The following is a 57,671-nucleotide window of genomic DNA, read 5'->3' on the forward strand; positions in this document are numbered from 1 at the left end:
GCCACGGGCGGCACGATGGAAGCCGTTTATGACCGCGTGGCAGATGGTGCACGCGAAGGTGCCGTTTCGTTTGCCGGTGTCAGCAGCTTCAATCTCGACGAATATCTCGGCCTGCCGCCAGAGCACCCGGCGAGCTATCACACCTATATGCGCCAGCGTCTGTTCAGCCGGATCGGCATAGATCTGACGAGAACGCATTTGCCGAAGGGCGACTGTGAAGACGCAGAGACGGAATGCGAGCGTTATGAAGCCGCCATCGCGGCCTCCGGCGGTATTGACCTTCAATTGCTCGGGATCGGTCGCAACGGGCATATCGGCTTTAACGAACCGACGTCGAGCCTGTCCTCGAGAACAAGAGTGAAGACGCTGACAGCGGAAACGCGAGAAGCGAATGCGCAGTTCTTCGAAAGACCGGAAGACATGCCGCATTACGCGCTGACGATGGGGATCGGCACAATCCTCGACGCGCGGCACTGCATTCTTCTTGCGATTGGCGCGTCGAAAGCGGAGCCGGTGGCAAAGGCCATCGAGGGCCCCCTGGCGGCAACCTGTCCGGCGTCAGCGCTGCAATTGCACAGGCACGCGACCATGCTGCTCGACCGGGAGGCGGCGGCCAGGTTGGAGCTTGTCGACTACTATCAAAGGGTTCATCCCGACGGCGCCCCGGCCCAAATCAAGCCTGGTGAACGGTCGTGAAGCCGAAAAGTGCCTGTTAAACCCAATTTGCCTGCGGGCGCTATCGCCTCACGGAGCCGCATTCATCATGAAGCATGACATCCTGTTCAATCCAGACGAAGGCGACGTAACAGCTCGTCTTCAGGCTGCGCTCGATCACGCCGGCGAAACAGGTCAGCGTCTCGTTCTGGGGGACGGGGTTCATCATGTCGGCGGCCTCATGTTGCGCAGCGGTGTAGATCTTCACCTTTCCAAAGGTGCGATCCTCAAACCGGCTGGCGACTATGCGGCCTATGCGTCCACCACGGTGGATGTCATTGCCGAGGACTCGGATCGGGCGATGCTGGTCGCCAAGGATGCCAAGGACATTCTCATTACCGGTGAGGGTGTGATCGACGCTCCGGGAGCCGGCTTCATCGCCGGCGAGCTTGACGACATGGGAACGCATCTGCCCGCCCGCCTGCGTCCCCGCGTGATGGTGTTCGACGGCTGTCGCAATGTGCGGATAGAGGACGTCACCGTCCGCAATTCGCCGATGTGGACGCTGCATTTCATCGCCTGTGAAGAGGTCAGCATTTCCCGGGTGACCATTGAAAACGACCGGCAGATGCCCAACACGGACGGCATCGTCATCGATTCCTGCAGCGATGTGATCATCGACAACACCGACATCGCGACCGCCGATGACGGCATCGTGCTGAAGACGACCCGGCGTGCGAGTGGTGTGCCCACCGGACCATGCCGAAGCATTCGCATTCGGAAATGCCGGATCGAGAGCCAAAGCTGCGCCCTGAAAATCGGGACGGAATCCTTCTCTGACTTCAAGGACATAGAATTCACGGACTGCGACATTGTTTCGTCCAATCGGGCGCTGGGCATATTCTCGCGCGACGGCGGCGTGATCGATGGTGTTGCCTTTCGCCGGATAACGGTCGACTGCCGCGAAACTCCGGACGGCTTCTGGGGCTCTGGTGAGGCCATAACGGTCAATGTTGTCGACCGTCGCCCCGAAGCACCCGCCGGAGCGGTCTGTAACGTTCTTTTTGAAGATGTTTCGGGCAGTATGGAAGGGGCTATCAACCTTGCCGCGCTCGGCGGCGCCGGTATCGCGGGCCTTGTGATGCGCCGGATCAACCTTCAACAGCGGCCCGGTTCGATCGGGACCGGCGAACGCTATGATCTGCGCCCGACCGCGCATGATCTTGCTCCTGCGAAAGACGTAAGCGGCCGGGCCAATGCCTACGTCAAGGACGCTTCGGGCGCGGTGCTCGGTCTCTTTGCCTATCCGGACGGTATGCCGGGTCTATTTGCGCTCAATGTGGACAGTCTCCAGAGAGAGGATGTCTGGATCGAACGGCCCGAGCCATTGCCTGCAGGATGGAGCCGCCTGCAACAGGTGATGGCTTCCAACACGCCGCTCTAGATAAAACCTGACGACACTTGTCTGAAGTGACGGATCTGAAAGCCTGAAGCGCTTTCAAGTCGCGGCGCCGCTGTGCCTGACGGCAGGAAAGGCCGCGGCCGTCTGCACCGTTTCTGCGTGGCGGATGCATCGAACAGTCCGGCAACTGTGTCTGGAAGAAATGCCTGGGACCCCAAGGGTCACGCATTTCGTTTGAGAGAAACTACCCGAATTGCCGCGTTAGCCTCTGTCCACCAATGGAGAATGTTTCAAATCCTAACGCTTGACCTTCAAGAAACTGGATGTTTGTATAAGTGGATACAAAAATCCAGTGGAGCAAAAATGGCCATGTCGCCTTCTTCCGCAGATTTGAAAGCCTCCACCGCGGAGGAGGAGGCCTATCTCCATTTGCAGTCGGCGTTGAGGTGCGGGCGGTACAAACCGGGAGACCGGCTCATCCCCGAGGAAATCGCCAACGAAATCGGCATGAGCCGCATGCCTGTTCGAGAAGCCTTCCGCCGGCTCGCGTCTGACGGGCTCGTCACGCTTCGCCCGAACCGCGGTTGCGTTGTGGCGGGGCTGACGGTCGATGAGATCTACGAAACCTTTGAAATCCGATCTGTTCTGGAAGGTCTGGCGGTGCGGCTTGCCATGCCGGAGATGAACGCTGAGACATTCGAGGAACTGGATTTGCTGCTGGACCGTATGGAGCGCTCCGGACAGAGCGGCAGCAGCGAGTGGGTGCCAAGGCATCAGGAGTTCCACGCCTATATCTACCGTCTGAGCGGCCGCCCGAAACTCATTCGCCAGATATCCGCCCTTCATCTGGTCATCGAACCCTACATGCGGATCTGGTTCGACTATGTGACCAAACCGTTATCCGCCCGCCAGGAACATGAAAACCTGATCGAGGCACTGAAATCCGGTGATGCAGCTCATGCCGAGGAGGTGATGAGGGAGCACATTCTCGGCACGGCACCACTGCTTACCGAATACGCAAGTCCCGCCCGGCGCTGACGCGCGCCGGGCGGGTCGTCCAAAGCCGGGGGAACATCCGGCACGGGCGAGGGGAACCGCCGAACCAACGGCATTGATTTAGAGGAAGGACTTTACGTCATGACGATCCGTCGCATGGCCGCGCTCGCGGCTGCCTTATCGACACTCGCCTTTGGCCCCGCTGCCATGGCACAAAGCGCGCCCACCGAGATCACCATCGCCACTGAAGGAGCTTATGCTCCCTGGAACTTCACCACAGCGGACGGCAAGCTGGACGGCCTTGAAATCGAGCTGGCAAACGACCTTTGTGCCCGAATGAAGATCGAGTGCACGATCATCGCACAGGACTGGGACGGGCTGATCCCCTCCCTGACTGTCGGCAAGTTCGACGTCATCATGGCCAGCATGTTCATCACGCCGAAGCGGCTTGAGACCATCGCTTTCACGCAACCCTATGCAGTCGATCCCTCCGGCTTCGCGGTGGCAAAGGATAGCGAACTGGGCAAGCTCGGCCTGACAGGTGAAAAGTTCAAGCTTGATGACGATGCTGCGGCCCTGGAGGCTATCGAAAAGCTGAAACCCATGCTCGAGGGCAAGGTCGTCGGCGTGCAGGCTGCGACGACCAATCTGGATTTTCTGAAGAAGTATTTGGCGGATACGGTCGAAATCCGGGAATACAAGACGACCGAACAGCACGATCTGGACCTGTCGGCAGGCCGTATCGATGCTCTGTTCGCCCAGCAGACGGCCCTGGCCGCAACTCTCGCAAAGCCTGAGTTCTCCGACTACACCCTCGCTGGCCCTGGCTTTGTCGGCGGTGTCTTCGGCTTTGGCACCGGCGCGGGTCTGCGCCAGGAAGACACGCAACTCAAGGAGATGCTGAACAAGGCCATCGATGAGGCAATCGCCGACGGCACGATCAAACGGATCTCCGAGAAGTGGGTGCACACAGACGTGACACCCGTCAAATAACGCGGGCAAGCCGAGGGCGGCCGGGGTTTCCCCCGGCCGAACGTTTTTTATAAAAGGTTTCGACCCGTATGTTCGACAAACTCTACTTGCTCGGTTTCGGCAGCGGAGGCTGGGGGGCTGCGCTGCTTGAGGCGGCGGGGACGACGCTGCTGTTGTCGCTGCTGGGCTTTGCTCTCGGCATAGTTTTTGGTGCCGCAGCCGCCGCCGGGCGCCTGTCCTCCGCGCGGCTGCCGCAAGCAGTCGCGTCCGCTTATGGCACGGTGTTCCGCGGTGTGCCGGATCTCCTCACCATCTATCTGCTCTATTACGGCGGCAGTGTTGCGCTGACCGCGATTGCCCGCGCTGCGGGCGCGGAAGGCTTCGTCGGCCTGCCGACCTTTGCCACGGGCGTTCTCGCCATCGGCGTTATCTGCGGTGCATATCAGGCGGAAGTCTACCGGGGGGCATATCTCGCCATCGACCGGGGCCAGTTCGACGCCGCCAATGCACTGGCGCTTTCGCGCAGTCAGACGATCATGTTCGTGATCGCTCCCCAGCTTCTGCGACATGCCATTCCTGGCCTCAGCAATGTCTGGCAGCTCGTTCTCAAGGATTCTGCGCTCATTTCGGTGATCGGCCTTGTGGAGTTGATGCGGCAATCCCAGATCGGCGCCGGGTCCACACGAGAGCCTTTCCTGTTCTACATCGCCGCCGCTTGTCTGTACTTCATCATTGCCGGCATCACCGGGTTCGCTTTCCGCGCCCTGGAAGTCAAAACCTCCCAGGGGATCGCGCGATAATGATCGATTTCAATTTCTTCATCAGCATCATTCCGAAGCTGCTGTCGGGTCTGCCGTTAACGTTGCAGCTTGCCGGATCCTCCATCGTTATCGGCTTTGTTCTGGCGCTTGTGCTCGCCCTGGCGCAGCAGACGGACAGGCGCCTGGTGGTCTGGCCCATCCGGTCCTTTGTTGCCGTGTTCAGGGGCACGCCGCTGCTGGTCCAGATCTTTCTGATCTATTACGGGCTAGGCCAGTTTCGGCCGACGCTCCAGATGCTCGGCCTGTGGACTTTCTTTCGAGAGCCCTATTGGTGCGCGATCCTGGCGTTGTCACTGAACACGGGCGCCTATGGCAGCGAAATTCTGCGTGGTGCGATCCGCAACATTCCCAAGGGGCAATGGGAAGCCGCGGCCGCCCTGGGAATGAACCGGCTGTTGACCCTGCGCTTCGTGGTCCTGCCACTGGCGTTCCGCGCAGCAATCCCGGCCTACAGCAACGAGATTATCCTAATGGTCAAGGGCACGTCCCTGGCCTCCATCATCACGCTGATGGAGGTTACCGGCATCGCGCAAGGGCTCATTTCCCAAAGCTACCGGGCCATCGAGGTCTTCATCGCTGCCGGCGCGATCTACCTGATCCTGAATTTCATCATCGTACGGGCCCTGAACGCCCTCGAACAGAAACTCACACCCTACCGGTCCCGCGCCTGACGGGCACCTCACGAGATAAAGACCGAGGAGACGCAACAGGAATGCGCAATTTCGAACAACCGACGCGGTCGGTGGCCGTGTCGGCCAATGCCATGGCTGCAACTTCGCATCCCTACGCCACCCTTGCGGCGGTCAACATTCTTCAGGCCGGCGGGAATGCAATGGATGCTGCCCTCGCGGCTTGTGCCGTGCAATGCGTGGTGGAGCCGGGCTCGACCGGCATCGGCGGCGACTGCTTCGCCCTGTACGCTCCCAAGGGGGGAGATGAGGTTCTGGCCTATAACGGGTCGGGACGGACCCCTGAGGCATTGACCGAAAGCTGGTTTAGCGAGCGCGAAATTACCGAGGAGGTCCCGCGTCAGTCGCCCGCATCGGTTACCATTCCGGGCGCTATAGATGCCTGGACGCGTCTGCATGCCGACCATGGCCGCATCACCTTTGCCGAGGTTCTCGCCCCGGCCATCGCATTTGCGGAAAATGGCTACGCCATCACACCTAGGGTTCATCGTGATTGGGTGCTGGAGGAAAAGCTGCTGGCTGCCGATGCGGCGGCGGCGAAGAACTTCCTTCCCGAAGGCCGTGCGCCCGCCATCGGCGAGATTCACAAACAGCCCGAATTGGCCGCTACCTTGAAACGGATTGCCGCCGAAGGCCGCGATGGTTTCTACCGCGGGCCGGTCGCGCAGGACATGGTCAATTACCTCCGCTCACTCGGCGGGCTGCACACGCTGGAGGACTTTGCCTCCGCCAGGGGCGAGTATGTAACGCCCGTCACTACCCGGTTCCGCGGCCACACGATCCATGAATGCCCCCCCAACGGTCAGGGCATTATCGCCCTGATGATCCTCAACATCCTGTCGCATGTCGAGACCGGAGACGATCCGCTGTCGCCCGACCGGCTGCACGCGGAAATCGAGGCCACACGCCTTGCCTATGCCGCGCGCGATGCCTGGCTGGCAGATCCGGACAAGGCCAATGTCCCGGTTGAGGAAATGCTGTCGGACGAGCTGGCGGCAAAGCTCGCTGCAAAGATTGACCTCAGCCGCGCCCTGACGGAACTGCCTGCCTTCGAGATGCCTTTGCATCGGGACACCGTCTACATCACGGTGGTCGATGCAGAGCGCAATGCAGTCAGTCTGATCAACTCGATTTTCGATTGCTTCGGCTCGGGCCTGGTAGCCCCGCAGTCAGGCGTCGTGCTGCATAACCGTGGCCAGAGCTTTTCGCTGAAACCCGGTCATCCGAATGTGATCGCACCCGGCAAACGCCCGCTGCATACAATTATCCCCGGTATGGTCACCCGCGATGGCCGCACCGAAATGTCCTTCGGTGTCATGGGCGGATACTATCAGGCCATGGGCCATGCCCATCTTGTGTCCAAGGTGCTCGACTACGGCATGGATTTGCAGGAGGCCATCGATCTTCCCCGGCTTATCCCGGTCGGCGGCAACGACACGCGCGTTGAAGCAGAGCATACGATTCCGCAGGCGGTCGCGACGGAACTGGAACGCCGGGGCTTCAAGCTCGTTCCCTCTCCGGATCCCATTGGTGGTGCTCAAGTCATCCGGATCGACTGGGAAAACGGCACTCTTGCGGGTGCTTCGGAATCCCGTAAGGACGGTATCGCTCTGGGGTTCTAGCAGGGCGTCCCGGTTCGACCTGACCGGGAGCAGCTGCATACGGCATTCTATCGCGCACGCGGAAGGGTATTCAGATCTTGCACCCCATTTTCAGTGTGGATTTTGCGCAAATCCCGCCGGCGGCATGCCGCTGGCGGGATCTCGTTTGACCTGCGTTTGGTCCAGACACTGGTGCCCGTGCTCACATCTGGACCGACGACGGTCAGGTCCTTCTGCTTGCTGCCTTCCTGTTACAGGACGCGCTCTTCCCGGAAGGCCCGTCCGAATGACTGCAGCACTGGGTCCAGGAGATAGCGCATTGGTGTATGGGCTCCCGTTTGTATGAACACTTGCGCGGGCATGCCCGGCACCAGCTCAAAGCCGCCTCCGGCCTCCTGGATGTCGTCGGCGGTAACCCGCACCCGAACCGTGTAATACTGCTCTCCCGTCTGATCGTCGGTTTCAGCATCAGCACCAACCTGGAAGACTTGCCCCTTCAAAGGCTTCATGTGCCGCCCCATGAAAGAAGTGAGCTGCACTTTGGCGTCCATCCCGATCAAAACGTTGTCGATGTCGGACGTCCGCAGGCGCGTGTCGAGGATGAGTTCCTCGTTTTGAGGAACGATGGTGAGGATAGGTTCGCCCGGCCGCACGACGCCGCCAACCGTCTTGTAGTTGACCTTGAGTACCCGCCCCTCGATCGGGGAGACGATCTCTGTACGGCTCAGGATGTCGGAAGTGGCAGATAGCGCTTCGTCGGCCTGAGCGATCTCCGCGTTGATTTCCGACAGTTCCTCGGCGATCTTCTCACGTTCTTCGCTGACAGCCGTCAGCTCCGCGATCTTGATTTCCTCGATCTTCTGCCGGGCACGGGCGATCGTTGAACCGATGGCATTGCGCTCCGACCAGAGCTCGGCCCGCTTGCGTTGCAGAGCCAGAAGCTCAGGCTGACGCATGAGACCTTTTTTCATCAGGACCTTTTTGCTTTCCAGTTCCTGGTCCAGCAGAATGATCTGCTGATCCATGCCACCGATCTGAGCCTTCAGACTGTTGATCTCGGCTTCAACCTGGCCAGCCTGCACACGATAGGTGTTCGTCTGCCTGTCGAGAAGCTCACGACGCACCTTGAACTTGATGATCTCGTTGGCCACGAACTGCTGGTAGCTCTTGTCGACCGACATGACCGATGGTGTCTTGACCTCGAAGGTTTCGTCGCCGCGTTCCTGCGCCAGGAGCCGGTCTCTGGTCACCGAATAGCGCTGGTGCTTGCGATAGATCGACAGGTAGTTCGCTGTTGCCAGTGCCTGGTCGAGAACCATGAGAACCTGACCGTTCTTGACGACATCGCCTTCCTTGACATTAAGCTCACGCACGATCCCGCCTTCCAGATGCTGCACCACGCGCAAGCTTCCGTCCGGGCTGACCTTGCCGGCAGCAATAGCGGCCGACGACAATTCCGCGAGACTTGCCCAGATCCCTGTGCCGAAGAAACACACCGCGACGACGACGAAACCCAGGATCCAATGAAGGCGAATGGAGCGTCGGAGCAACGACGCCGGGCTTTGTTCCTTGTTCATCATTGACCTCCCTTTGTATCGTTGGCTGGTGACGCGCCTTTTGCCTTTGCGGGCTGCATCTTGCCTAGTTTCTGCAGAATATCGCTGACCGGGCGAATGGCGTTCTTCATGAATTCCTCGCCCGTTTGCGTCTTCTGAATTGTGCCGTCCGCGAGAGTGATAATCAGATCGACTTTCGAAAGCGCCGATGGTCTGTGGCTGACGATGATGACGGTACAGCCCTTTTCCCGAAGGAGTACAAGACACTCCTGAAGTGCCGCTTCGCCGTCGCTGTCTAGATTGGAGTTGGGTTCATCCAGAATAATCAGCTTTGGCAAACCGTAGATCGCCCTGGCCAGACCGACACGTTGTGCCTGCCCGCCGGACAGGCGAAGTCCACCCGGCCCGATCATGGTTTCATAGCCGTTCGGCAGTCCGTTGATCATGTCGTGGCAGCCCGCGAGGCGCGCGGCAGCCACAACCTTTTCATCCTCCGGCTCTCCCAGCCGGGCGATGTTTTCCTTCACGGTGCCGTGGAGCAGTTCCACGGACTGGGACAGGTAGCCGATATTGCGGCCGAGCTGTTGCGGGTCCCAGTTGCTCATGGCGACACCGTCAAGACGCACCGAGCCGGAGCTCGGATCCATTGCGCCGATGAGCAATTTGCACAAGGTGCTCTTGCCTGACCCGGAGTGACCAACGATTGCATTCAGCGTTGCCGGTTTGACGTCGATGCTGATGTTGCGCAGCAAGGGACGTTCCTGGCCTGAAACAAGCAGATTGACGCCTTTGAGCTGAAGTTGGCCAGCGGGATCCGGCTGCTGCGTCTTGTTGAAGTGAAGCGGGGCTGACAGAAAGATATCTCTCAAACGGCGGTGAGCCTGCATCGCGCCGACAATGCCCCGCCAGGCACCGATGGCCTGTTCGGCAGGGGCAAGCGCCCGCCCCATGATGATTGACGCTGCAATCATTCCGCCCGGTGTGATTTCACCAAGCGTGGCGAAATAGGCCCCGAGGCCCAATACGCTGATCTGTGCCGTGAACCGGATGAACTTGCTGATCGCGGCAGTCTTCGCAGAAAAGGAGGCGACGGCGAAAGTCGAATCGGCCACCTGTTCGTTATCGTTCCGGTAGCGGGCGAGAACACCAGGCAGCATTCCCATGCTGTAGACGCTTTCTGCGTGCTGCGTGGCGATGTCAATCGTCTGCTGCGCCCGCACACGAGCGGCCGCGGCACCAGCCATCCGGCGGCGCGTCACCGTATCGTTCACACCTGCGATCATGACAATCAACACGCCGGCTGCTATGGCGACGAAGCCGAGGGCAGGGTGAATGAGAATAATGGCACCGATAAAGAGGGGCACCCACGGCCCGTCGAAGAAGGGCAGTACGCTCGAACTGCCAACGAACTGCCGGATGGTCGCAAGATCGTTCATGGCATGGGAGTGGGATCTTCCCGTGGACCTTGCCGTTTGAATGATTGCATGAAGCAGATCGGCATGGACAGTCGCGTCCCACCACTTCGCAATGCTGGCGAGGATGGACCCGCGGATAGCGTCTAGAACCGCAATCACGGCCAGAAAGAAAATGACGAACATTGTCAGGAAGACGAGCGTTTCGAGATGACCGCTCTGCATGACCCGGTCGAAGATCTGCTGCATGTACAGAGGGGACGCGAGGGTGCCGAGATTGACAAAGATCGAAAAGAAACCAACGGCAAAAAAGCCGGCCCAGGAAGAGCGATAGACCTTGAGAGCGGGATAAACGCTTTCCCTTGCGCTGCGCACAGCCATGTAGACTCTCCAAAAAATAAATAAAAGGGGAGGAGAGGGCGCTTGCGCCCTCTCCGGGAACCTCAGGATCAGCTGAGCAGCGGACCGTCGCCGTCATCGTTAAATGTCGGGATGAGCATCTCGGGGATGTCACCGCCACCGTCAGTGGTCCAGTCGTCGCCACCGAAGGTGTTCGTCTTGTCCGGATCTACCGACAGTTCGATATCGAACTCGGCGGAGTTGGAGACGGCGTCATTGACGTCCACCACAGTCATTGTACCGGACATGTTGGCGGTTTCGCCCTGATCCATTACCTGGGCCATAATGCGTTCCAGGTTATGGTTGAAAGTAACGCTGCCGTCGGCCTCCCCGATGTTCAGAAGACCTGCGGCTTCCAGATCGGCGATATCCAGCGTTACCTGATGGCCTGAGATGGACAGGCTGAGAGTGCCCGAGATCTCATCGATCTGGAGCGTTTCGGTTTCACCATCGTCAACGTCGTTGGCATTCAACAGCTCAAGAAGATTGAAGCTGCTTTCGTCGTTGTTCGAGTTGCTGTGAACAACAGTGAACGTACCCGTGTAGTTCTCAATGGTGGGGGCATCGTTCGAGCCGTTGATGGTGATGGTTACGTCCGTCGTGACGGTGCCACCGTTATTGTCGGAAACCGTAACCGTGTAGATTTCCTCAACACTGTCACCAACGTTGAGCGCCTGAACATCGGCGTCGGACTGGTCAATGGTGTAGGTCCATTCACCGGTATCCTCGTCGATGCTGAATTGCCCGAGCGATCCGTCAAGAACGGACGCCGAGTAAGTCAGAACATCCCGAATGTCGACATCTGCGCCCACGATCAGGCCAGAGGCAACGTCGGTACCTGCTTCATCAACACCAGCTTCCGTCACCTCGCCCAGGATGTCTGCAGAGGTAATTGTCGGATCGTCGTTGGTGCCGGTCACGACAACCATGACTTCCCGAGTATCCGTCTCTCCGCTGTCGTCCGTAACGGTCAGCAGGTACTTGACTTCCAGCTGTTCGTCTTGGGCAAGGAAGTCCAGTGCCGTTGCGGCAATTGCGAACGTCCAGGTGGCGGTTCCGTTGTTGCCGGAACCAGCCGGTTGCTGCACCGTCAAGGCGCTCTGGAAGGCAAGTGCTTGTGCCTCCGTCAGCGCGAAGCCACTGCCTTCGACTGGTTTGACAGAGGTGAACTGAGCAGTCACTTCCGGCGTGTCGGACAGGTCGAGGTCGGCGAAGGAAACCTCACCGGATGTCTCAAGCTGTGCCGGTGTGTTGGCTTCCTCAAGAGCACCTTCGAAGACGCCTCCCGAGAACACCGGTCCATCATTGGTACCAGTGATGGTGATGGTGATCTGGGTGGTGTCGGTGCCTTCGGGGAACCAGTTCCGATCGCTGACTTTCACGTCGAACGTCAGGGTCAGGGTTTCACCATCTGCCAACCAGTCGAGTGGAGCCGAGCCGTTGTAGGCATAGGTGAATTCAACATTCCCGTCCGGTCCCTTGGGCACGGAGAAGATGTTGTCCAGTTCGTTGCCGCTGGTGAAGTCGAAATTGCCGGCCATCAGAAGGCTGCTGATATCGACACCGTCCGGAAGATCTCCTTCCGAATAGTCCGGAGAGCCGGAGCCTTCAACCGAGATGTAGAGCGTGTCGCCCAGATCCGGATCGTCGACCACGATGTTGCCGGTCAATTCTCCGATACTCTGCGGATTGGCGTCCAGTGCTTCGTCAATTGCAAAGTCAAGAACGCTCTGCTCGACGAGGATATCCGGCTGGTCGTTGGTACCGATGATGGTCACGGTGACCGGGCGCTCAACGAAGGAGTCCGGGTCATTCGTGTCCTGAACCCGAAGCGTGTAGTCGATCGTGAGGACATCGCCTTCTGCAAGGAAGTCAATGGCCTTGTCCTGGACCTTGTAGGAATAGGTTACCCGGCCCTGGTCGTCGAACTGGTCGAATGTCCAGAAGAGGAAATTCGAGTCATTGGCCGTCAGAGCAGCGTGGATATCGCCCGGCATTTCCAGAATGTCGCCGGCACCGGAGGCCAGGGACAGGTTAGGTTCGCTGATCTGGACCTCAAAATTGTCCGGATTGACGACCGTGTCCGGATCGTTGACCTCGAAGACACCACTGCGGGAATGGACGAAACCCTGGTCCTCCGCATCCGGAAATTCCACGATGGGCAGGAAGTTCAGGGAGAGGTCCCCGCCAATCGTCGGAGCATCATTTGTGCCCGTGATCGTGATGGTGACATCCTGCTCGACGACACCGCCGTTGCCGTCATCGACCGTCACGGTGTAGACCACTTTGACCTGTTCTTCAGCGGCCAGGAAGTCGAGATGCTCTTCCGCGACGCTGTAAGACCAGTTGATCGTGCCGTTGTTCGCGTTGCCCGGATCAGCGGACAGCCCGAATCCAGCCTGAATATTTGCAATCTGGCTGGCGGTCAGGCCGACCCCATCAAGACCTTCAACGCTCTTGACTGCGAAGGTTGCCGTCGGCGTATCGGAGAGGTCGAGATCGGTGAACTCGATTGAGCCGGTGTCGGACAGGGTTGACGGATCGCCTTCAACGATGGAACCGCTTACGTCGACCGCAGTCAGCGTCGGAACGTCATTGGTACCGGTGATGGTGATGGTGATCTGGGTGGTGTCGGTGCCTTCCGGGAACCAGTTCCGATCGCTGACTTTCACGTCGAACGTCAAGGTCAGGGTTTCACCATCTGCCAGCCAGTCGAGATCGGCCGAGCCGTTGTAGGCATAGGTGAATTCAACATTCCCGTCTTCGCCCTTCGGCACGGAGAAAATGTTGTTGAGTGCAGACCCGCTGGTAAAATTGAAATTGCCTGCCGTCAGAAGGCTGTCGATATCGACACCATCCGGAAGATCGCCTTCCGAATAGTCCGGCGAACCATTGCCTTCGACCGAGATGTAGAGCGTGTCGCCCAGATCCGGATCGTCGACCACGATGTTGCCGGTCAATTCGCCGATACTCTGCGGATTGGCGTCCAGTGCTTCGTCAATTGCAAAGTCAAGAACGCTCTGCTCGACGAGGATATCCGGCTGGTCGTTGGTACCGATGATGGTCACGGTGACCGGGCGCTCAACGAAGGACTCCGGGTCATTCTTGTCCTGGACCTTAAGCGTATAGTCGATCGTGAGAACATCGCCTTCGGCAAGGAAGTCGATGGCCTTGTCCTGGACCTTGTAGGAATAGGTTACCCGGCCCTGGTCGTCGAACTGGTCGAATGTCCAGAAGAAGAAGTTCGAGTCATTGGCAGTCAGGGCAGCGTAGATATCGCCCGGCATTTCCAGAATGTCGCCGGCACCGGAGGCCAGGGACAGGTTCGGTTCACTGATCTGGATCTCAAAATTGTCCGGATTGACGACTGTGTCCGGATCGTTGACCTCGAAGACCCCGCTGCGGGAATGGACGAAACCTTGGTCCTCCGCATCCGGAAATTCCACGATGGGCAGGAAATTCAGGGAAAGGTCACCGCCGATTGTCGGAGCATCGTTGGTGCCGGTGACCGTAACCTTGAATTCGGCCTTGTCGCCCCCGACGACCTGATAAACGAAGGTATCGACACCTTCCTCGCCTTCGGCGAGACGGTTCGCTTCATCGGAATAGACGTAACTGGCATCGCCCGTTTCGACGTTCAGCAACAAGGTGCCGTATTTGCCCTGCACCTCCAGCAAGCCATCTCCATCAGGGACGGTATCGACGTTGACTTCCGCGCCACCGGCACCTTTGAAAGCCAGCTGGTTGATTACCTGGCCGCCAGTTTCGCCGAGTTCGTCGTCATTGCCCAGAACGTTGAAAGTTGCGGCGACTTCGGCTTCGTCGTCGTCGGAGGTCTCGGTGACGTCGATTGCATCATTGTGGGCGACGAGCGCACCATCCGTGACGCTGAAAAGATTGATATCACCGACTTCACTGCCTTCGCCGAACTGAACCAGTTCGATGTTGTAAAGGGTCGTCGTGCCGGTGTCGTTTTTGATACTGACGGAACCGTCTTCGTTGGTTTTGATCTCGTAATCTTCGGCTTTGCCGGTGAACTGGGCGACGTCCTTGTTACCGCCGCGACCATCGATGACGTCACTGCCGCCATTACCGAAGAAAATGTTGTTCAGGCCGTTGCCGAGCAGAACGTCGCTGTTGACCGTACCGATGGCATTCTCGATGGATGACAGCAGGTCGATGTCACCACCCTTGCTCACGGCGATACCGCTGCGCAGGTCGATGAAGATGCCGTTCTCTGTTCCGTTCAGGTAGGAGTAGTCGATCGTATCTACATCGTCACTCCCGAGCAGGATGTCGATGCTGCCGTAACCGACAAGCATATCGTTACCGCTTCTGGCAAGAACGATATCAAGACCCGCTGTTCCTTCGAGCGGTACATCGGCACCCGTTGTCCCGTTAACAAAATTGATACTGGAAACATCCGGCGCCGGGTCGCTGCCATCTTCTTCGATGTAGGTACCCACGACGTCAATGTCGTTGACCGAAGAAGTATTGTTCTTGATGTCGGCCAGAGTTGCGCGGATTGAGTCAAAAAATTCCGATAGATTTATATTATTAGGCATTATTCCATTCCTCACTCGCTCCACCGGCTAACTGCGAGAGACAACCGGTGATTATAGAACGGGTGTCAAAATCACCCTTGCTGAAATGCGCGAGCAGGATTGTCAGACTGCTTCAAAATGAGCCATTCCCCAAATGGGGACTGTGCGGGTCAGAAAATTTTTTAACCATGTCTTTAGGTCAATTCCGCAAAAGCCGTAGCGTAATCAAGGGGTAGTGGAAATGTTTAGAGTTTCAATGCGTTAAGCAAAGTTAACGGGCGGTTCTGGCGCCTATCTAGGCATAATTAACTAATTATAAATTTTTTCGATGGATCGAAAAATTATTTGTTACCGCGCTGCGGGATTGATTCCCTCTTGGGTTGTGTGTACGATTGCATAGTTTTGATGCTGTTATTATTGATAATATTTACGTTGATTCAGATGTTGTCTTTTAGAAATGTGCGAGCAATTTGATAAACTTATCTCAGAATTGTACGAGGCTGTAGAAAGCAAGGAGCTGTTCTATTTAACTCTTTCGAAAATTGTTTCTTATCTTGAAGCATCCCAGTCTCACCTTTGTCTTCTTGGAGAGGAGAACTCATCGGTTGGACTGAATTTTACCGCAAATATGGACCCGGAATTCCTCAAGGAATTCCAAGAACATCATGTCAATCACGATTATCGGCTGAAGCTCATTGCCAAGGCGCGCATAGGGGAGGTCTTGATGGACGATCAGTTAACTACAGCGGACGGGTTACGTTCCAGCCCGATCCTCAATGATCTTTTTCCCAGGTCCGGTGTGAACAGGATCATGGGCAACAACATCTCGGTTGACGGGGGGGCAGGGTGGTTTGGCGTCACAAGCCTTCGCAAGGACGGGGGGTTCTCGAAAGAGGTGGTGGCGGATTTTTCTAAGCTCGTCGTGCATGCCAGGAAGGCGCTTAATCTCCGGCAACTGCGGAATGAAGTCGCAGAGCGGGAGCAGGTTCACAGGTCCGCCAACGATTCGCAGACCCACGCAATCATCATGCTTGCCAATGGTGAGGTTGAATATGCGAACCAACTGGCAAGGGAAATGCTCGACCATGGTTTTGTGCGGATACAGAACGGCAGACTGGTCTGCCGCGATCCGGCGGAGCAAAAAAAGGTGGAGGCGGTTCATCGGCGTGTGCGCAACGGTGAAGCGCCTCTGGTGCGTCTTCTCGACAAGAAAACGGATTCGACCTATGCCGTTCAGGTGTTCAACCCGCTTCCCCGTTTCGTTGACGGGCGGCTGGAGCCGGCGCGCTGGGTGACCTACAAGATCGTGCAGCTCAATCCTCAGGACATTCTGTCGTCGCGGACGCTGGAGCGTATTGCCGAGTTCTACGGGTTGAGTGTCGGCGAAAGCGCGACAATTGCTGCAGTCATAGAAATGCAACCGCTGGCGGAGTATTCCCGCAGCAAAGGTGTTCAGCAGGACACTGTGCGGAAACAGTTGAAAGCCGCAATGACCAAGATGGGGGTCAATTCGCAGAAACAGCTTTTCCAGCTTTACGAGCGTTTCAAGGTCTTCGAATAACGGCTCCGAAAAACCTCGGTTCTTTATATATTTAATGATATTCGTGTGCGCCCCTGTCTGTTTTCTATGAAGATCTGGTGGCGTTTTTGAAGAATGCACAACAAGACCGGTCCGAACGGCCCGAAGGCCGTCCGGAGAGACTGCGTTATGGCTTCAGGTGTTCGCGGAACCATTCGACCGCTGGTTCGGATGAGGCGTCGAAATCATCCACATAGGCGTCGAAATGACCGCCGCTTAGCGTTACGAGCCGTTTTGGACCAAGAGCCTCCTCGTAGGCTTCCAGTGCAAGGTCGGAAACCGTGAGCACGTCGCCCAGGGCCACAACGATCATCATGGGTGTTGGGCTGACGTATTTGGCGTAGCTGATAGGTTCGTATTCGGTGAACATCTCGACGGAGCGCAAAGTCACCTCGTTGTGCCAGGATGGTGCACGGGTCTTGCCGGTCTCGGTGAACCAGGTCCAGCTGTCGGGTGTGGGCAAGGCGGAGGGCGCTGCCGGATCCTCGGCAACCACCGGGATCATCGCCGGCGGCTCACCGTTCATCCGGGCCCGGCGGTCATCATCGAACATCGCCTGCACACCGGCCAGATAGTCTGCGCGGATGAGGCGGCGCACATTTCTGTGTCCGCTGGCCAGCGGTACCTGGGCGACGACGCATTTTACCCGTCGATCCAGCGCTCCCACCACCATGACGTGGCCGCCGCTGTAGCTCGAACCCCATATCCCGATCCGATTTGCATCGGTTTCCGGCAGTGTTTCGGCCCAGGTGATAGCGTCCCGATAGTCGCGAACCTGTTCCCACGGGTCGATTTCGTAACGCGGCTCGCCGTCGCTTGCTCCGAAATTGCGGTTGTCGAAGACTATTGAGGCGAGCCCCGCAGCAGCAAAAGCCTCGGCGAAGCGGTCGAGGTACATTTCCTTCACGGCCGAAAACCCGTGTGCCATCACAATGGTTGGCACAGGCCCCGAAGCGTTGTCGGGTACATAGTGCCACCCGCGCAACGTGACGCCATCTTCTGTCTTGAACTCGATATCCTTGCGCATGTGTCTGCGTCCTCCCTTGCAGCTTCGATACCGGTTTCGCTGACGGTCCTCTCCCCGCCATCGGTCCGGCATCTGGTAAATTTCCCCGGTTCGCCTAAACTCGGAGAGCGGGCGAGACATCGGGAGGAGCGTATGTTGAGCCAAGCAGGAGGTTCGGTCTTGCCGGCGCATGCGCCGGGACTTGATCATCCGCGCACAAAAAAACGCCGAAAGGCGCGCCCGGGAGGAGACAAGACAATGGATGCCGAGACCTGGTCAACGCAATCCCTTCGTGGCCCTGTTCAATTCGAGGCCTGGCGTCATGCCTTGAGCCGTACGCACCTGGATTGGGATCTCAAATCCTCCGAAACGTCAGATTTCCACGCGGAAATTTGCGAGCGCATTCTCGATGGGATCCGCGTCGTCGAATGCTGTTGCGATCCCTGTGAGGGTTCACGCCGCAAACCCGAACTGTGCCACAGCGATGAGGCCTATTTCGGCGTGCTATTCGAGCTTAGTGGCCATGAGATCATTCGACAGGGAGACCGTCAGGCTGAGCTTTCGGCGGGGGACTTCGTGCTGTGGGACAGCGAGCGCGAAATGGATTTCAAGGTTACGAGCCGGCTGCACAAACTCACGCTGCTGATCCCGAAATTCCGGGCCAAGCGCCTGGACTGGAACATTGAGCGGTTTGCTGGAACCGTGGTCAAGAATTCGAGCGCCGTCAGCGGCATATCGGCCGAAGCGCTTCGGCGGCTGGCGCGAGACTTCACAACAATCGAGGAAAAAGAGGCCGAAGCTGTCATGCAGCCGATCCTGAGCCTCTTGATGGCCACGCTGACCACCCGGCAGGAGCCTCCTCCGGCGTCGCTTGCGCACCGGGACCACTTTGCCGCTTTTTGCCGCTTTATTCGGAACAACCTGGAAGACGGTCGCCTCGACCCCACAATGGTGGCCGAGGCGCATGGCGTTTCGCTGCGATATCTCCATACGGTGTTTGCGCACAACAACGACACGTGCTGCAACTTCATGCGGCGCGAGCGGTTGCGCCGCTGTCATGCGGATCTCTCGCGGCCGCATTGCCGCGACACGATCACCGAAATTGCTTTCCGATGGGGGTTCAACGACGCGGCCCATTTCAGCCGTGCCTTCAGGGCAGAGTTCGGCATCGCCCCCAAGACACTGCGCAAGAAATAAGACTATGCCCCGCCCACCGGCAAAGGGGCGAATGTCAGAGGCGTTCCTGGGTAAACATTGAAGCCTTTGGGAATAAGCCCGAGCCTTGAAACGGGTCCGTTGCGTTTGCTTGGCACATGCACGCTGAGAGCAGCACCTGCGGTCTATCGTGCCGCGATGCGCTCGCAAAGCGCAGGCTGCCATTTGTTCGGATGAGCCTATGGCAACAACACGCCACCCAGGACCAGCCGCTTATCGCCGTTCGCGCGGTTCGCCAATCGACATGGCGGCCATATGCCGTCTCTTGGTGAGCCCGCACGATGCCAAGGCATCAGACTGCGACACCGGTGAACGCACCCGGGACGACCAGCTTCACTCTTCCGCGTAGTAGCCGACAACATCACCCTCTGTGCTGACACCAAGCCCGTTCAACTGCCGGTTCACGTAGTTGAAGTATCCGATGATCTGATTGGCTTCCAGGATACGGCCGTCATCGACTCCTGCGTTTCGAAGGGCGACAATATCTGCTTCGACCATGTCTCCGGGATGAAGCGTCAGTTTCTCTGCATAGCGCAGTAGAGCCAGCTCCGGACCATCGAAGGCATCTTCGGGTTTTCGCTGTTCCAGTGCAGTCTCGACCTTTCGTGCCTTTTCGGGGTCGCCTATCAGATGGGCCGCGTTCTTCCAGTGGTTTGCATAGGAGTAGGCGCAGTTGTTGAGGCTCGACACATAGGAGCTGATGACCTCCTGAAACCACATCGGGATCGCGTTCGACTCGTCGTGAAGACACGCGCGGTAGAGCCTGATGTGGCCGATCATGGTCGATGGACGGAGAGAATGAACCCGCATCACGTTGTCGACGGTGCCATGAGGCGTGCGGGCGAGCTCAAGCGCTGCTGTCAGCGTTTCATCGGCTTCTTCGTCGGAAAGCATGCGTATCCAGGCAGACATTATCTATTCCTCTTTTTCACAAGGGAGGGGCAGCGAAACACCGGTGTCGGCAAGCGCATCATGGGCGGCAATTGGGCAGCGTCTCCGTCATGATGCGGAGAAAGATCATTGCAGGCAGGATCGGCCAAATGATCAGGTGGGAACGCCCGGCCCAGCCGTCGAAAAGACAACGGATTTTCATACCGTCACCCTCCAAAGGGCAGACTTGTCCAGCCGTGCCTCTTGCTTTTCTCAGCACGGCCGCCCCTCTGGAGGCTCCTGTATCGCCAACGCCGAGGTTCAAGCCCTTTTTCCTGCAATGCGGTCCATTGAATTGCATTCAGATCGATCAATCAGGCGCTCATTGAATGGTCAGTTGCAGGTATTTTGCGCAGTTGGACCGTCGCCGTCTTTTTCACATTAGACACTACTTAACATAAACTGATAGTCTAAATAAGTGGCAATAACGAAAGGCGCGACATTGACCGACGCACCCGTGATCAGGGCCCGGAAACTCGACAAGTTCTACGGTGATTTTCACGCATTGAAAGGTGTGAGCATCGATGTTGAGAGAGGCGAGAGGGTGGTCATTTGCGGGCCGTCCGGCTCCGGAAAATCAACCCTGATCCGTTGCTTCAATGCGCTTGAGTTCCACCAGGGGGGCAAACTCTTCGTGGATGGCATGGAAGTCTACGAAGGGGCGAAAAACATAACCTTGCTGCGACAGCAGGTCGGGATGGTTTTTCAGCAGTTCAATCTCTTTCCGCATCTCACGGTCCTGGAAAATCTTGTGATCGGCCCGCAAAAAGTGCGCGGGATTTCGCGGAAAGCGGCGGAAGCGACCGCTCGCAAGTTCCTTGAGCGTGTGCGTATTCCCGATCAGGCTGACAAGTATCCTCGGCAGTTGTCGGGTGGGCAACAGCAGAGGGTGGCGATCGCGCGGTCTCTTTGCATGGAGACCCGGATCATGCTGTTCGACGAGCCCACGTCCGCACTCGATCCTGAAATGATCAACGAGGTTCTGGAGGTCATGGTCGAGCTGGCTCATGACGGCATGACGATGGTTTGCGTGACGCACGAAATGGGATTTGCGCGAAAAGTCGCCGACAGAATGGTCTTCATGGACGCTGGCGAGATCGTCGAAATGGCCGACCCAGACACGTTTTTCAATCATCCCCGCAGCGAGCGCTGCAGGGATTTTCTCGACAAGATCCTGGACCACTGATGGCCGGCGTCACGTCCTCAGAAAATGTCATGCCGTCTCGGCCCCCGCTGTCCCGCCGGGTGGCGGGATCAACCGGATTCGCACTTCTGATGTACGCGGGCCTTATGGGTTTAATCGTTTACGGTGCCTACTCCGGCGCTGCGCGCATGGGCTACAATTGGCAGTGGTACAACATTCCACGCTATATCTACCGGTTTACCGACAATGGGTTCCAGGCAGGGGAGCTCATTGTCGGCCTCGGTATGACCCTCTTTCTTTCGTTGGGCGCGTTTCTGCTGGCTGTCGCCATTGGTCTTGCCATGGCGTTGCTGAGGCTCTCGAACCTCGTCATCGGCAAATGGCTGTCCATCGCCCTTCTGGAATTTCTGCGGAACATGCCTCTGCTGGTTCTGGTCTATCTTTTCTACTACGTGCTGGGACCGATTTTTACCTGGAGCCGCATTACGGCTGCGGTCATCTGCCTGGGCGCATTCCACGGCGCATTGGTATCGGAGATCATTCGCAGCGGCGTCAAATCGGTCGCCCAGGGACAATGGGAAGCCGCAAAGTCCATCGGCATGACCAAGGGCCAGGCCTACCGCTACATTATTCTTCCGCAGGCGGTGCCCCTGATGCTGCCGCCCCTCACAAACGAAGCAATTCAGCTGGTCAAATCCTCCGCGATTGTCAGTGTCATTGCCGTTGCAGAGCTCACGACCGTGGGGCGCAACCTGGTATCCGACACATACATGAGCTTCGAGATCTGGTTCACCGTAGCGCTCATCTATCTGGCAATAACGCTGACGATGTCCTTCGGCGTTTCCGCACTCGAAAGCCGTATCGGACGGCATGAATAACAAGACATACGAGTCGTCTGACCGGAACCACCCTCCAGAGAAAGGAATTTGCATGAGACCGACAAGAAGAACCATAGGCTTACTACTGGCCGCAGCTCTTGCCGTTGTTGGCACTGGCCCGGCCCTTGCGCAGTCCGCCACCCAGGCGCTGAGCAGCGAAAGCGTGATCGAATCCATAAAGAGCGAAGGGGTGATCAAGGTCGGCGTTTCGCTCTTCAAACCCTGGACCATGCGGGACGTCAACGGCGATCTCATCGGTTTTGAAATCGATGTGGCCGCAAAGCTCGCCGACGACATGGGGGTTGACGTGGAGTGGATCCCGACTGCCTGGGACGGCATCATTCCCGCACTGGTTTCAGGTCAGTTTGACGTGATCATCTCCGGCATGTCGATCAATCCGGCACGCAATCTGACGGTCAACTTTACCGATCCCTATGCCTTTTCCGGCCAGACCATTCTTGCCAACACGAAGATGACAGAGGGCTTTTCGCTTGAGGACTACAACAGCCCGGATGTGACCTTCGCCGTGCGCCGCGGCGCGGTCGCGGTTGAGATCATCGCCGCGACCTTTCCTGAAGCCAAAGTGGTCCAGTTCGATGACGAGGGAGCCGTAATTCAGGAGGTTCTCAACGGCAAGGCCCATGCGATGATGGGGTCCGAGCCGGCACCGTCGACCGAAGCGCGCCGCTATCCCGATGTCGTCAACGTGCCGTTTGATTATGCCTTCCAGGCGACGGGCGAAGCCTTCGCCATCCGCAAGGGAGATCCGGACGCGCTCAACTTCTTCAACAACTGGATCGGGGTCAACACCAGGAACGGCTGGTTGAAGCAGAGGCACAACTACTGGTTCCGCTCCGACGAGTGGGCCGATCAGATCCCGGAATAAACGATGCCACGCCACGGGAGCGGGACAGGCCGTCCCGCTCCAATCCGCAGTGAACGCACATCCGTGAAAGGACCAAGATGCGGCTTCTGAAACGACTTCACTGGGGTGACTGGCTTATCCTGGCGGTCCTGCTTTCGGGCGCTATCTTCTTCGCCTTTCAGACGGCCGAAACGCTCAATTACAAATGGCGCTGGCACCTGATCCCGAACTACATCCTGGGCTGGCATACCAGACGTCAGGAATGGTTCGCCAATCTGCTTCTGCAGGGACTGGCCGTGACCGTCAGGATCTCCATATGCGCCTCTTTGCTGGCGGTTCTTCTGGGCGTTATCCTCGGTCTTGCGCGAACGTCGCGAAACCTGACCGTCCGTCTGCTGGCGCGCACATATGTGGAACTTCTTCGCAATATTCCGCCGGTCGTTGTCGTTTTCATCTTTTTCTTTTTCCTGTCCCAGCCGCTCATCGAAGCCCTCGGTCTGGAGCGCTGGGCACGCGGTATCGCGCGATCGGAAAATAATGCGGTCTGGGTGTTTGTCTTCGGCGACATGCGCCTGTTTCCGCAGCTTGTTGCCGGAACGATTGTGCTCGCCCTGTTCGAAAGCGCCTTCGTTGGCGAAATCGTCCGCGCCGGCATTCAGGCCGTGCCGAATGGACAGCGCGAGGCCGCCAGATCTATCGGGATGAACTACTGGCAGGAAATGCGATACATCGTTCTGCCGCAGGCCATCAGAAAGGTCATCCCGCCGCTGGCGAACCAGTTCATTTCGCTGATCAAGGACAGCTCGATTGTCTCGCTGATCTCCGTTCAGGAGCTGACGTTCAAGACACTGGAACTCGTCGCATCCACACGGCTGATATTCGAGGCCTGGCTGACGTGCGCCGGGTTCTATTTTCTCATCTGCTTCGGACTGTCGCAGCTTTTTTCGCGTTTGGAAGAATGACCTGCCGGCGGCTTGAAAAGAGAGGCGTCCGTGATGGGGGCCTGTTCGCGCACTTCATCGTGCAGCCAGTTCCGAATGGCGGAAATGCGCTCGGACTCGACCGCGGCCTTCGGGCAAACGATCGAATAGGAGTAATGCGACGTCGCCAGCTCCGGAAACGGACGAACCAGGCGACCGGCTTCCAGTTCGTCGACCACCAGCGGTTCTCTGCCAAGCGCAACCCCGAAGCCGCGGACCGCGGCCTGCACAACCATGTTCGACTGGCCGAACTGCATGGAGCGGGCCGGTTGCGGCAAGCTCCAGCCCATCTCCTTCGCCCAGTTCTCCCACGTCGGCGGCAGACCGTCGCTCTGACTGACGTCATCGACAAGCAGCGTATGGTTCGCGAGGTCTTCAACGCAGTTCAAAGGGGTTTTCTGGAGCAGCTCCGGCGAACAGACCGGGAAGAGGCGTTCGTGCATGAGCGTCTCAACGTGCAGCCCGGGATACGTGCCGCTGCCATACCTGATGGAGACATCCGCCTCGTCGACCGCAAAATTCGGAGGGATCTGCGATGTGACGATCGACACCTCGTACTGAGGATGGCGAAGGTTGAAGTTGATCAGTCTCGGAATGAGCCAGATGTATGCAAAGCCGGGAAGCGCAGACAGGACAATCGTCAGATTAGGCTGATTGGCATCGCGGATTTCGTGACACACCGTCGCGATATTATTGAAGTTTTCCGCCACTGCCGCAGCCAGACGGCGACCGTCCTCGGTCGGTTGCGTGCGGCCCGGTTTCCGATCCACGAGCCTGCGGCCAAGCCATTCCTCGAGCGATTTGACCTGTTGGCTGACAGCACTCTGGGTGACGGCAAGTTCTTCGGCAGCGCGGGCAAAACCTTGCAGTCGGACCACAGCCTCGAAGGCGCGCAACGCGGTGAATGGCAAGTTCGAAATCATATTAGTTGTTCTAATGCCTGAATTAGAAGAGTTCAATTCACTGTCGCGTCAGGAGATCTGGCGTGGGCTGGAGACAGAGGCGGAAATCTTTTGTTTGCGAGAAGATCATGACCCAAATTGCCAGTAATCTGAGGCTCGGCGCGGAAAATCTGCTTATGAACTGCGCGGGCGTCCGTTCCGGCCAGAGCCTGCTTGTCATCGCGGAGGATCCGGCCTGCGGCATGTATGGCGAGGGGCTGGCCGATGCCATCGCGGATGTGGCGCGAGATCTTGGCTGCGACGTCACCGTGACGGTTCTGCCATTCGATCCAGGACAGGCCGACAACTCCGACGACATTCTGGCGTCCATGGAACCGCACGATCAGACGGTGTTCCTTCACCGCGTCGGCGATCAGTTGCGCTTCAGTTCGGTGCTGGCATCGAAGCGGCCAATCGTGTGTTACGCACTGGATCGTGAGATGCTCGCCTCCGGCTTCGGCCAGACGGATCATGACGCGATGATCGAGCTCAAGAATCTCGTCAACCGGGCTCTGGCTGGCGCGCAGGACATTCACCTGACATGCCCGCTCGGGACGGACGTCAGGGGCGGCAGAGCGCAGTTTCCGAACTCCGGCAGCGACACATCGGTAGTCCGGTTCCCGCAATCCGTTTTCACACCGGTCCCGGGCTCGGGCTTCCGGGGAACGGTCGCGCAGGCGGGTTTTCTCGTTGGCACAGGTTCAAACTATTACGATCCCTATGGTGTGGAACTCAGGGACACGCTTTTCATCGCGTTTGAAGACGAGCGGATTACCGGTTTTGACGGCAGCGCCGAAGACGTCGCAGCCGCGCGCAAACACTATTGCCACGTAGCGGATCAACTCGGGATCGACCCCTGGGTCATGCACTCCTGGCATGCGGGCATTCACCCGGGATGCGCGTTCAAGGACAGCGCCGGCGCCAGTCTGGAGCGCTGGTCCGGTGGGGCATTCGGCAATCCCCGGCTGCTTCACTTCCATACGTGCGGCAACTATGCGCCGGGCGAGATATCGCTGAATATCGTTGACCCGACGGTCCTCATTGACGGCGTCCCGGTCTGGCAGGAGGGAAGGTTTTTTCCAGGCAGGCTGGCAGGCGGCGAGGAATTGCTCGACCGGTATGAACAGCTGGGCGCTCTTTTTCGCGCTCCTGCCCAGGAGATTGGTCTGTCGGCAAACGGACGCCTGCAATTCGAGGCATAGCGGCGTCCGCGTGGGGCAGGTGTCGCGGCTGCCTCCTGAGACAGCAGCCCACCCTTTTTAAGCCTTGCGATAGCTGAAAGCTTTTTCGAAGCGCCAGAGAAGGTAGTCGCCGCATGTGATGGGATCGGCCGAAGCAGTCTCCGGTCCGAAGACATCGCGGGCATCGATTTGGGTTTCCGGGTTGGGATCGTATGCCAGGACAAGCGACAGGCGTTCGCGTCCTGAGCTGTTTACCACCCGATGCGGCGTGGACTTGTAGGCACCGGCAGTCCAGCGTGCCAGCAGATCGGCCACATTCACAACCAGCGATCCGGGAACCGGCGGCGCTTCCACCCACTCGCCCTGAGCGTTTTCCACCTGCAGTCCGCCGACATCATCCTGGCAAAGGACCGTCAGCACGCCGAAGTCGGTGTGCGGTCCAACGCCGAACTGGTCTTTTCCCATCGTATCCGGCTGTGCCGGGTAATAAACGTAGGACGCGCGCGACAGCGGGCGGTCCGTGCTGCGCAGGAAAAAATCTTCCGGGAGGGAGAGGCCGAGCGCAAAGCCTCGCATGAGATGATAGGCGACTTCATGCGCCGCCTCGAAATACGCTTTCGAATGCTGCTCTAACTGGGGAACGAAGTCCGGCCACTGGTTGTTGCCCCGCAGCGGGTGTCCGTCACCTTCCGTCTGTGTGGAAGGTTCCCACCCCCAGATGAAACTTTCCTTCAGATCGGCTTTCGCGTCGTCCTGCATCTTGGCGCCGCCCTGACCGATCCAGCCCCGGTGATGGCTGGAAACGCGGACCGCGTCCTTGCGCTCATTATCTGTCCGGAAAAACGCATAGGCAGTCTCCCGGGCGGAGTTGATCAGCTCTTCCGGAATGCCATGGCCCGTGATGTAGATAAACCCGAGGTCCTTGCTTGCCGCGTGTAACGCGTCGGCAACCGCTTGAGGGTCCGTCCCGTCTCTCAACGGAGAAATATCAATGACTGGAATAACGTCTGCGCTCGTCTTCTTCGCTTCGGCATAGGTCATCTGGGCATTCTCCTCAATTTTCCGGACAGACAGGCATTGCGGCTGCGCTTCAATCTAGCACATTATTTTTTCTAATGCTTATCCTAATGAATTGAAGTCTGCCCGATCTTTGAGCGGTCGCACCTATCCGTTGCCACAGCGAGCCAGGGCGCCGGGTTCGCACCCGGTCTCAGGCACGAGCAAGCCCCGGCTCAAGGCAAAGGGAAGCAGCCAGACCGGTGCCCGGTCGGCTCAGCTTCGGATGAAAGGAAGTTACGAAACCCGAATGGCGCTATGTGTCCATCAGGATTGGTTCTGCAGTCCTAAGAGCGGTCAGATCGGGTTTGGGTACGCCAAATCTCTCGTCGCCGGCGAAGATTGCTTCGATTTCCGCCGCAACGGCCAGAACCCCGAGGTCATCATTTTTTCTGCCGACAATCTGCAAGCCGAAGGGCATGCCGAAATCGTCCCGGCCCATCGGTATGGTGACGGACGGGTGACCGGCAATGGTCGAAGCGTAGGCTAGCGCCAGCCACTGATAGTAGCTGTCTGTCGTGACACCATCGATCTCGGCCGGATAAAGCTCGTGCCAGTCACGCGGACTGATCGTGACGGCAGGAGATAGGACGTAGTCGCAATCGGCAAAGAAACGCTGCCAGTTCCTGTAATAGAGGCTTTGGCGGGTCATGGCGTCGGCGACGTCGAGCGCCGAATAGCCGAGACCTTCTTCCACATTGGCCATGATATTCGGCCCGAAGCGGCCAGGATGTTTCAGCGTATTGCCGTGGTGAGACCCAAGCATCATGACAGCGCGGAGGACCGCGAAAATCCGATCCGCGCCGGTACAGTCGGGTGCCATTTCCTCTGCCACGGCAAAGAGCGGGCCGAGTTTCTCGACACGTTCGCGGAAAGCCCTGCGGATCACCTGCTCGGTCATTGCGAACCCGAAGTCTTCGGTAAAGCCGACTTTGAGGGAGCACAGGTCGCGGCGTGGCAGCGTCGCGAAATCGTCCGGGTTCCAAAGGGTCTTCCCGTCTATCACCGCGGTGAAGGGATCAAGGCTGTCAGGGCGTGCCATGACGGCCAGCATCAGCGCCGTATCGGCGACCGTGCGGGCCATCGGACCGGATGTCGGCAGAGGCATGAGGGCGGTGCCCCTAGTGTCGCCGGGTACGACGCCAGGAGACGGGCGGAAACCGACGACACCGCAGAAGGCGGCCGGATTGCGCAAGCTGCCACCGGTGTCGGACCCGGTGCAAAGTGGTGCCATGCCGGTCGCAAGCGCGGCTGCCGATCCGCCTGACGACCCGGCCGCGCTCTTTGACGGGTCATGCGGATTGCCCGTCGGTCCGTAGACCGTATTGACGGTGTTGGCGCCGGCTGAAAATTCCGGATTGTTGGTTTTTCCGAGCACGACCGCCCCCGCGCGCCGCATGGCGGTGACAATGGCATCGTCCCTGGTGGCAATGTTGTCCTTGAAGATCTCCGACCCGAAAGTCGTCGGCAGGCCGGTGACATCGATCATGTCCTTGACCCCGAAAGGCAGACCATGCACCGGCCCGAGGGGTTCGCCTTTGTGGACGGCTGCTTCCGCCTTTACGGCTTCGTCCCGCAGACGATCGAAATCCGTTGCCACGACGGCATTGATCGCAGGGTTGATCGCCTCGGTTCGGGCGATGCAGGCGTCTGCCAGTTCCACCGGCGACAGTTGGCGCCTGCCGATGAGTTGCCGGGCTTCAATTGCTGTCAAATCTGCGGGGTCGGACATTTTCAGAGATACCTCAGTCGGGCAGGAGAAAGGTCGGGGACAGGAAACTTGCCGGTTATCATTTCTTCAGCGAGCATCGTTGCGGTGGTCGGACCGAGGGTAAACCCCTGATGGCCATGGCCGAAATGGAACCACAGCCCCTTGTGACGCGGAGCCTTGCCGACAAGTGGCAGCATGTCCGGCATGCACGGCCGACTGCCGAACCAGGCTTTCGTCTCCACCGGTGTTCCGAGATCGATCACGTTGACCGCGGCGATGGTGCTTCGCTTCAGCTGGACGGGCGTGGGCGGCGCATCGAAGGATGCAAGTTCTGCACCCGTCAGCACCCTCAGCCCCTGTTGCATGGGCGAAAGCACGGTTGCACTTTCAGCCAGGACCATTGGTGTGTTCAAGGTGCCGCCACCGGTAAAGTGACGATGATAACCGCGCTTGCGCAAAAGCGGGATGTCATAGCCGAACCGCTTGAGCAGTCCGGCCGACCAGGGCCCAAGGGCAATGACGGCTTCTCGTGCCGACATCCGCCCATCGGACGCGGTGACGGACCAGCCATCGTCCGTTTCGCAAAGGGTGGTTGCGTCGGCGGTGACGATACTGCCCCCACGGGAGACGAAAAGTCTTGCATAGGCCTGCGTCAAGCCACCCGGGTCTGCACAGCTCCAGGTCTCGGGCCAGTGAATGGCCCCGGCGAGCCCGGGTTTCAGATAGGGTTCGGCAATCGCAAGGTCGGCGGCAGACTGGAGGGCGACTTTAACGCCGTACTCGTTGGAAACACGCCCTGCCTCCTCGGCGGAGGCATAAAACGCTTGCTGCGACCGGTAAACAAAACGAAGACCGGTTCTCCGGATCAGATTGTCGGCACCTGCGGCAGCGATCAGCGGAGCATGATCGGCACTCGCACGCCGGACGAGCCCGGCATAGGTCCGGGAAATCGCTCTGTGCCGGGCAGGAAGGGAAGCGCGAAAATACTGCCAGAGAGGGCGAAGATAGGACGGCAGCGCGTTCAGGTGATAGTTGACGTCATTGCTGCGCTTGAACGCGATCTTGAGAAGCGCGCCCAGGGCGAGGGGCAGGGGATAGGGCTCCACGGCTTCGGTCTGAATGACGCCTGCGTTGCCGTAGCTGGTTTCCTGCCCGGCTTCCCGCCTGTCGACAAGGATGACAGTGCGTCCTGCTGCCTGCAGCGCCAGGGCGGTGCTGACACCGACCATGCCGCCACCGAGAACCAGAACGTCCGACATTGTTACCTCTTCTCAGCTCGCTATGAGGCCGAGCCGGACCGGGCGGCCTCGGTGTCACCTATATCCCAGAAAAGGCCGGTCATCATTCGCAAGGCTTCACGGCTCGTAGACATGAGCAGGTGCTCGTCCGGGGCATGTTGAGAACAGCCCGGATAGGAATGGGGCAGCCAGACTGTCGGCAGGCCGAGCGTTTCGGAAAAACCTTCGTTGGGAATGGATCCGGCGAGATTGGGCAGAAGCACCGGTTTCTTGCCCGTTGTCCCCTCAACGGAAGCGGCAACCCGCAACACCCAGGGGTGCGAGGGATCGAGACGCGTCGCATGGAAGCTGCCAAGCTTCATCGGTACGATCTGCACGTCATTGAAGCCCTCGCGGTCGAGGTGTCGGCGAAGAGCCGGCAGGATGTCCTCCGGGTCGGTGCCAACGACATAGCGAAGTTGACAGTGGGCCGTCGCCCAGCCGGAAATCGCATTCACCGGGGCTTCCGGTACGCCGCTCTTCTGCGCCAGCACCGCAAAGGAATTCCAGCCGAACACGCGTTCTGACGGCGTCAGGCTTTCTTCGCCCCAGTCCTCGTCGATGGAGGGCCCCTCGAACCCGCCGACCGGGCAGCCTTCAAGAGCCTCGCGGATCTCGGGCGTCAGGCTTGTCGGGCGCCATTCCAGCAATCTGATCTGGCCGCGGCGGTCGACGATGGAAGAAAGGGCGTGCGCCAGGACAACCGCAGGATCTTTCAACAACCCGCCCCAATTGCCCGAGTGATGCGCACCGTCGCGATATTTAACGCGCAGGTCGAAATTCACCGCCCCCCGCGATCCCATGAACAATGTCGGTTTTTCAGGATGCAGGCGCGGTCCGTCGGACGCGATCAGGACATCGGACTTCAGGAGGTCCTTGTGGGCCGAAAGAAGCTCTACCAGCCCGGGTGATCCGCATTCTTCGGCCATTTCCAAAATGATCTTCGCATTGAAACCGAGCGCACCACGCGTTTTTACGACCGAGCGGAGCGCGGCAATGTTGATCAGGTGCTGACCCTTGTTGTCCGCTGTTCCGCGGCCATAGATCTTGTCGCCTTCGACAACCACCTTGAACGGATCCAGGCCCTCGCGCCACTGGTCTGTCTGGGCGCGGATCACATCGCCGTGCCCGTAGATCAAGATGGTCTCGAAATCGGGATTTTCGATCCGTTCGGCATAAAGAAACGGAAGGTGGGGTGCCTTCGGATTTTCCAGGATACGGCAGGTGAAACCGATGTCATTCAGCATGACGATGGCGGCTTCGTTCAGGTAACGGAAAAGGTCGTCCCGCCGGGACTCTTCCTGGCTTTCGGTCGGATAGGAAACGAGCCTGGATAGTTCTTCGACAAAACCACCCTGATCGGCGTAGGCTTCAATGTCATTAAGTGCGGATGCGCGGGATGTCATGCTGATTTAATTTCCTTTTCGGCCACGGCATCGCCCCAGGGGGACATGATTTCCGTGCAGCCGGTATTCATTCCATTTTCGCGCATCACCCCGGCGGGGCAGGCGAAAGCATAGGGATAGACCGTGCGCTTGGCCGTGACAGTCGGCTGTATCTTCTCCAGCGAGGCGAGGATCTCGGGAGCCAGGTCTTCGTCTGCGATGGTGATCTCTGAACCGGAGTTGTCGACGCGTGGCTGGTGGAATGCGCCCTCCAGATCCAGTCCGAAATCCATCATGAAGGACGTCAGATTGAGAACAGCAGGCAGAATCTTGCGCCCGCCCGAAGCGCCGATGGCAAAGCGCCGGCCGCCAATCTCGCCGAGCGTCGGGCAGACATTCATCAGGCAGCCCTTGTCGGGCGCGAGTGAATTCGGTTTGCCGGGTTCCGGGTCGAACCACATGATGCCGTTGTTCATGAGAAGACCCGTTGAGGGGGACACCACACGCGACCCGAAGATGGAAAGCAGGGTCTGGGTGACCGCGACCATGTTGCCATCCCGGTCGACAACGGAAAAATGGGTCGTGCAGGACGGCGCGTGCGGCGCATCCTGATCGCCCATGGTCTTCAACCGGTTTCTGTAGGTGGTCCCGAGCGCGTCGACCATTGCGCCATAACTTGCGCCATCGGGCGAAGCGCCCGGCTCAAAGGCCTGTTGCATCGTGGAGAGGCACTCAGCGAGGTTCGGCCCCGCCGTCAGGCCTTTGGAAGCATGCACCATGCCGCCGCGATAGGGAACACTGATCGCGTCCCGCAGGTCAGCCCGATAGGCCTTCAGGTCGGCGAGGCTGAGCGACCCGCCTTTGGCGCTGACGTCCGCGACCATGGCCCTGGCAATGTCGCCTTCGTAAAAATCGCGCGCGCCTGCGTCGGCAAGCCGTTGCAGCGTTTGGGCCAATTGGCCCATATCGAGCCTTTTCTGGGAAAGTGCGGTCCAGCCAGCAATGGTCGGCCATTGCCCGTCTTCAAGGAAGAGCTTCGCCGCATCTGGATCCTTGGCCAGTTCACGCGTGGTGGAGGCAATGATCAGGGATGCGTACCAGTCGACCAACAGGCCGTCTTTGGCAAGGCTCACGGCCGGTGACAGCAAGTCCTTCCAGCCGATCCGGCCGAAATTCTTGTGTGCCAGTTCCATGCCGGCGACGGTGCCGGGAACAGCAATTGCGGTGGCTCCCTGGACATTCCGGTCGTCCTTCACCGAGAGCCAGGGAAAAAGGTCGGAGGACTTGCCCGAGCCGTCCAGCGGATAGTCCGCAGGATCGAGCGCTTTTGGAGACCGCATGCCGAAGAACAGCGTGTAGGCCTTCTGCTCGGCCTCGCGCCAGATCATCATGCAGCCGCCGCCGGCCGGCCCGCTCATCCAGGGTTCGACGACGCCAATCGCAAAGGAGGTCGCAACGGCCGCGTCCATGGCATCGCCGCCGCTTTCCAGAATGGCGGCGCCGACTTCTGCTGCCTTGCGGTGCTGGGCCGCGACGACACCGCCGTGGGTGGCGGTGACGCGTTTGCGGACGTTCTGTGTCGTGGAGAAATTATTCATCTGATCTTGGTGTCAAACTGGCTGGAGGGAAAGCCCGTCTGCACTCTTCTTGTAGAAATGGCAGTCGACGTGAGACGCACCTGCCTGGATGTGCGGGGGGGCTTTTGAGGCGCAAAGGTCCGTCGCAATCGGGCAGCGGGGATGAAAGTGACATCCGGATGGAGGGGATATCGGATTTGGAAATGTAGCTCCCAGGTGAATGTCGGGAACTGAGAGCGAGGGATCGGGTGTCAGAACCGAATCCAGCAGTGCCCGGGTATAGGGATGTTTCGGACCGGCAAAGAGATCGGCTGCCGAGGACTCTTCGACGATCCGGCCGAGATACATGACCGCGACACGGGTCGCAAGATGCTCGACGACCGCCAGATTGTGGCTGATAAAGAGATAGGTGAGCCCGAGCTCCTCGCGAAGATCGGCAAGCAGGTTCAGGATCTGCGACTGGATTGACACGTCGAGCGCAGAGGTTGGTTCGTCGCAGATGACGATTTCCGGATTGATCACCAGAGCGCGGGCAATTGCGACACGTTGGCGCTGGCCGCCCGACAGCTGTCCGGGGTAGCCCCGCCGAACGCGTTCGGGCAGGCCCACGAGATCGAGCATCTTTGTAACCGCCTGGCTGCGAGACGCGCTGTCGCCGATGTTGTGGACCACCAGCGGCAGTGAGACGATTTCCTCGATGGACTTTCGCGGGTTGAGTGAGGAATAGGGGTCCTGGAAAATCGGCTGGATGCGTCGGGCCAGCAGTTGCCGATCGCTCGGACCGATCTCCTTGCCATCCACCAGAACTTCGCCGCTTGTCGGGCGCTCCAGTCCGAGCAGGATCTTGGCCAGGGTCGACTTGCCGCAGCCCGATTCCCCGACGAGGCCCAGAACGTCCTTCTTGTGAATGCGCAAGGAGACGCCGCCGAGTGCCTGCAGCGGTTTCGGCTTGGAGAACATGCCCTGTTTGACCTGATAGGTCTTGGTGATGTTGGTGAGCTCCAGCACCGGTTCACGGTTTTTCATGCCTGACATCACGCCACCTCGCTGGTCAGCTGGGTATGAATGCATCTGTACTTGTGCTCACCGCCGGCAGAGCGTTCGGGAACGGTCGAGGCGCAGGCCTCAATCGCTTGGTTGCAGCGGCTGCGGAACGCGCATCCGGAGACATCGCCGATGAGGGATGGAACGATCCCCGGGATGGAACCGAGCGGTTCGCCCGGTTTGGTCTTTCCAGGCACGGGAATACAGTTGAGCAGCCCGCGGGTATAGGGATGAGAGGGGGCGTCGAAAATCTCCTTGGCGGAGCCGCTTTCCACGATCTCGCCGGCATACATCACGGCCACCTTGTCCGCGATGCGCGCGACCACGCCGAGGTCGTGGGTGACGAGGATCAGGGCCATGTTCATCTCTCGTTTGAGGTCCGCAAGCAGGCGCAGGATCTGAGCCTGGATCGTCACGTCGAGGGCTGTCGTCGGCTCGTCGGCGATAATCAGATCCGGTTCGCACATCAGCGACATGGCAATCATCACCCGCTGGCGCAGACCGCCGGAAAGCTGGTGTGGAAATTGCCGGAGACGGCTTTCCGCCGCCGTGATACCGACCTTGCCGAGAAGGTCGGCTGCCCGGGCCATGGCCTCCGCTTTCGATACCTTGCGATGCAGGCGCAACGCTTCGCAGAGCTGATCGCCGATCGTATAAGCCGGGTTGAGCGAGGTCATCGGTTCCTGGAAGATCATCGCCATGCGGTCGCCCCTGAGCGCCTGCATTTGCCTTTGCGGCATCGATCCGAGGTCACGGCCTTCGAATTCCATCTTGTCGGCGCGGACCTGCAGCCGTTTCCCGAGCAGGCCCATGACGGCAAGCGATGTCAGCGATTTGCCCGATCCCGATTCACCGACGATGCAGAGGGTTTCGCCACGGTTCAGCTCGAAATCGATACCGCGCACCGCATGCAGCGTGCCGCCGCTGACGGGGATGTCGACTGTCAGGTTCTTGACGTTGAGAATGGGGTCGTTCATCCCTTGGCCTCCGGTGCAGTGACATCGCGCAGCCCGTCTCCGAGGAGATTGATCGCTAGAACCAGAAGGAAGAGGGCAATGCCTGGAATGGTGATCAGCCAGGGCTGGAACAGCATCATTTCCTTGCCTTCTGAAATCATCAGGCCCCAGGAAGGCGTGGGGGGCTGAACGCCCAGGCCCAGAAAGGAAAGCGCAGCCTCCAGAAGAATGGCGTGCGCCATTTCAAGCGTCATGACCACGATGAGGTTGTTGGCCACATTGGGCATGATTTCCGACAACAGGATGCGCGGCGTGGAGCAGCCGATTGCGCGGGCCGCATTGACGTACTCCAATCCACGTATCTGCATGACGGACGAACGCATGACGACGGCAAAACGGTCCCAGAGCAGGAAGCCCAGCACGAGGATGACGATCTGAAGCGAACCGCCGAACAGGGCAACGATGGCAAGGGCCACCAGGACCACCGGCATTGCGAGGCGCACGTTGATGAGGAATGTCACCGCAAGATCGACTTTGCCGCCGAAATAACCGGCAGCAACACCAAGCGCGGTGCCGATGAGGCCGGAGATAAGGGCTGTGACCAGACCGATCAGCAGCGATATGCGGGCACCGTAGAGCAGGCGAGCCAGGTAGTCACGACCCAGCTGATCGGTGCCCAGCAGATGGGAAGGATCAGATCCGGCCATCCAGAAGGGCGGTTTCATTCTGGCTGCGAGATTTTGCGTGTAGGGGCTGTGCTCTGCCAGCAGCGGAGCGAAGACTGCCGCTGCGACGACGATGCCGAGGACGGCGAGGCCGAACAGAAGGCCGTAATGCCCGAAGACGCGGCGGCGAAGCAGGACGCTGCGGCTGACAGCGACGATGCTTTCTGAGGTTTGTGCGGAAGCGCTCGTCATATCAGCCTACCCTGATGCGCGGGTCGAGCCAGGCGTTTGCCAGGTCCGACAGCAAGGTGAAGAGGATGTAGAAGCAGGAAAAGATCAGGATAAGGGCCTGAACGGTCGGCAGGTCGTGACGGCCGATGGATTCCCATGCGAGATACCCTGCGCCGTGCAGGGCGAAAATGGATTCTACGACGATGGAGCCGCCGAGCATGAAGCCCATCTGCACCGCAGAGAGCGAGACCACCGGAACGATTGCGTTTCGCAGAGCGTGTTTGAACAGCACTCGTCCTGCACCTGCCCCTTTGGCACGCGCTGTGCGGACGTAGTCAGCGTTCAGCACTTCCAGCATACCTGCACGAGTGAGCCGCATGATCGCGGGCATGGCGTAGTAGCCAAGCACGATGGTCGGCATGATGAAGTGCCGCCATGTCTCGGACCCTGAAGGCGGCAGAAGGCGGAACTTGATCGAGAAGACAACGATCATGATCAGCCCAAACCAGAAACTCGGCATGGCCTGACCGGCGACTGATATGAAGAGAGCAATACGGTCGATCAGCGAGTTTGGCCGGATCGCAGCAAGGACCCCGAGCGGAACGGCCGTCAGCAGCGCAAAGGAAATCGCGCATACGCCAAGCGTCATCGTGACGGATAGACGGTCGGCGATAAGTTCCGCCACCGGAAGCTTGAAGTAATAGCTCTGGCCGAAGTCGCCCTGTACGGCGTTCCAAAGCCATTCTGCATATTGTTCTGCGAAAGGCCGGTCGAAACCATACTGTTCGTTGATTGCTGCAATATCGGCTTCGGTCGCGTTTTCTCCGGCGATCGCGGTGGCCGGATCTCCTGACAGATGTAGAAGCGAGAAGCTTATCGCCGAAACGGTGAACGTCACCAGAACGGCCAGGCCAAGCCGCTTGAGAGCAAAGGCAAGCATAAAGTGCACTCCAACACGAGGGACGTCCCGCTCTCCAGTAGAGAGCGGGACCAGGACGGCAGGGCCGTCTTATTTCCAGCTCATCTCGAAGAAGCGGACGATTTCATCCGGCGACGGCGAGAAGTCGACTTCCTTCGTGAAGACGTAGTTGGTGTTGTAGGAGAACAGCGGGATCCAGTAGGCCTCGTCCGCGATCTTCTTCAGCGCCTTGGAGTAGTTTTCCTTGCGAACTTCGCCGTCAACCGTCGTATCACCGGCATCCAGCCAGTTCTTGACCTCTTCGTCACGGGCGAAATCCTGGTTGCCGAACTTGAAGAAGAGGCTGGTGATTGCCGAGACGTCCGCAATCGAGTTGGAGCCCCAAGTCAGGAACCCGAAGCCGGCATCGCCTTTCTGCTGCATCTCACGCAGAGCTGAGTATTGCAGGTAGTTGAGATCGGTCTTGATGCCGACCTCAGCCAGATAGGCCATCATGGCTTCCGCATATGGCCGGTTGCGGTAGGCATAGAAGTCGATCGTGAAACCATCCGGATAACCAGCCTCAGCCAGCAACTCCTTGGCCTTCTCGGGATCGTACGGATAGGCTTTCACGTCCTGCTCGCAGCCGAACTGGCTCGGGTAGCAGGCGGACGGAACTACTTTCGAGCTGCCCTGAAGGAGGTTGTCGACAATCGCCTGACGGTCGATTGCATATCCAACGGCCTCACGAACTTCCTTTTTCTGGAACGGATTTTCACCGCCGCGGCCGGCGGCATCCATCGTGATGTACCCGATCCGCATGGTGCTCTCGTTGGAGACGGTGAATTGGTCCATCGCCTTGAGCTGTGTGGCCTGATCGGACGGAACGTTCCAGATCATGTCGATGCCGCCGGAGAAGAGCTCGGCCATCTGCGTGTTCACGTCCGGAATGGTCCTGATATCGATGGTTCCGATGGAGGCTTTGCCCTTCGGGCTTTCGTGATAGTCGTCGTATTTCTTGAGAACGTAGTGTTTGCCGGGGTCGACGCTTTCAACCATGTAGGGGCCCGTTCCGACGGGCTTCTGACCCATTCCGGTCGGCCCGACCTCGGCGTAATACTCATTCGGATAAATGGACACCAGCCCGGCCAGATATTCAAGCGCAGCCGGGAAAGGACCTTTGGTGTGGATCCGCACGGTGTACTTGTCGATCTTTTCCGCGCTTTCCATCCAGTTGACGTTGCCAGGGACGACCACGTGATTGTCCGGATCAACGACGTAGTTGACGGTGTAGACGACATCGTCGGCATCGAACTCTTCGCCATTGTGGAACTTGATGCCTTCACGCAGCTTGAATTCCAGTGTGGTGTCGTCGATCCACTCCCAGGAAGACGCCAGGTTGCCGATGTATTCCCCGGTCTTTTGATCGCGGTACACGAGACCGTCCCAGACCTGACGAGCCAGGATCGTGCCTTCACGCGCCGACTGGAAGTAGAAGTCGGTGGTTTCCAGTTCTTTTGAAAAGGCGGTGTGAAGTGTGTCGTCCGCCTTGTTCGCAAATGCCTGACCGCTTGAGAGAGCGGCGGCAAGAGCGATCGCACCTGTCGCTATGATTGGTTTCATCTGTTCAAAACCGGCCGAAGCCGACCCTCTGGTTGATTTTGCTTGTATTATTATTTAATACTTTTTATCTTATAATCATATGTTGCATTTATCTCGGGCGCCTTGTCAAGCGAGCGGTGCCCCAAAGTTAGGCAGGGCTAATCAAGTGGCGAAAAGAGCTCAGGAAAAACAGGACACGCTGTTTGTCGGATCGCTGGAAAAAGGGCTGCGAATCATGGCCGCCTTCAATGCGCACCGCACCGAACTGGGTTTGACGGAGCTTGCCGAAGTCGTCGGACTGGACAAGAGCGCGGCGCAACGGTTCACCAACACGCTTCACAAGACCGGCTATCTCGAAAAGGACCCGGAAAGCAGGCGTTTCCGGCCGTCCTTGAAGTTCATGGAACTCGCGGCCGCCTATTTGTGGTCCGATCCCTTCGTCCAGTTGGCCATGCCAAAGCTGATCGACCTCAGCCGCGATCTCGGAGAGCGGGTGAATGCCGCCAGGCTCGCCGGCTCCGACATCATCTATGTCATCCGCATTCCAACCCAGCTCACCAGTTTCGCGGCCATGGTGGTCGGCAACAAGGTGCAGGCACTGAGTTCATCGTCCGGTCGCATCATGCTGGCCCATATGAGCGAGGAAGAACGCCAGTTGGCGCTAGAGACCTGGCCCATCGACAGGATTACGCCCCGGACGGTGACGGATCGGTCGCAGATTGCAAGGGAAGTTGAGGAAGCCGGGCAACAGGGATACGGCATTGCGGTCAACCAGAACATCATCAATGAAATTGGCATCGCGGCACCGGTGTTCGACCGGATGGGCAGGGTCGCGGGCACCGTCCAATGTTCGGTGTCTTCGCAAAAATGGTCGCTCGACCGCGTTCACAATGAAATCGCGCCAAGACTCATGGAAGTCGCCAATTCAATCAACCTGCTGCGTTGAGGCGAAAGGGTTGCGTGCCGGTGCAGAAACCGGCTCCAAAGGAGTGGAGAAAGATCTGCTCAAAATTGGGGCGAGACGCAAAAACTTTGGACAGCCGAAACGGGGAAAACACCGCAAATCGGGCCAAAATCGTCAGCCTGTTCTGCGTCAGTGGAGCGATTTTCTGCGGCGGGACCCTTTTAGAAGACCCGTAAAGGCCTCAACGTGTCCGTTTTGCCAGTAGCCTTGCCGCAACGGTGTAAGAGGCGGCGACGTGGCTGCGCATCAGGCGGCGTGTCTTTTCGGCGTTCTGGGCAACGATGGCTTCTGTAATCGCCCGGTGCTCGGCGCGCGAGCTGACAAGCCTGCGCTGGTCTTTGGTAAAATTCGCCACACGCCAGGGCAGTGTGCGGGTGTTCAACTCCGCCCATGTTGCGGCGAGAACCGTATTGTGGGCGCCGGCGTTGATCGCCTCGTGGAAGCGGGCGTTGACCTCGCCATAGGCTTTCGGATCATCGCCGCAGGCTTCCCCTTCCTCCAGAATCGCCTGTAGCGTGCAGCGCTCTATCTCGCTCATGCGATGCGCCGCGAGGCTTGCCAGCGCGCTCTCCACCTCGCCAACCGCTTCAAACAGTTCGGAAAGTTCCTCGGCCTTCATTTCGCGCACCACGAAGGCGCGGCGGGCGCCCCGCACGGCAAGGTTCACCTGTTCCAGCCGGTGTAGCGCCTCGCGCACCGGGGTTCGCGATACGCCGAACTGTTCGGCAAGGGTCTGTTCCGCCAGCGGATCGCCCGGAGGCAACTGGCCAGAGACAATACGGGCTATCAGGGCGTCGAGAATGGTATCGGCGGTTCTCCCGGTCATGCGGTTTGTCCCGGTTATTTAATGTGCACTGTTAGCTTGCACATGTATACATTTCGTGTCAACGTTCGGCTATCGGATCGGCGATTGCAGCGGGAGGTTGCGATATCTGATCTGTGGGCGAACAGAGCCAAAGGCCGGTCGCCCGAAACCCAGGAGCTAGGGAAGGAAATAAAGGATGCCAACCAGAGAGAGACGTAATGACCGATATAGACCACAGGAAGATCCTGGCCGAGCGGCTTTCCACACAGCTGGGACGTAGAACGCTTCTGAAAGGAATGGGGGCCGGCATTGTCGCAGCCGGCGTCAGCGGTATTCCCGGCGTAGCGCGCGCGCAACAGAGCGGCCATATCAAAATCGCGTCGGTGAAAGTCATCGACACTCTGGATCCCCACTTCACCGGGTTCCTGTCCGCGATTCAGATCATCAACAACATTCACAACGGTCTTCTCAAGATCACCTATGACGGCGAGACTGTCCGGTTCGAGCCGGATCTGGCTGAAACCTGGGATCTGGAAGACGACAAGACCCATCTCTTCAAGCTGCGTGACGGCGTCAAGTTTCACGACGGAACGCCCTGCGATGCAGAGGCCGTCAAGTTCTCGCTTCTTCGCGTCAGAGATGGCAAGCCGACGTCCCCCCACGCCTGGAAGCTGAGCCTTCTGGACGAGATCGAGATTGTCGATCCGCTTACGGTCCGGCTCAAGTTCTCCAAGCCCTACGCGTTCCTGCCGGTCGCGCTCAACGGCTCCACCGGGCGCGCGGGAACGATCGTCAGCCCGGCCGCAGTCGAGAAATACGGCACTGAGTATGGCCGCAATCCGGTCGGCACGGGTCCGTTCAAGTTCGTTTCCTGGAAGGAAAACGATGCGATCGAGCTGGAAGCAAATCCAGACTATTTCGAACCCGGCCTGCCGAAACTGGAGCGCGCCACGTTCGTGCTGATGCGCGAAGCCTCGACCGCGCTTGCCGCCCTGTTTTCGGGCCAGATCGATGGCATGACCGACTGCCCGATGCAGCTGGTCGACCAGGTTGCAGCCTTCCCCGAAGCCGAGCTGTACGGCGCTATCGAGGGTAACTACACCTTCGTCGGCATGAACTGCCGCAGGGCGCCCTTCGACGATATGAACCTGCGCCGTGCGGTGGCATGGGCACTCGACCGCGAAACGCTCGTCAAGCAAGCCTATTTTGGCAAGGCCCAGCAGGCCTATACGCCGATTTCCCCGCCCATGAGCGGTTTCTTCGATCCCAATATCGCAGAATCGGGCCGCGGCCAGTGGTTCGATCTGGTCAAGGCGAAGGAATTCCGGTCAAAGGCCGCCAACCAGGGCGAGGTCGAGGTCAATTATATCATGGCCGAGCGTGGGCCGGTCGGTACCCGAATAGCCCAGACCGTCGCCCCGATGCTCGAACAGATCGGCATCAAGGTAAACCTGGAGCTTATCGAGCCCGCAGCATGGGTCAGCAGACGCAACTCCGGCGAGTTCGATCTTTATGATTTCGAATGGGTCGCCGATCTCGATCCCGACGAAACGATCTATCCGGAGTTCAAGTCGGATGGCGCGTGGAACTTCTGTGGCTGGAAGAACACTGACTTCGACGACTATTGCGCCAAAGCCCAGGTCGTTCTGGACGTGGCCGAGCGTCGGAAGCTCTACTATGCTGCCGAAGACCTTCTGATGGACGAGGCGCCGATCGCGGTCATGGCGCATATGCCGATCTACAAGGTGTTCTCCAAAAAGGTACAGGGTTTCAACTACATCCCTGCCGATCTCGTCAATCTGCATACGGTGAGCCTCGCCTGATGTTGCTGCATGCGCTTGCCAGGATCGGGCAGACGCTTGCTGTACTCTTCGTCGTCTCGGTCGCCAGTTTCGGTCTTCTGAAGCTGGCACCGGGCGACCCGGTACAGATCATGCTCGGTTCCGAATATTCACCGGAGGCTTACGAGTCTCTCGTTGCCGAGATGGGGCTCGATCAGCCTTTTCTCGTGCAATATGCCCACTGGGCCCTGAACTTCGTCCAAGGTGACTGGGGGACGTCTTTCGTGGCCCATACCGACATTTTCACCCATGCCTTCAAGGAGGCGCTGCCGGTAACCTTGACGCTGGCGTCGTTCTCGCTGGCATTCGCCATTCTCATCGGTGTGCCGCTTGGCGTGCTGTCGGCGGTCAAGAAAGATACGGCCTTCGACGCGGGGGCAGCCGTCTTCGCGCTTACCGGCACGGCTTTCCCTTCCTTCCTTCTGGGGATCCTGCTGATCTGGTTCTTCGGCGTGAAGCTCGGGCTCTTTCCCGTTATGGGCTACGTCTCGCCGTGGCAGGATTTCTGGACGGGGATCTATCACATCATCCTGCCCTCCCTCACGCTGTCCACCTATTTCATCGCCATGATCACCCGCCTGACGCGGGCAACGCTGATCGAAGTGCTCGAGCAGCCCTATATCGCCGCCGCCCGGGCGCGCGGCGAACCAAACTGGCGGGTTATCTGGGTTCATGGCGTGCGCAATATCGCCATGCCTCTGGTCACCATTCTTGGACTGCAACTCGGGGTGCTGCTGCAGGGCACGGTCCTCACCGAAACAGTCTTCAATCTTCCCGGTATCGGTCAGATGCTTACAAGTGCTGTGCTCGGGCGCGAATACGCCGTCGTTCAGGCCGGTGTGATGATGACTGCGACGTTGTTCATTGGGGTCAACCTGCTGGTTGATTTGTCCTATCCCCTGCTCGACCCACGGCTGAGGGACCGCAAGTGACGCATCCAGATATTTCCGAACCTTCCGGGCATTCCGGTGCTCAGGCCATAAAAACGACCGCGGGCCGGTCCATCTTCGTCCGCCGTCCGTTCTTTACCGCCGCGCTGCTGGTTGCGCTGGGCTACGTTCTGGCGTCAGTGTTTGCGCCCTGGATTACGCCTTACAGCCCTGTTGCCCAATCGATTGATGCCATGATGAAGCCGCCATCCGTGGCGCATCCGCTTGGCACCGACAGTTATGGCAAGGACATTCTCTCCCGGGTGATCTTCGGTGCCCGCTATGCGCTGGCCATCGGCTTCTTCTCGGTGCTGATCGGTGCGACGGGCGGGCTCGTCGTCGGGCTTGCCGCCGGTCTTTCCGGTGGCTGGGTGGAATGGGTGCTGATGCGGCTGATCGATTCCATCCTGGCCCTGCCGTCCCTGATCCTCGCCGTCGCCTTTATCGCCATCCTGGGGCAGGGGGTCGACAAGGTGATCATCGCCGTGGGGCTTTCTCTGATCGGGCCATTTGCGAGAACCGTCAGGGCGGACGTCATGCAGGTACGCGTGCAGCTGTTCGTGGAGGCGGCGCACCTGATGTCGATCCCCCGGCTCAAGGTGATCTGGCGCCATATCCTGCCGAATGTGATCTTCCCTCTGGCGGTGCAGGTCACGATCCGTATTTCTGAAGCGATCCTCGTGTCCTCGTCGCTTTCCTTTCTCGGCATCGGTGTGACACCGCCCACGCCGGACTGGGGGCTGATGATTGCAGAAGGCCGGGCCTTCGTAAGCTTTGCGCCCTGGATGTCGGCCATGCCGGGGTTCGCACTGGCTCTGCTTCTGATTGCGCTTTCCATCGTCGGCGATGGGGTTCGCGAAGAATTCGATCCAAAATTGAGGAGGGGCGCATGACCGGGACACCGACCCTGACCCCCGCTCCGCAGCCGCTCCTGATCGTGGATGACCTGAGTGTTCACCGCGGTGCGGCGAAGATCCTCGACCGGGTAAAGCTGACGGTCGAAAAAGGCGAGACACTTGCTCTCGTCGGTGAAAGCGGTGCAGGCAAATCCACGATCGCAACCGCGCTCATGGGGCTTCTGAGTGGTGCCAAGGTCGAGGGGCATGCGGAGCTTGAGGGCACGGGCGACCTGCTGTCGCTGCCTTCGAAGCAACTTGTGAAGCTCCGGGGCCAGCGCATCTCGATGATCTTTCAGGACGCCGGGGCCGCTCTGAATCCGGCCTATACGGTCGGACGACAGCTGATCAGTGCCTTGCGCCGAAATTTGGGCCTCTCGCGGCGGGACGCACGCGCGCGGGCTGTAGACCTGTTTTCCTCCGTCGGGATCAACGACGCCGAGGCCCGGCTTTCCGCTTTTCCTCACCAACTCTCGGGTGGCATGCAGCAACGGGTGATGGTCGCGATTGCGCTTGCATGCAATCCGGACCTTCTTCTGGCCGATGAGCCGACTTCGGCGCTCGACGTAACGATCCAGGCGCAGATCGTGCGGCTGATCCTGTCCCAGACACGGGCCCGGGGGGCAAGCTGCATCTTCGTTCTGCACGACCTCGCTCTTGCCAGCCAGTCCTGCGACAGGATCGTGGTTCTTTATGCCGGGCAGGTGGTGGAGTGCGGCCCGGCCCGCGACGTTCTGGAACGGCATCGTCACCCCTATACCAGGCAGCTCAAATCTTGCGTTCTGGAAATTGGACGGCAGGACCTGGAGGCCCCGGAGGGGACCGTTCCGTCACATGACAGCATGCCGCCAGGGTGCCGTTTTGCCACCCGTTGTCCGCGGGCACTGCCGCGGTGCGCCGCTGAAATGCCCCCTCTGACGCCCGCCAGCGACGACCGCGACGGCGCGTCCGATCACGCCTTTGCCTGCTGGAATCCGGAATGACCAGAACACGCTCAGAACCGCTGCGCGACAAACCCGCAGCCAATACGCCCGTCTTCGAGTTGATCGACGTGGAGAAAACCTTTCAGGTGCCCAAACCCGGACGCCGGTTCAGCCGGGAAACGGTGGGGCTGAAAGCGCTCGACGGCGTGCGACTTCGCATAAACGACGGAGCCTCACTCGCCCTCGTGGGAGAAAGCGGTTCGGGGAAATCCACGCTGCTGAGGGTTCTCCTCGGGCTGGATGCCCCCACCGACGGGCGAGCCAACTATCGTGGCCGGCCGATCTCGGACGTGCGCAGCAAGGGCACCGAATTCGCGCGCGATGTCGCGCTTGTCTATCAGGACGCCAGAGGGTCTCTCGATCCACGCATGACGGTGGGCGCGCTCATTGCCGAACCGCTCCGGCATTTCGGCATCGTTTCGCGCGAGGAAGAGCCTGCTCGCGTTGCCCAGCTGCTTGACCGGGTCGGCCTTCCGGTGGATTCGGCGCAGCGCTATCCTTCCGGTCTTTCGGGCGGTCAGGTTCGCCGGGTGGCTATTGCGCGCGCGCTGGCGAGCGAACCCTCCGTTCTGGTGGCGGACGAGGCCGTTTCGGGCCTAGACGTTTCCACCCAGGCGCAGCTTCTGACCCTGCTCCGTGGCCTGCAACAGGACATGGGCCTGACGTTGGTCTTCATCACCCACGATCTGGGTGTCGCCAGCTACCTTTGCGAAAAGATCGCGATCATGTATCTCGGCCGGATAGTCGAAACAGGTGCGACGAACGATGTTCTTGCCGCACCGGCTCATCCCTATTCCGCCGCTCTGAGGGCCGCCGCGCCGCGTTTCTTCGAACCTTTGCCAGAGCCTCTGCCAGGCGAGATACCCAGCCCGCTGGATCTTCCAAAAGGGTGCCGGTTTTCCACCCGCTGCCCTTCTGTGAAGGGCGATTGCCGGACCCGTGATCCCTATCTCGCACAGCACGGTGTCGGGCGATCCGTTGCCTGCCTTCACCCTTTGTCAGACGGCGAAGGGCTGCCCCTTGTTTCTGACGCGGACATGTCTTCGCCGGCTGCCGCTGACATTCAAAACCAAACCGACACTCCTCTTTCCCGGGACTAACATGACTTTCGATTTCTTTTCCGCCCGCCGCCCCTCTACCCTGGCTTCCGAGGCGATGATCGCAACATCCCACCCCCTTTCGACCGCCGCCGGTCTGGAAGTCTTGACAGACGGTGGCAATGCCGTCGACGCCGCAATTGCTGCTGTTGCCGTCCAGTGTGTGGTCGATCCGCTGATGACGGGTATTGGCGGCGACTGCTTTGCCCTCTACGCGCCGAAGGGCGGCAAGGTGAAGGCACTGAACGGTTCGGGCCGTGCGCCTGCCGCTGCCACTCTGGAGGCACTGAAGGCTGCAGGTCTCGAAGGCGAAATTCCGCAGACCAGCCCGCATTCCGTCACGGTGCCAGGCGCGATTTCCGCCTGGTGCCTCCTTCACGCGGACCACGGGTCGCTGCCGCTGGACCGGCTCTTTGCCCGTGCAATCGGCTATGCTGAGAATGGTTATCCCGTGACACCACGTGTCGCAATGGACTGGAGCGCGCATGCTGTATTGATTGGAAGCGATCCTCATGCTGCCAAGGTGTTTCTGCCGAATGGAAAAGCCCCGGTTACAGGGGAGCGGCACGCGCAGCCTCTTCTGGCAGTGCGCCTCAAGGAGATCGCGTCAAAAGGCGCTGCCGGTTTCTACGAAGGTGAAACCGGCTCAAACATGGCCGCGCATCTGCGGTCGCTCGGCGGTCTTCATACGGTGGACGATTTCAACGAAGGCAGCACACAGGCGCATTGGGTGGAGCCGATCTCGACTTCCTATGGCGGATATGACGTGCTGGAATGCCCGCCCAACGGCCAGGGGCTTGTTGCACTTGTGATCCTGCGGCTGCTTTCGAAGTTCGACATGGGGCAGGGGCTTTCCGAGGCAGACCGTATTCACCTGCATGCCGAGGCGACGAAACTGGCCTATCATCACCGCGACGTGCTTCTGGCTGACCCGGTCACCTGCGAGGGACTGGCGGAGACGCTTCTATCCGATCGTGTCATCGACACGCTTGCGGCACGCATCCGAATGGACAGCGCCCTGCCGCCGACCCTCTGGGATGAACCGGAACACAAGGATACGATCTACCTCAGCGTGGTCGATGCGCAAGGCAACGCGATTTCCTTCATCAATTCCATCTTCCATGGTTTTGGTTCCACGCGGGTCGATCCGAAGACCGGCGTGCTTTTCCATTCGCGCGGCAGCTCGTTCCGCCTGATCGAAGGCCATCCCAATGTGATCGCCCCGAAGAAGCGTCCGATGCATACGATCATCCCCGGGATGCTGTGCAAGGATGGCGCAGCGGTGATGCCGTTCGGCGTCATGGGCGGCCATTACCAGGCATCAGGGCATGCGGCCTTCCTGTCCGGTGTTCTGGATCTCGGACTGGATTTGCAGGCTGCCATGGATGCGCCGCGCAGTTTTGCCTTCGGCGGCGAATTGCAGATCGAACCCGGTATCGGAGAAACGACCCGCGCTGACCTTGCCGCCCGCGGTCACAAACTCAAGGTGGTGGCGAGCCCCCTCGGAGGCAGCCAGGCAATCCGTATCGACACGCAGAACGGCGTCCTCATCGGCGGCAGCGACAGCCGCAAGGATGGAATGGCACTGGGGTTCTAGGGCAAGTCCTTTTCCGATGAAGCAAACGGGATGCGGCATGGCGGATAGAGGCTGACGCAAACTTCCCCAGCGCACTGGGCAGTTGGCGAAGCCGAACAGAACTTGGAGCAGGAAGGCCGCGGCCTGATTGCTCCAGTGGACGCGTTCCGACGTCGACCGTTCATAGGTCGCTCGCCTCCAGTCAGGAAGCGAGCGTCCCTCCGAATGAAAGGGATGCGCGGACCGCCTGGCTGGTCCCGCATGGTCCTGCCGGAAGATGCGATTGCTCGACTGGTCAGATGATCTCTGGCTTTGCGGAGGCGAGAGCTCTCTTTCGTTGTCGCCCCCATCTGGTCGCGGCAGGTGAATGCGTGGCATTCAACGAGCGGGCGAAATCATGCTTTTTTGAGCCGCCGCAGTTCCAACACCTGCCTGGCGGCCCTCCTTTTCAGATCGCAGGCCTCGCGGCGCAGATGCGTGAACACGTCGCAGATGGCCGAACGCCTCGTATCACGGCCAACCGTTTCCTTCCGGCTTTGGGGGCTTCTCAGACCTGCAGGAATAAAGCCGCTCGGCAATGTCGCAACCTTGGCACAGCCGGCATCGATTCCTCACCGCGCAAGCTCTACAACACGATGCAGATTCTCTCTCCCGCTGAAGTGGGCTTGTCGGTGGCGTGGTGTAAATCCCCGAAGACCTTTTCCCAAAGCTCGGAATATGTCGTGGAATTCCGTCTCATCAGCGCTGAAACCGGACCCGGCAACATATCAATTTCAAATCGGGTCAAGACCTCCGTTGACAATCAGCGAGAACAAGCTTCATAGTAGTAATAGTGGAGCATGTTCCACAATAATGAAATAAGGGGAACTTCCGATGTCTGTTCGCAAAACTCTGTTCGCGCTGTCCAGCGCGCTGATGCTATCAGTTTCTCCTGTTCTGGCTGCCGGAACGGTCAATGTCGCCATTATTGGCGAACCCGATACATTCGATCCGATGGTCTCGACCAAAGATGTTGTCAGCATTGTCACGCAGCACTTTGTCGAAACACTCTACACTTTTGACGAAAGCTGGGCCGTTGTGCCGCTACTGGCAGCCGATATGCCAGAAATCAGCGACGATGGCCTCACCTACAAAATCCCGCTGCGCGAAGGCGTAACGTTCCATGATGGCTCTTCCATGGACAGTGCCGATGCCGCCGCATCGCTGCAGCGCTGGCTCGAAGTTTCCAGTCGCGGCAAATCCGTTGCCGACAAGGTAGCAGGTATCGAAGCATCCGGCCCGAACGAAGTGACCATCACGATGAAGGAGCCCTATGCGCCGCTCCTGTCACTTCTGGCCTTTTCCAACTCCGCTGCAGTTGTTTATCCCGAAGAGATCATTGCGCCTGAAATTGAAACGATTGTCGGCACAGGCCCCTACAAGATCAAGGCTCATGAGCCGGACCAGTATACCCAGCTCGTCCGTTTCGACGGCTACACCCAGCCAACGGGCGCGGCTGAACGGAAACAGGTGCCTGATGAAATCCGGTTGATCCCGGTCCCCGACGGCAACACCCGCGCCGAAGGCCTGCTCTCCGGTCAATACGATTATGCCGACGGACTTTCGACGGAAACCTACGACCGTCTGGAAGCTTCGGACGCTGCGGAGCCGGTTCTCCTGAAACCCTTCGGCTGGCCGGTATTTGCGGTAAACCACAAGAAGGGGATCATGACGGATCTGAACATTCGCAAGGCTGTTCAGGCTGCACTTCCCTTCGACGATATGCTCTATGCGGGCTTCGGCGATGAGAAATTCTTCAAGACCGATGGCGCGCTCTATCCGGAAGGCTGGACGTGGCACAACAATGCCGGTGTGGAGCTCTATAACCAGAACGACCAGGCCAAGGCTGCGGAATATCTTAAAGCTGCCGGTTACGACGGGTCTCCGCTCCGCATCCTCACCTCGCATCAGTACGAGTTCCATTATCAGATGGCCGAAGTTGCAAAGGCGGGGCTGGAAGCGGCTGGCATGAAGGTTCAGCTGGATGTTGTCGACTGGGCGACGCTTGCTCAGAACCGCAACAATCCAGACCTTTGGGATATCTACATCACCCACTCGCCGTTCCTTCCGGAACCGGCACTTATTTCCAGCCTGTTCTCCACCGCGCGTGAAGGTTGGGACAATCCGACGAAGAACGAAATTCTCAACCGGTTCACCTCCGAAAGCGATCCGGAAAAGCGGAAAGCCATCTTCGGTGAGCTGCAGAAGATCGTTCTGGAAGATGTCGGCTTCATCAAGGTCGGCGACTTCAATGCACTTCAGGGCAAGGCAAAGGGCCTGACAGGGGTCAACCCGTCTCCTTGGCCGGCATTCTGGAATGCACAGGTTTCCAAATAAGCTTGCTTGAAATTGGCTGCGCCGGAATGTCCTGGCGCAGCCGTTTAACGACTACTCGCGGTTCTACAGGGTTCCATGGCAAAGTATCTTCTTCGGCGTTTTGTTGGAATGGTCGTGGTGATCATTCTCGTTCTGACAATCGCCTTCGTGCTCGTCAGGTTCGCGCCTGGCGACCCGGCTGCCTTGATGCTGGGCCCGGATGCCACGCCTCAGGAAGCCGCAGATCTGCGCACGCGGCTCGGTCTCGACGAGCCGATCATCGTGCAATACGCGACATTCGTCGGCAACGCACTGAAGGGGGATCTGGGCGAGTCGCTTTTCTTCAATCGCCCCGTGACCTCCATTCTGGCGGACCGTGCGGAGCCGACGATTTTTCTTGCGCTGATGTCGTTGTTTTTTGCGCTTTTCATCGCCACGCCGATTGGGATCTATGCGGCCTATAAACGCGGCTCCCTTCTCGATCAGAGCTCCGTGACATCGGCAATGCTGGCGGCGTCCATACCGAGCTTTCTGACCGGACTGGTCTTCCAGCGTGTGCTGGCGACCAACCTCGGCTGGTTTCCAACCGCCGGGTATGGCGGTCCCGATGCCGATATATGGGTGCGGCTCGGCCATCTCATCCTGCCCTCCATTACCCTGGGTATTACCAACTCCGCTTTGATCCTGCGTTTTACCCGCGCCTCCATGCTGGACATTCTGGGCGAGGATTACGTGCGGACCGCCCGGGCAAAGGGAATGCCGGAAACACGTGTCATCTTGCGGCACGCTTTGAAAAATGCCGGAATTCCGATCATTACCGTTGTCGGACTGACCTTCGCCCTTCTGGTGTCTGGTGCGGTGGTGACAGAGCGCGTCTTCAATCTGCCCGGCATGGGTAACCTGGTTGTCAACGCCGTCCTGCGCCGTGATTACCCCGTCATTCAGGGCACCTTGATCATTGTCGCGTCCATCTATGTGCTGATCAATCTGGCAACGGATCTTCTCTATTTCTTCATCGACAAGCGGGTCAAATACTGATGGCGACTGCATCTCAAATCCATCAGCCGCCCAGCTTTCGCGCCGTGCTCATGGCGCGCCGTTCGACTGTGGTCGCGCTGGTCTGTTTCGTCCTGATTGTTCTGGCATGTTACGTTTTGCCAACGCTCGATCTGACCGCTATCGGAAAGATGTCCGTGCGCAACAGGCTTACGCCGCCGGGTGCGGACTATTTTCTGGGAGCGGACGCGTTCGGACGCGATGTCCTCGGCCGCCTGCTCGTTGCAGGCCAGACGTCGCTGCAAATTGGTCTTGGCGTGGCGATCCTGTCATCGTCTGCCGGCATTGTCATCGGTCTGGTCGCGGGCTTTTTCCGGCGGCTCGACACACCTCTGTCGCGTTTGATTGACGCCATGATGGCGTTTCCCGATATCCTGCTGGCGCTGTCGCTTGTCGCGATTTTCGGCGGAACGGTCGGCAACGTCATCCTGGCGCTTTCCATTGTCTACACACCTCGTGTTGCCCGCATCGTGCGCGCCTCGACGCTGGTTGTTCGCGAATTGCCTTATGTCGAGGCGGCGCGTGCGCTTGGCTCCAGCACGCTGACGATCATGGTCACGCACGTTCTGCGCAATATCCTGTCCCCCATCCTGGTGCAGGCAACCTTCATCTTCGCCTATGCGATGCTGGCCGAAGCGGGCCTGACCTTTCTGGGCGTCGGCGTTGATCCGTCTACGCCCACGTGGGGCACGATGGTCAACGAGGGACGGCAATATATCGACAATGCCTTCTTTCTCATTCTCTTCCCGGGCGTTGCAATCGCGCTCTCCGTCCTCTCGCTCCAACTGGTCGGTGACGGTCTGCGCGATGCATTGGACCCCAAACTCAACAAGGAGACCTGAATGGCGCTTACCCTGACCAATTTCAGCGCGGTCGGTTTCGACAGTGCCCCGGATTCCATCCACATTGCGGATGACGGAACACTGCTCGATGACGCTCCCGAAAACGCGCGTCAGGTAGATCTGAACGGGGCCTATCTGTCTCCGGGGTGGTGTGACCTGCATGTCCATGTCTGGCATGGCGGGACCGATATTTCGATCAGAGCCAGTGAGGCTGGCCGCGCAACGGGCGTGACGGCCATGGCCGATGCCGGCTCGGCGGGCGAGGCAAATTTCCACGGTCTGAGGGAATATGTCATCGATCCGCATGCGGAAACCATCAAGGCCTTCCTCAATATCGGTTCGATCGGGCTTGTTGCCTGCAACCGTGTGCCGGAACTCATCGACTGGCGATCCATCGATATCGACAGAACGCTTGAGGTCGTGGAGAAAAACCGGGATGTCATCTGCGGCATCAAGGTACGCGCCTCCGGAGTGATTGTCGGCAGCTGGGGCATCACGCCGGCCAAGATTGCCAAGCGCGTTGCGGAAATGACCAATTTTCCGCTGATGGTACATGTCGGCGAACCGCCCCCCCTTATCGATGAGGTTTTCGACATCCTCTCGGAAGGCGACATCGTCACGCATTGCTTCAATGGCAAACCTGCAGGCTCCATACGCGATACGCCTGCACTCTTCGCCATGGCACAGGACATGGCTGACAGAGGCATTCGCATGGACATCGGCCATGGTGGAGCGTCGTTCAATTTTGAAACGGCACGCGCTTCCATTGCCGACGGGCTGCGCCCGTTCTCCATTTCCACCGACCTGCACAAGGTTTCCATTGAATCGCCCGTCTACGACCTGGCGACCACAATGTCGAAACTGCTGGCGGTCGGCCTGCCATTTGAAGACGTCGTCCAGGCGAGTTGTGCCGCACCGCGGTCGATTCTCGGTCTTTCCGGCAGAGATGGCCTCAAGACCGGTATGCGCGCCGACTTCACCATCTTCGATCTGGAAGATGCCGACATCGAAGTCCTCGACAGTCAGGGCAATTCGATGGTGATGGACAAGGTCTTTGAGCCGCGCGCAACGGTTCTCGGCGCCGATATGCAGGCGGCGAGCCGGAGGCTTCCGTGATGGATAACAGCGCGATCCTGAAGGTTGACGGATTGCGCGTCGGCTTTGGCAAGGGATCCGGGCAGGTCACGGCCTTGCGGGATGTCAGTTTCGAGATCGCGCGGGGCCGTACGCTGGCACTTGTTGGCGAAAGCGGTTCCGGCAAGTCGGTGACTTCGCTTGCTCTGATGGGGCTGCTGCCGCCGGCGGGCCGCATTCTGTCCGGTGAGCTGACCTTCAAAGGCAGGTCGGGAAAGACGGTCGATCTGGCAACCCTGTCCGCCCGCGATTTTCGCAATATTCGCGGGTCGGAGATCGCCATGATCTTCCAGGAGCCCATGTCGTCGCTTAATCCGCTTTTCACGATTGGCGATCAGATCGGCGAAATGCTTCTGCTGCATGAAAACCTGGATGCCGACGAGAGGCGCAAACGCGTCGTCGAAATGCTGGAAATGGTCGAGATCCCCGGTGCCGCAAAACGTGCCGATACCTATCCGCACGAGTTGTCCGGGGGCATGCGCCAGCGGGTGATGATCGCCATGGCGATGATCTGCAATCCGGCTTTCCTGATTGCGGACGAACCGACAACCGCACTGGATGTGACCATTCAGGCGCAAATTCTCGATCTGATGCGGAGGCTCCAGCGCGAGCGCCAGATGTCGATCCTCTTCATCACGCACGATATGGGCGTGGTGGCCGAAATGGCCGACGATGTGGCGGTCATGTATGCGGGCAGCGTGGTTGAACAGGCGCCCGTCAATGATCTTTTCGACCAGACAAGGCATCCTTATGCACGTGGCCTCCTTGGCTCAATTCCCAGTCCGAACCGTCCTGAAGGCGAACGGCTCAAGTCTATTCCGGGATCCGTGCCGCCGCTCAATGCGTTGCCGGAAGGCTGCGCCTTCGAGCCAAGGTGTGCCTTCGCCATGCCAGCCTGCAAGAAGCCCGTCGCGTTGCAGACGAAAGCGCCGGGGCATTTGGCAGCCTGCATTCTGGAACAGGAGCTGGTTGAATGACTGAGCCGCTTCTGCAAATCCGCGGTCTGACGAAGATATTTGAAACGTCCGGCGGCCCTGTTCACGCGCTGGAAGATATCAGTTTCGATATCCCGCGCGGGTCCATCACAGGTCTCGTCGGCGAAAGCGGCTCGGGCAAAACAACGCTTGGGCGCAGTCTGCTGCGCCTTGTCGAGCCGACGCGCGGCCAGACCATTTTCGATGGTACCGATCTGAACACGCTCAGCGCCAGCCAAATGCGCCAGATGCGCCGCAGGATTCAGATCATCTTTCAGGACCCGATGTCCTCGCTCAACCCGCGACTGCGGATCGCGGATCTGATCGGGGAAGGCTTGAAGGCATTCGGCATCTGCAATCGTCGCGAGCGCCGTGATCGTGCCGCGGCCCTTCTGGAAGAAGTCGGGCTTTCCGGGGACCACCTGAACCGCTTCCCTCATGAATTTTCCGGCGGGCAACGTCAACGGATCGGTATCGCGCGTGCATTGGCGCTGGAACCGGAATTTATCGTGGCGGACGAAAGTGTCTCGGCGCTGGATGTTTCGATTCAGGCGCAGGTGCTCAATCTACTGCTGGATTTGCGTGAAAAGCGGAACCTGACCATGCTTTTCATCGCCCACGACTTGTCGGTTGTCGAATATCTCTGCGATCAGATCGCCGTGCTCTATCTGGGCCGCCTTATGGAGATCGGGCCGTCACGGGCCGTCTATCACAAGGCAATGCACCCTTATACGCGTGCGCTCAACTCCGCGATCCCGCTGCCCGATCCACGTGCCAAGCGGTCCCGTGAGCTTCTTCAGGGCGATATTCCCTCCCCACTCAATCCACCATCGGGCTGTGTATTCAGAACGCGATGCCAATTTGCCGACGCGGATTGTGCTGATGGCCTGCCCCATCCCGTTGCCGTTGCTGAAGGTCATGTCAGCTACTGCAAGAAAATCGAGGTATTAAATGACAACTGAATTACGCGCCGAAACGCCTGAAACACGCTTGAAGGCACTCGGCCGTCCCTTGCCGGATAGCCCGCCTTCGCCTATCGGCGCGTTCAAGAATGTGCGGCGTTCAGGCAACATGCTTTATGTCTCCGGGCAGGGGCCTGTTCTGCCGGATGGCAGCTTGCTGAAAGGCAAGGTCGGCGGCGATGTCACCGCCGAAGAGGCGAGGGAACATGCCGAGCTGGTCGCGCTCAACATTATTGCCGCTCTGAGGCAGTTTCTCGGGTCGCTGGATCATGTCGATGGAGTGGTCAAACTCCTGGGGCTGGTCAACGCCACACCGGAATTCGAACGCCATCCTCACGTGATTGACGGTGCGTCCAACATGCTCGCCCGTGTCTTCGATGACAAGCGCGGGCACGCGCGCTCGGCATTCGGTGTCAGCTCGCTCCCCAACCAGATCACTGTGGAAATCGAGGCCATTTTCGAGCTATCCGACAAGGCCACACACCAGACGGCACTCCGGGAAGCCTAATGATTTCCCAACGCCCGTTCGACAGACTGCGCCGCATTGCGAACTTCCGTGGCAATGCTCTCGAAACGGTCGGCAACCCGGTGCTTGGCCATGACAACCGACAGGGTCATAAGACATGCGCCCTGTTGGTCGCGGATCGGTGCGGCAATGCAGGCGACGGACTCCTCGGAGGTGTCGATCTGCACCGAGAGGCCTTCAAGAAAGGCCTCTCTCGACATCTTTGCCAGTTTCTCCGGGTCGGTTTCCGCCAAACCGGTGTGCGAAGGTTCGGCGCAGGCCTTGAAGATCGCAAGACGCTCGGCCTCGGGAAGGTGACCCACCAGCAGGCGCCCGGACGCGGTCCAGTTCAAAGGCACCCGTGTGCCAACGTCGGAGGTCACGCGAAAGGCTCCCGAACCTTCCGCCATGTCGATGACACTCATCTGGCCTTCGTCACGGGTGCAAATCTGAATCATTTCACCGGTGCGCTCATTCAGTTCGATCATCGCGCGGCGCGCCTCGGTAAAGGCGTTCATCCGCGTCCGGTAGGCAAGGCCGTAACGCATAAGACGCGGACCCAGCCAGACCCGGCCATCGGCGGTACGGCTCAGCATCGAACATTCTGCCAGCTCGTCTATAAGTTTATAGACGGTCGAAGCCGGGGCACCGGTGGCTTTCGCAAGCTCGTACGCCGTCATGGGAACGAGTCTTTCAGTCAGGATATCAAGTATTTGAAGGTTCCGCGTCAGTGCGCTGGTGCGGGTCCTGCGAGGGACTTTCATATCCATGACATCATCTCATTCCAGGGGCCAAAACAGTGGTCTCTGTGCCACAATAATGGAAGTGCTCGCAAGAGCAGAGGGAAAAATCATGGGCGAAAAACAATCTCAGCGTGAAGACTACGGCATCGACTGGTCATGGCATGATTCCATGGGAATAAGCCGCGTCGTCAATGTCTGCGGGACAATGACCTCGCTGGGGGGTTCGATTGCGAGCCTGCGCGTGGCGAAAGCAACTGCAGAGGCAATGCCGCGCTTTGCGCGCATGCACGAATTGCAAGCAAAAGCATCCGATCTGATTTCGCAACTGACCGGAGCGGAAGCCGGCTTTTTGACCGCATCGGCAAGCGCGGGGATCTCTCTCGCGGTCGCGGGCTGCATGACGGGCCTCGACCCGGCACGCGCGGAAGACCTGCCGTGTGAGCCAGGCCCGAAATCCGGGGTGGCGGTGCAGATGGGCCATTTGTGCGAATATGGTGCGCCAGTTTCCCAGGCCATTGAGCTGGTTGGCGGTCATGTGCGTATTGTCGGTCAATCCACACTGGCAAAGGATTATCAACTTGAGGCCGTTCTCGACGAGGGTGCTGCCGCCGCGCTTTACGTGATTTCGCACCATGTCGTCGACTACGGCATGATCCCGCTGAAACGCTTTTGCGAGATCGCGCATGCCAAGGGCGTTCCGGTGATTGTCGACGCAGCCTCCGAGTATGAACTGGAGGGCTTCATTGCCGCCGGTGCGGACATAGCCATTTACTCCGGTCACAAATTCATGGGCGGGCCGACGTCCGGCATCGTCGCCGGGCGCAAGGAACTTGTGCGTGCCGCTTACCTGCAAAACATCGGCATTGGCCGGGGCATGAAGATCGGCAAGGAAAGTATTGCCGGCGCCATCGAGGCAATGGCCCAGTGGCTCGAGCGTGATCATGACGCCGTTCGCGCCGCGGAAACCGCTGCATTGGAAATGTGGAAGGAAGCGATCGACGGCTTGCCGGGATTTGATGCCAAACGCATACCGGATCCGACCGGAAATCCTCTTGAGCGTCTGGAAGTCCACGTCGACCCGGCAATTGCCGGCGCAAGCGCTGCCCAATACGCCGTTGCATTCGGAAGTTACGACCCGCCGATTATCGTGCGCGGACACGAAACCGAGAAAGGCTACTTCCAGCTCGATCCCTGCAACCTCATGCCGGGTCAAGCCGAACTCGTGCGCGACGCTCTGCGGCAGGTGCTGACCTCGTCCGAGGCCGCCGCGGTTGATGAGGAAGCAGCACTGGCAGACACCCGCAACGGCGGAACGGAAAGCTACATGCGTTGGCTGGAAGACGTGTGAGAACACTCCAGTAGGTCGCCGAAACTCTTCAAAATATCGAAATAGCCGGTTCGCGGCAGATCCGTGATCTGCCGCCTACTTCTGCATTGTCCACCCGGCCTGGAAGACTGTTCCGGGAAAGGCGAGGACCGAACCCGGGGGCTGTCGTGGAGCGGCGTCACGCCCGAAGGGCGCTCTATGAGCGTATCTGCTTTTCTCCCGATCTGTTCTTTCAGGCAGACCAACGGGGCATTTCCCCAAAAGCCTACGCGCCGTTCAGGCCGTTCTGCGCTTAATCTTGCTCTATCACATTATTTGTAGATCCCGAGTGCGCGGCTGGCGGGGCGGTTTCTCGTGCGAAGTAAATGAATTCATTGGATGAATTTTGATCTTCTTCGGTCAAACGGACGTTTTGGCAGTCAAGCTGGATGTGAGGCCAGTGTTCGTAATGGTCTGCTGGACATGTCCATTATGGCAAAAAACTCAGATCAATTTCCGAAAGAGCAGTACCGAAG

At 59.0% G+C, this 57,671-nt stretch carries 48 protein-coding genes (1 of these 48 only partly in view); 30 read left to right on the forward strand and 18 right to left on the reverse strand.

The window, feature by feature from the left end; all coding sequences use genetic code 11:
- From nagB to ggt, 7 genes are all read left to right on the forward strand, one after another.
- Nucleotides 1-696, forward strand: the 3' portion of a protein-coding gene (gene nagB, locus FMN63_RS09925) for a glucosamine-6-phosphate deaminase (RefSeq protein WP_148583815.1). Its footprint begins 102 nt before the window's first position; only the last 696 of its 798 coding nucleotides appear in the window; the start codon falls outside the window, past its left edge; it ends in the stop codon at nucleotides 694-696.
- A 67-nt stretch (nucleotides 697-763) separates the two neighbouring features.
- On the forward strand, nucleotides 764-2,098 hold the full coding sequence (pglB, locus tag FMN63_RS09930; protein ID WP_148583816.1) for a polygalacturonase PglB: 1,335 nt from the start codon (nucleotides 764-766) through the stop codon (nucleotides 2,096-2,098).
- Nucleotides 2,099-2,419: 321 nt separating this feature from the next.
- The gene (locus FMN63_RS09935) at nucleotides 2,420-3,094 is read left to right on the forward strand and encodes a GntR family transcriptional regulator (RefSeq protein WP_148583817.1); all 675 of its coding nucleotides are present in this window, start codon (nucleotides 2,420-2,422) and stop codon (nucleotides 3,092-3,094) included.
- A 99-nt stretch (nucleotides 3,095-3,193) separates the two neighbouring features.
- Complete coding sequence (locus tag FMN63_RS09940) at nucleotides 3,194-4,045, forward strand: transporter substrate-binding domain-containing protein (RefSeq protein WP_148583818.1); 852 nt, start codon at nucleotides 3,194-3,196, stop codon at nucleotides 4,043-4,045.
- 68 nt (nucleotides 4,046-4,113) lie between these two features.
- Nucleotides 4,114-4,824, forward strand: a complete 711-nt coding sequence (locus tag FMN63_RS09945; RefSeq protein WP_148583819.1) for an ABC transporter permease — start codon at nucleotides 4,114-4,116, stop codon at nucleotides 4,822-4,824.
- On the forward strand, nucleotides 4,824-5,516 hold the full coding sequence (locus tag FMN63_RS09950; protein ID WP_148583820.1) for an ABC transporter permease: 693 nt from the start codon (nucleotides 4,824-4,826) through the stop codon (nucleotides 5,514-5,516). Before FMN63_RS09945 ends, FMN63_RS09950 begins: the two co-directional genes overlap by 1 nt.
- Before the next feature lie 41 nt (nucleotides 5,517-5,557).
- The gene (gene ggt, locus FMN63_RS09955) at nucleotides 5,558-7,156 is read left to right on the forward strand and encodes a gamma-glutamyltransferase (protein WP_148583821.1); all 1,599 of its coding nucleotides are present in this window, start codon (nucleotides 5,558-5,560) and stop codon (nucleotides 7,154-7,156) included.
- 230 nt (nucleotides 7,157-7,386) lie between these two features.
- On the opposite strand, the gene FMN63_RS09960 is transcribed toward ggt, so the two are convergent.
- The 3 genes from FMN63_RS09960 to FMN63_RS09970 all read right to left on the reverse strand — a co-directional run bounded on the left by FMN63_RS09960 (nucleotide 7,387) and on the right by FMN63_RS09970 (nucleotide 15,067).
- Nucleotides 7,387-8,712 carry an HlyD family type I secretion periplasmic adaptor subunit gene (locus FMN63_RS09960; RefSeq protein WP_162530011.1) on the reverse strand — a complete coding sequence of 442 codons (1,326 nt, stop codon included), beginning with the start codon at nucleotides 8,710-8,712 and terminating at the stop codon, nucleotides 7,387-7,389.
- A complete protein-coding gene (locus FMN63_RS09965; protein WP_148583823.1) occupies nucleotides 8,712-10,484 on the reverse strand; it encodes a type I secretion system permease/ATPase in 1,773 nt (590 codons plus the stop codon). Before FMN63_RS09965 ends, FMN63_RS09960 begins: the two co-directional genes overlap by 1 nt.
- A 68-nt stretch (nucleotides 10,485-10,552) precedes the next feature.
- On the reverse strand, nucleotides 10,553-15,067 hold the full coding sequence (locus FMN63_RS09970) for a VCBS domain-containing protein (protein WP_148583824.1): 4,515 nt from the start codon (nucleotides 15,065-15,067) through the stop codon (nucleotides 10,553-10,555).
- A gap of 436 nt (nucleotides 15,068-15,503) precedes the next feature.
- Between FMN63_RS09970 and FMN63_RS09975 the strand changes: the two genes are divergently transcribed.
- Nucleotides 15,504-16,607, forward strand: a complete 1,104-nt coding sequence (locus FMN63_RS09975; protein ID WP_148583825.1) for a helix-turn-helix transcriptional regulator — start codon at nucleotides 15,504-15,506, stop codon at nucleotides 16,605-16,607.
- Between the two features lie 145 nt (nucleotides 16,608-16,752).
- Here the strand turns inward: FMN63_RS09975 and FMN63_RS09980 are convergent, their stop codons facing one another.
- Entirely contained in the window at nucleotides 16,753-17,652 is a 900-nt protein-coding gene (locus FMN63_RS09980; protein WP_148583826.1) for an alpha/beta hydrolase, read from the reverse strand.
- A 237-nt stretch (nucleotides 17,653-17,889) separates the two neighbouring features.
- Between FMN63_RS09980 and FMN63_RS09985 the strand changes: the two genes are divergently transcribed.
- Complete coding sequence (locus FMN63_RS09985; RefSeq protein WP_162530012.1) at nucleotides 17,890-18,828, forward strand: AraC-like ligand-binding domain-containing protein; 939 nt, start codon at nucleotides 17,890-17,892, stop codon at nucleotides 18,826-18,828.
- Nucleotides 18,829-19,179: 351 nt separating this feature from the next.
- Here the strand turns inward: FMN63_RS09985 and FMN63_RS09990 are convergent, their stop codons facing one another.
- A complete protein-coding gene (locus tag FMN63_RS09990; protein ID WP_148583828.1) occupies nucleotides 19,180-19,758 on the reverse strand; it encodes a peroxidase-related enzyme in 579 nt (192 codons plus the stop codon).
- A 460-nt stretch (nucleotides 19,759-20,218) separates the two neighbouring features.
- On the opposite strand from FMN63_RS09990, the gene FMN63_RS09995 reads away from it, so the two are divergent.
- The 4 genes from FMN63_RS09995 (at nucleotide 20,219) to FMN63_RS10010 (ending at nucleotide 23,625) form a co-directional block, all read left to right on the forward strand.
- Nucleotides 20,219-20,962, forward strand: a complete 744-nt coding sequence (locus tag FMN63_RS09995; RefSeq protein WP_286192578.1) for an amino acid ABC transporter ATP-binding protein — start codon at nucleotides 20,219-20,221, stop codon at nucleotides 20,960-20,962.
- Nucleotides 20,963-21,066: 104 nt separating this feature from the next.
- On the forward strand, nucleotides 21,067-21,798 hold the full coding sequence (locus FMN63_RS10000; RefSeq protein WP_209001057.1) for an amino acid ABC transporter permease: 732 nt from the start codon (nucleotides 21,067-21,069) through the stop codon (nucleotides 21,796-21,798).
- A gap of 52 nt (nucleotides 21,799-21,850) precedes the next feature.
- Nucleotides 21,851-22,684 carry a transporter substrate-binding domain-containing protein gene (locus FMN63_RS10005; protein ID WP_148583830.1) on the forward strand — a complete coding sequence of 278 codons (834 nt, stop codon included), beginning with the start codon at nucleotides 21,851-21,853 and terminating at the stop codon, nucleotides 22,682-22,684.
- Between the two features lie 77 nt (nucleotides 22,685-22,761).
- The gene (locus FMN63_RS10010; RefSeq protein WP_148583831.1) at nucleotides 22,762-23,625 is read left to right on the forward strand and encodes an amino acid ABC transporter permease; all 864 of its coding nucleotides are present in this window, start codon (nucleotides 22,762-22,764) and stop codon (nucleotides 23,623-23,625) included.
- Here FMN63_RS10010 and gcvA read toward each other — a convergent pair.
- Nucleotides 23,571-24,566: a transcriptional regulator GcvA gene (gene gcvA / locus FMN63_RS10015; RefSeq protein ID WP_148583832.1), complete on the reverse strand. Its 996-nt coding sequence runs from the start codon at nucleotides 24,564-24,566 to the stop codon at nucleotides 23,571-23,573. The two genes, FMN63_RS10010 and gcvA, sit on opposite strands and share 55 nt — an antisense overlap.
- 107 nt (nucleotides 24,567-24,673) lie before the next feature.
- On the opposite strand from gcvA, the gene FMN63_RS10020 reads away from it, so the two are divergent.
- On the forward strand, nucleotides 24,674-25,786 hold the full coding sequence (locus FMN63_RS10020) for a hypothetical protein (protein WP_148583833.1): 1,113 nt from the start codon (nucleotides 24,674-24,676) through the stop codon (nucleotides 25,784-25,786).
- A 57-nt stretch (nucleotides 25,787-25,843) separates the two neighbouring features.
- On the opposite strand, the gene FMN63_RS10025 is transcribed toward FMN63_RS10020, so the two are convergent.
- The 10 genes from FMN63_RS10025 to FMN63_RS10070 all read right to left on the reverse strand — a co-directional run bounded on the left by FMN63_RS10025 (nucleotide 25,844) and on the right by FMN63_RS10070 (nucleotide 38,188).
- Nucleotides 25,844-26,806: an isopenicillin N synthase family dioxygenase gene (locus tag FMN63_RS10025; RefSeq protein WP_148583834.1), complete on the reverse strand. Its 963-nt coding sequence runs from the start codon at nucleotides 26,804-26,806 to the stop codon at nucleotides 25,844-25,846.
- Between the two features lie 271 nt (nucleotides 26,807-27,077).
- A complete protein-coding gene (locus tag FMN63_RS10030; RefSeq protein WP_148583835.1) occupies nucleotides 27,078-28,553 on the reverse strand; it encodes an amidase in 1,476 nt (491 codons plus the stop codon).
- A gap of 2 nt (nucleotides 28,554-28,555) precedes the next feature.
- Nucleotides 28,556-29,791 (reverse strand): NAD(P)/FAD-dependent oxidoreductase, encoded by a 1,236-nt coding sequence (locus FMN63_RS10035; RefSeq protein ID WP_148583836.1) that lies wholly within the window; start codon nucleotides 29,789-29,791, stop codon nucleotides 28,556-28,558.
- Nucleotides 29,792-29,811: 20 nt separating this feature from the next.
- Nucleotides 29,812-31,215, reverse strand: a complete 1,404-nt coding sequence (locus FMN63_RS10040; RefSeq protein WP_148583837.1) for a M20 family metallopeptidase — start codon at nucleotides 31,213-31,215, stop codon at nucleotides 29,812-29,814.
- Entirely contained in the window at nucleotides 31,212-32,792 is a 1,581-nt protein-coding gene (locus FMN63_RS10045; RefSeq protein WP_148583838.1) for a gamma-glutamyltransferase family protein, read from the reverse strand. Before FMN63_RS10045 ends, FMN63_RS10040 begins: the two co-directional genes overlap by 4 nt.
- A gap of 12 nt (nucleotides 32,793-32,804) precedes the next feature.
- Nucleotides 32,805-33,806 (reverse strand): ABC transporter ATP-binding protein, encoded by a 1,002-nt coding sequence (locus FMN63_RS10050; RefSeq protein ID WP_148583839.1) that lies wholly within the window; start codon nucleotides 33,804-33,806, stop codon nucleotides 32,805-32,807.
- On the reverse strand, nucleotides 33,806-34,792 hold the full coding sequence (locus FMN63_RS10055; RefSeq protein WP_148583840.1) for an ABC transporter ATP-binding protein: 987 nt from the start codon (nucleotides 34,790-34,792) through the stop codon (nucleotides 33,806-33,808). Before FMN63_RS10055 ends, FMN63_RS10050 begins: the two co-directional genes overlap by 1 nt.
- The gene (locus FMN63_RS10060) at nucleotides 34,789-35,688 is read right to left on the reverse strand and encodes an ABC transporter permease (protein ID WP_148583841.1); all 900 of its coding nucleotides are present in this window, start codon (nucleotides 35,686-35,688) and stop codon (nucleotides 34,789-34,791) included. Before FMN63_RS10060 ends, FMN63_RS10055 begins: the two co-directional genes overlap by 4 nt.
- A 1-nt stretch (nucleotide 35,689) precedes the next feature.
- Nucleotides 35,690-36,607, reverse strand: a complete 918-nt coding sequence (locus FMN63_RS10065) for an ABC transporter permease (RefSeq protein WP_148583842.1) — start codon at nucleotides 36,605-36,607, stop codon at nucleotides 35,690-35,692.
- 69 nt (nucleotides 36,608-36,676) lie between these two features.
- Nucleotides 36,677-38,188 carry an ABC transporter substrate-binding protein gene (locus FMN63_RS10070; protein WP_148583843.1) on the reverse strand — a complete coding sequence of 504 codons (1,512 nt, stop codon included), beginning with the start codon at nucleotides 38,186-38,188 and terminating at the stop codon, nucleotides 36,677-36,679.
- Between the two features lie 145 nt (nucleotides 38,189-38,333).
- On the opposite strand from FMN63_RS10070, the gene FMN63_RS10075 reads away from it, so the two are divergent.
- Nucleotides 38,334-39,113, forward strand: a complete 780-nt coding sequence (locus FMN63_RS10075) for an IclR family transcriptional regulator (protein WP_286192580.1) — start codon at nucleotides 38,334-38,336, stop codon at nucleotides 39,111-39,113.
- 199 nt (nucleotides 39,114-39,312) lie between these two features.
- Here FMN63_RS10075 and FMN63_RS10080 read toward each other — a convergent pair whose 3' ends face one another.
- The gene (locus FMN63_RS10080) at nucleotides 39,313-39,957 is read right to left on the reverse strand and encodes a GntR family transcriptional regulator (protein ID WP_148583845.1); all 645 of its coding nucleotides are present in this window, start codon (nucleotides 39,955-39,957) and stop codon (nucleotides 39,313-39,315) included.
- Nucleotides 39,958-40,154: 197 nt separating this feature from the next.
- Between FMN63_RS10080 and FMN63_RS10085 the strand changes: the two genes are divergently transcribed.
- The 14 genes from FMN63_RS10085 (at nucleotide 40,155) to FMN63_RS10150 (ending at nucleotide 55,089) form a co-directional block, all read left to right on the forward strand.
- A complete protein-coding gene (locus FMN63_RS10085) occupies nucleotides 40,155-41,759 on the forward strand; it encodes an ABC transporter substrate-binding protein (RefSeq protein ID WP_148583846.1) in 1,605 nt (534 codons plus the stop codon).
- Nucleotides 41,759-42,709 (forward strand): ABC transporter permease, encoded by a 951-nt coding sequence (locus FMN63_RS10090; RefSeq protein WP_148583847.1) that lies wholly within the window; start codon nucleotides 41,759-41,761, stop codon nucleotides 42,707-42,709. Before FMN63_RS10085 ends, FMN63_RS10090 begins: the two co-directional genes overlap by 1 nt.
- Nucleotides 42,706-43,599, forward strand: a complete 894-nt coding sequence (locus FMN63_RS10095; protein ID WP_286192581.1) for an ABC transporter permease — start codon at nucleotides 42,706-42,708, stop codon at nucleotides 43,597-43,599. Before FMN63_RS10090 ends, FMN63_RS10095 begins: the two co-directional genes overlap by 4 nt.
- On the forward strand, nucleotides 43,596-44,585 hold the full coding sequence (locus tag FMN63_RS10100) for an ABC transporter ATP-binding protein (protein ID WP_148583848.1): 990 nt from the start codon (nucleotides 43,596-43,598) through the stop codon (nucleotides 44,583-44,585). Before FMN63_RS10095 ends, FMN63_RS10100 begins: the two co-directional genes overlap by 4 nt.
- Nucleotides 44,582-45,685 carry an oligopeptide/dipeptide ABC transporter ATP-binding protein gene (locus FMN63_RS10105; protein ID WP_148583849.1) on the forward strand — a complete coding sequence of 368 codons (1,104 nt, stop codon included), beginning with the start codon at nucleotides 44,582-44,584 and terminating at the stop codon, nucleotides 45,683-45,685. The genes FMN63_RS10100 and FMN63_RS10105 overlap by 4 nt, the downstream gene beginning before the upstream one ends.
- A 1-nt stretch (nucleotide 45,686) precedes the next feature.
- Nucleotides 45,687-47,279: a gamma-glutamyltransferase family protein gene (locus tag FMN63_RS10110; RefSeq protein WP_148583850.1), complete on the forward strand. Its 1,593-nt coding sequence runs from the start codon at nucleotides 45,687-45,689 to the stop codon at nucleotides 47,277-47,279.
- Between the two features lie 350 nt (nucleotides 47,280-47,629).
- Nucleotides 47,630-48,082, forward strand: coding sequence for a hypothetical protein (locus FMN63_RS10115; RefSeq protein ID WP_148583851.1), 453 nt, complete (start codon nucleotides 47,630-47,632; stop codon nucleotides 48,080-48,082).
- Between the two features lie 49 nt (nucleotides 48,083-48,131).
- Nucleotides 48,132-49,634: an ABC transporter substrate-binding protein gene (locus tag FMN63_RS10120; RefSeq protein WP_148583852.1), complete on the forward strand. Its 1,503-nt coding sequence runs from the start codon at nucleotides 48,132-48,134 to the stop codon at nucleotides 49,632-49,634.
- Nucleotides 49,635-49,709: 75 nt separating this feature from the next.
- Nucleotides 49,710-50,651 carry an ABC transporter permease gene (locus FMN63_RS10125; RefSeq protein WP_148583853.1) on the forward strand — a complete coding sequence of 314 codons (942 nt, stop codon included), beginning with the start codon at nucleotides 49,710-49,712 and terminating at the stop codon, nucleotides 50,649-50,651.
- On the forward strand, nucleotides 50,651-51,511 hold the full coding sequence (locus tag FMN63_RS10130; RefSeq protein ID WP_148583854.1) for an ABC transporter permease: 861 nt from the start codon (nucleotides 50,651-50,653) through the stop codon (nucleotides 51,509-51,511). Before FMN63_RS10125 ends, FMN63_RS10130 begins: the two co-directional genes overlap by 1 nt.
- Complete coding sequence (locus FMN63_RS10135; RefSeq protein ID WP_148583855.1) at nucleotides 51,512-52,627, forward strand: amidohydrolase/deacetylase family metallohydrolase; 1,116 nt, start codon at nucleotides 51,512-51,514, stop codon at nucleotides 52,625-52,627. It begins immediately after the preceding gene.
- Nucleotides 52,627-53,622, forward strand: a complete 996-nt coding sequence (locus FMN63_RS10140; protein ID WP_148584061.1) for an ABC transporter ATP-binding protein — start codon at nucleotides 52,627-52,629, stop codon at nucleotides 53,620-53,622. Before FMN63_RS10135 ends, FMN63_RS10140 begins: the two co-directional genes overlap by 1 nt.
- On the forward strand, nucleotides 53,619-54,581 hold the full coding sequence (locus FMN63_RS10145; protein WP_148583856.1) for an ABC transporter ATP-binding protein: 963 nt from the start codon (nucleotides 53,619-53,621) through the stop codon (nucleotides 54,579-54,581). Before FMN63_RS10140 ends, FMN63_RS10145 begins: the two co-directional genes overlap by 4 nt.
- A complete protein-coding gene (locus FMN63_RS10150) occupies nucleotides 54,571-55,089 on the forward strand; it encodes a RidA family protein (RefSeq protein WP_148583857.1) in 519 nt (172 codons plus the stop codon). The genes FMN63_RS10145 and FMN63_RS10150 overlap by 11 nt, the downstream gene beginning before the upstream one ends.
- Here FMN63_RS10150 and FMN63_RS10155 read toward each other — a convergent pair.
- Entirely contained in the window at nucleotides 55,086-55,856 is a 771-nt protein-coding gene (locus FMN63_RS10155; protein WP_148583858.1) for an IclR family transcriptional regulator, read from the reverse strand. The genes FMN63_RS10150 and FMN63_RS10155 overlap by 4 nt on opposite strands.
- 82 nt (nucleotides 55,857-55,938) lie before the next feature.
- Here FMN63_RS10155 and FMN63_RS10160 point away from each other — a divergent pair, with 82 nt between their 5' ends.
- Nucleotides 55,939-57,177, forward strand: coding sequence for an aminotransferase class V-fold PLP-dependent enzyme (locus tag FMN63_RS10160; RefSeq protein ID WP_148583859.1), 1,239 nt, complete (start codon nucleotides 55,939-55,941; stop codon nucleotides 57,175-57,177).
- The last annotated feature ends 494 nt before the right edge of the window (nucleotides 57,178-57,671 follow it).

The sequence above is a fragment of the Stappia sp. BW2 genome (assembly GCF_008107695.1).
In the GTDB taxonomy this organism is placed as follows: domain Bacteria; phylum Pseudomonadota; class Alphaproteobacteria; order Rhizobiales; family Stappiaceae; genus Roseibium.

Coding starts and splice junctions, on each gene's coding strand:
- FMN63_RS09945 (WP_148583819.1), top strand. CDS start 4,114: ATGTTCGACAAACTCTACTTGCTCGGTTTCGGCAGCGGAGGCTGGGGG.
- FMN63_RS10110 (WP_148583850.1), top strand. CDS start 45,687: ATGACTTTCGATTTCTTTTCCGCCCGCCGCCCCTCTACCCTGGCTTCC.
- FMN63_RS10010 (WP_148583831.1), top strand. CDS start 22,762: ATGCGGCTTCTGAAACGACTTCACTGGGGTGACTGGCTTATCCTGGCG.
- FMN63_RS09940 (WP_148583818.1), top strand. CDS start 3,194: ATGACGATCCGTCGCATGGCCGCGCTCGCGGCTGCCTTATCGACACTC.
- FMN63_RS10100 (WP_148583848.1), top strand. CDS start 43,596: ATGACCGGGACACCGACCCTGACCCCCGCTCCGCAGCCGCTCCTGATC.
- FMN63_RS10040 (WP_148583837.1), bottom strand. CDS start 31,215: ATGACATCCCGCGCATCCGCACTTAATGACATTGAAGCCTACGCCGAT.
- pglB (WP_148583816.1), top strand. CDS start 764: ATGAAGCATGACATCCTGTTCAATCCAGACGAAGGCGACGTAACAGCT.
- FMN63_RS10140 (WP_148584061.1), top strand. CDS start 52,627: ATGGATAACAGCGCGATCCTGAAGGTTGACGGATTGCGCGTCGGCTTT.
- FMN63_RS10050 (WP_148583839.1), bottom strand. CDS start 33,806: ATGTCAGGCATGAAAAACCGTGAACCGGTGCTGGAGCTCACCAACATC.
- ggt (WP_148583821.1), top strand. CDS start 5,558: ATGCGCAATTTCGAACAACCGACGCGGTCGGTGGCCGTGTCGGCCAAT.
- FMN63_RS10035 (WP_148583836.1), bottom strand. CDS start 29,791: ATGTCGGACGTTCTGGTTCTCGGTGGCGGCATGGTCGGTGTCAGCACC.
- FMN63_RS10105 (WP_148583849.1), top strand. CDS start 44,582: ATGACCAGAACACGCTCAGAACCGCTGCGCGACAAACCCGCAGCCAAT.
- FMN63_RS10045 (WP_148583838.1), bottom strand. CDS start 32,792: ATGAATAATTTCTCCACGACACAGAACGTCCGCAAACGCGTCACCGCC.
- FMN63_RS09960 (WP_162530011.1), bottom strand. CDS start 8,712: ATGAACAAGGAACAAAGCCCGGCGTCGTTGCTCCGACGCTCCATTCGC.
- FMN63_RS10065 (WP_148583842.1), bottom strand. CDS start 36,607: ATGCTTGCCTTTGCTCTCAAGCGGCTTGGCCTGGCCGTTCTGGTGACG.
- FMN63_RS09935 (WP_148583817.1), top strand. CDS start 2,420: ATGGCCATGTCGCCTTCTTCCGCAGATTTGAAAGCCTCCACCGCGGAG.
- gcvA (WP_148583832.1), bottom strand. CDS start 24,566: ATGATTTCGAACTTGCCATTCACCGCGTTGCGCGCCTTCGAGGCTGTG.
- FMN63_RS10085 (WP_148583846.1), top strand. CDS start 40,155: ATGACCGATATAGACCACAGGAAGATCCTGGCCGAGCGGCTTTCCACA.
- FMN63_RS10055 (WP_148583840.1), bottom strand. CDS start 34,792: ATGAACGACCCCATTCTCAACGTCAAGAACCTGACAGTCGACATCCCC.
- FMN63_RS10160 (WP_148583859.1), top strand. CDS start 55,939: ATGGGCGAAAAACAATCTCAGCGTGAAGACTACGGCATCGACTGGTCA.
- FMN63_RS09990 (WP_148583828.1), bottom strand. CDS start 19,758: ATGTCTGCCTGGATACGCATGCTTTCCGACGAAGAAGCCGATGAAACG.
- FMN63_RS10130 (WP_148583854.1), top strand. CDS start 50,651: ATGGCGACTGCATCTCAAATCCATCAGCCGCCCAGCTTTCGCGCCGTG.
- FMN63_RS10070 (WP_148583843.1), bottom strand. CDS start 38,188: ATGAAACCAATCATAGCGACAGGTGCGATCGCTCTTGCCGCCGCTCTC.
- FMN63_RS10120 (WP_148583852.1), top strand. CDS start 48,132: ATGTCTGTTCGCAAAACTCTGTTCGCGCTGTCCAGCGCGCTGATGCTA.
- FMN63_RS10060 (WP_148583841.1), bottom strand. CDS start 35,688: ATGACGAGCGCTTCCGCACAAACCTCAGAAAGCATCGTCGCTGTCAGC.
- FMN63_RS09985 (WP_162530012.1), top strand. CDS start 17,890: ATGGATGCCGAGACCTGGTCAACGCAATCCCTTCGTGGCCCTGTTCAA.
- FMN63_RS10125 (WP_148583853.1), top strand. CDS start 49,710: ATGGCAAAGTATCTTCTTCGGCGTTTTGTTGGAATGGTCGTGGTGATC.
- FMN63_RS10145 (WP_148583856.1), top strand. CDS start 53,619: ATGACTGAGCCGCTTCTGCAAATCCGCGGTCTGACGAAGATATTTGAA.
- FMN63_RS09975 (WP_148583825.1), top strand. CDS start 15,504: ATGTGCGAGCAATTTGATAAACTTATCTCAGAATTGTACGAGGCTGTA.
- FMN63_RS09965 (WP_148583823.1), bottom strand. CDS start 10,484: ATGGCTGTGCGCAGCGCAAGGGAAAGCGTTTATCCCGCTCTCAAGGTC.
- FMN63_RS10135 (WP_148583855.1), top strand. CDS start 51,512: ATGGCGCTTACCCTGACCAATTTCAGCGCGGTCGGTTTCGACAGTGCC.
- FMN63_RS09980 (WP_148583826.1), bottom strand. CDS start 17,652: ATGCGCAAGGATATCGAGTTCAAGACAGAAGATGGCGTCACGTTGCGC.
- FMN63_RS10155 (WP_148583858.1), bottom strand. CDS start 55,856: ATGGATATGAAAGTCCCTCGCAGGACCCGCACCAGCGCACTGACGCGG.
- FMN63_RS10150 (WP_148583857.1), top strand. CDS start 54,571: ATGACAACTGAATTACGCGCCGAAACGCCTGAAACACGCTTGAAGGCA.
- FMN63_RS10000 (WP_209001057.1), top strand. CDS start 21,067: ATGGGTTTAATCGTTTACGGTGCCTACTCCGGCGCTGCGCGCATGGGC.
- FMN63_RS10025 (WP_148583834.1), bottom strand. CDS start 26,806: ATGACCTATGCCGAAGCGAAGAAGACGAGCGCAGACGTTATTCCAGTC.
- FMN63_RS09970 (WP_148583824.1), bottom strand. CDS start 15,067: ATGCCTAATAATATAAATCTATCGGAATTTTTTGACTCAATCCGCGCA.
- FMN63_RS10030 (WP_148583835.1), bottom strand. CDS start 28,553: ATGTCCGACCCCGCAGATTTGACAGCAATTGAAGCCCGGCAACTCATC.
- FMN63_RS10005 (WP_148583830.1), top strand. CDS start 21,851: ATGAGACCGACAAGAAGAACCATAGGCTTACTACTGGCCGCAGCTCTT.
- FMN63_RS10020 (WP_148583833.1), top strand. CDS start 24,674: ATGACCCAAATTGCCAGTAATCTGAGGCTCGGCGCGGAAAATCTGCTT.
- FMN63_RS10080 (WP_148583845.1), bottom strand. CDS start 39,957: ATGACCGGGAGAACCGCCGATACCATTCTCGACGCCCTGATAGCCCGT.
- FMN63_RS09950 (WP_148583820.1), top strand. CDS start 4,824: ATGATCGATTTCAATTTCTTCATCAGCATCATTCCGAAGCTGCTGTCG.
- FMN63_RS10090 (WP_148583847.1), top strand. CDS start 41,759: ATGTTGCTGCATGCGCTTGCCAGGATCGGGCAGACGCTTGCTGTACTC.